The organism is Aeromonas sp. 600724 (assembly GCF_049175135.1).
Taxonomy (GTDB): domain Bacteria; phylum Pseudomonadota; class Gammaproteobacteria; order Enterobacterales; family Aeromonadaceae; genus Aeromonas; species Aeromonas veronii_A.
The window spans coordinates 1-55,639 of sequence record NZ_JAAKUM010000018.1 but is presented as its reverse complement, the minus strand read 5'-3'; the positions used below and the strand labels follow the sequence as shown (position 1 = coordinate 55,639).

Genomic DNA, 55,639 nt, shown 5'->3' with positions numbered 1-55,639 from the left:
GACGGCTATCGCCCCCCGGAAGGTCACAAAGCGGGGCGTCAACCCTTTCTCTCGATTGACGAGATCCGCCGCGTGGTCAGCGGTTTTGCCGCCATGGGCACCCGCAAGGTGCGCATCACGGGGGGCGAGCCCTCCCTGCGCCGCGATTTCACCGAGATCGTCAAGGTGATTGCCACCACCCCGGGTATCGAGAAGGTCGCTATGACCACCAACGGCTATCGCCTGAAGGAGCGGGCCCAGGAGTGGTTTGATGCCGGACTCAACGCGCTGAATGTCAGTGTCGACAGTCTCGACCCGCGCCAGTTTCATCAGATCACCGGTGAGAACAAGCTGGCCGAGGTGATGGAGGGGATCGAAGCAGCACTGGCCGCCGGTTTCAAATCGGTGAAGATCAATGCTGTGCTGCTCAAGGGGCTCAACGACTGCCAGCTTGATGCCTTTCTGGGCTGGATCAGGCACAAGCCCATCGAGCTGCGCTTTATCGAGCTGATGCAGACCGGCGAGATGGATACCCTGTTTCGTGACCACCATGTCAGCGGGGAGCAGATCAAACAGCGCTTGCTGGAGAGCGGTTGGGTGCAGCAGTTGCGGGGCACGGATGACGGTCCGGCGCAGGTATTCATGCATCCGGAATCGCAGGGTGGAGTGGGGCTTATCATGCCCTACAGCAAGGATTTCTGTGCCGGTTGCAACCGGCTGCGGGTCTCCTCGCTGGGGAAGCTGCATCTGTGCCTGTTTGGCGACAACGGCATCGACTTGCGGGATCTGCTCGGCGCAGATGGGCAATCTGATGAGCTGCAACAGCGCATTCGCGCGGCACTGGCGGGCAAGAGTGCCACCCATCGTCTCCATGAGGGCAATGCCGGAATCACCCCTCATCTCGCCTCGATCGGCGGATAACCGCAAAAATCGCCAACGATTAAATAGCAATCCTCACATGGAGGTATTTTAACCGATACCTCCTTTTTTATTGCGCTGCAACGCTTTGATCTGGCGCAAGAATCCCCCCTGTTTATCTCCCTGGTGGTATATCCCTTACCTTGTCAGGGCCGCAATATACACCCACTCTTATAATTGGTATCAAGAATGCCAATCATGGACTCGCACTGTCCCCTTTTTCACCAGAACAGGAGTCAACATGCCGGATGAGATCGATCTTGCCCGCCGCGGCCTGTTCCGGGGGCGGCTGAGAACCGCCGAACCGCCGGTGCAGTTGCCCTGGTCAGTCAACTGGTCGGCATTTGTCGCCGACTGCACCCGCTGCGGGGACTGTCTGGCGGCCTGTCCGGAGCAGATCCTGGTGAATGGCGAGGGCGGTTTTCCGGTGGTCGATTTCCAGCGTGGCGAATGCACCTTCTGCACCGAGTGCGTCACGGTCTGCAAGGTGCCGCTGTTTCGCCCGACCAGCGAGTCTCCCTGGCACTATAAGGCCCATATCGAGGCCAACTGTCTGGCCAATGGTCAGGTGTTCTGCCAGCGCTGTCAGGACAGCTGCGAGCCCAATGCCATTCGTTTTATTCCGGTGCTGGGGCGTGTGCCCACCCCGACGGTCGAGCCGGATCGCTGTAATGGCTGCGGCGCCTGTGTGCAGGATTGTCCGGTTGGCAGCATCAAGGTCGACGGGCGAGCCGCCCCATCCGGTGGTGCGAGCCAGCCCACCCTCAAGCAGGAGTCAGAATGAGTCAGAAGCCGTATGACACAGAAGCCACAATGGATCAGGAGTTCCATGTATCGAGTCTGGTGGTGCTGACCCAGCCCCCTTTGCGCCATCAGCTCGCCGAGCAGATTGGCGCCCTTGAAGGGGCCGAGATCCACGCCGTCAGTGACGAGGGCAAGCTGGTCGTGACCCTGGAAGGTCCGATCCAGCGGCCGATCATGGCGGCCATTGATGCGATACAGGCGATGCCGGGCGTGCTCTCAGCCGCCCTGATTTACCACCAGTTCGATGAACTGGGCGGTCACTGAAAAGAGTGATGGGATGCCGGGCGTGCCCTCTGCCGCTGATGGCTGGCTCCCGTTCGACAGATTCGACAACTATTACGCGATAAGCAATGTGAGGATATGCCATGAAGCTGAGTCGACGCGACTTTATGAAGGCCAACGCGGTGGCAGCTGCCGCTGCCGTGGCCGGTGTCAGTGCCCCCACGCTGGCAGCCAATCTCATCACCAGTACCGACAAGACGGCCATCCATTGGGATAAGGCTCCCTGCCGCTTCTGCGGTACCGGCTGCTCCGTGCTGGTGGGCTCTCAGGATGGTCGGGTCGTGGCGACTCAGGGTGACCCCGATGCGCCGGTCAACCGTGGCCTCAATTGCATCAAGGGCTACTTCCTCTCCAAAATCATGTACGGTCAGGATCGCCTCACTCAGCCCATGTTGCGGATGAAGAACGGCAAGTTCGACAAGGATGGCGACTTCGCTCCCATCAGCTGGGATCAGGCCTTCGACATCATGGCCGAGAAGTTCAAGGCCACCCTGAAAGAGAAGGGGCCGACTGCCGTTGGCATGTTCGGTTCCGGCCAGTGGACCGTCTGGGAAGGCTATGCCGCCGCCAAGCTGATGAAGGCCGGTTTCCGTACCAACAACATCGACCCCAACGCCCGTCACTGCATGGCCTCTGCGGTTGTCGGCTTTATGCGTACCTTCGGTATGGATGAGCCGATGGGCTGCTATGACGATATCGAGCAGGCCGACGCCTTCGTGCTGTGGGGCTCCAACATGGCCGAGATGCACCCCATCCTCTGGTCGCGGATGTCCGATCGCCGTCTCTCCAATCCGGATGTTCAGGTGCACGTGCTCTCCACTTTTGAGCACCGCAGCTTCGAACTGGCGGACAACGGCATTGTATTTACCCCCCAGACCGATCTGGCGATCCTCAACTATGTCGCCAACTACATCATCCAGAACGACAAGGTGAACTGGGACTTCGTCAACAAGCACACAGTGTTCAAGAAAGGTGTCACCGACATCGGTTACGGTCTGCGTCCGACCAACCCGCTGCAGCAAAAAGCGAAGAACCCGGACAGCGGCGATGCCACTCCGATGACCTTCGAAGAGTTTGCCAAGTTTGTGGCCGACTACGATGTGGAGTCTGTCTCCAAGCTCTCCGGCGTCTCCAAAGAGAAGCTGGAAAAACTGGCCAAGCTCTATGCCGATCCGAACAAGAAGGTGGTCTCTTACTGGACCATGGGCTTCAACCAGCATACTCGCGGTGTCTGGGCTAACAACCTCTGCTACAACATCCACCTGCTCACCGGCAAGATCTCCGAGCCGGGCTCTGGCCCCTTCTCCCTGACTGGCCAGCCTTCTGCGTGCGGTACCGCGCGGGAAGTGGGCACCTTTGCCCACCGTCTGCCGGCCGACATGGTGGTTACCGATCCCAAGCATCGCGCCATCGCCGAGAAGATCTGGAAACTGCCGGAAGGCACCATCCCGGAGCAGGTGGGTTACCACGCCGTGCTGCAGGATCGCATGCTCAAGGATGGCAAGCTCAACGCCTACTGGGTGATGTGCAACAACAACATGCAGGCCGGTCCCAACATGAATACCGATCGTCTGCCTGGCTATCGCGACCCGCGCAACTTCATCGTGGTCTCTGACCCTTACCCGACCGTCACTGCCCAGGCTGCCGACCTCATCCTGCCCACCGCCATGTGGGTGGAGAAAGAGGGGGCCTATGGCAACGCAGAGCGCCGCACCCAGTTCTGGCATCAGCAGGTGAAAGCGCCGGAAGGGGCCAAGTCCGACCTGTGGCAGCTGATGGAGTTCTCCAAGCGCTTCAAGGTCGAGGAAGTGTGGCCAGCTGAGCTGATTGCCAAGATGCCGGAAGTGAAGGGCAAAACCCTGTTCGACGTGCTCTATGCCAACGGTCAGGTCAACCAGTTCCCGAAAGAGCAGAGCAAAGGGCTGCTGAACGACGAAGCCGAGCACTTCGGTTTTTACGTCCAGAAAGGTCTGTTCGAAGAGTACGCCACCTTCGGCCGTGGTCACGGTCACGATCTGGCACCGTTCGATCAGTACCACGAAGCGCGCGGTTTGCGCTGGCCGGTAGTGGATGGCAAAGAGACTCTGTGGCGCTATCGCGAAGGGTTTGACCCCTATGTGAAAGCGGGCGAGGGGGTGCGTTTTTATGGCAAACCCGATGGCAAGGCGGTCATCTTCGCCCTGCCGTTCGAGCCTGCCGCCGAGTCGCCGGATAAAGAGTACGACCTGTGGCTCTCCACCGGTCGCGTGCTGGAGCACTGGCACACCGGCACCATGACCCGTCGGGTGCCTGAACTCTATCGCGCCTTCCCGGATGCGGTGCTCTTCATGCACCCGGACGATGCCAAGGCTCGCGGCGTGCGCCGTGGTGAAGAGGTGATCGTCTCCTCCCGCCGTGGCGAGGTGAAAACCCGGGTCGAGACCCGTGGTCGCAACCGTCCGCCGAAAGGACTGGTCTTCATGCCCTTCTTTGATGCCAGCCAGCTGGTCAACAAGCTGACCCTGGACGCCACCGATCCGCTCTCCAAAGAGACCGATTACAAGAAGTGCGCCGTCAAGGTGATGAAGGCCTGAGGCGGGGAGTAGAGATGAGTCGTAGTCGTCGCCAGTTTCTGGCCGACATGGCCAAGGGGGCTTGCGGTGTGAGCCTGCTCGGCGTGGGGCTCGGCGGCATGGCCCGCCAGCAGGTGCATGCAGTGCCGGCTCAGGCGCTGCGCCCGCCCGCCGCTCTCGATGAAACAGAGTTCCTCAGCGCCTGCGTGCGTTGCGGGCTCTGCGTTGAGGCCTGCCCCTACGACACCCTCAAGCTCGCCCGGCTGTTTGACCCTGTGACAACTGGTACCCCCTATTTCAAGGCGCGTGCCGTGCCCTGCGAGATGTGTGATGACATCCCTTGTGTGGTGGCCTGTCCGAGCGGGGCGCTGGATCAGCAGATGACCGACATCGATCAGGCCCGGATGGGAGTGGCTGTGCTCATTGATCACGAGACCTGCCTCAACTATCTGGGGCTGCGCTGCGATGTCTGTTATCGGGTCTGCCCGCTGATTGACAAGGCGATCACTCTTGAGCTGCAGCATAACCAGCGTACCGGCAAGCACGCCATGTTCCTGCCCACGGTACACAGCGATATCTGTACCGGCTGTGGCAAGTGTGAGCATGCCTGCGTGCTGGAGGAGGCCGCCATCAAGGTGGTGCCACGCCAGCTCGCCAAAGGTGAGCTGGGTCATCACTACCGGCTCGGCTGGGAAGAGAAGGCCAAGGCGGGGAACAAGTCGCTCATCGGCGACAGGCTCACCCTGCCCACCCGTAAACCGGAGGGGTTATGAGTCGTTATCCGGGGGAAGAGGCTCGCATCAAGCTGGGGTGGTGGCGTTCCCACCGCTTCCTGCTGCTGCGCAGGCTCAGTCAGTTCAGTGTGCTCGCATTGTTCCTGCTGGGGCCGCTGGCGGGCATCTGGATCCTCAAGGGCAACCTCTCCAGCTCGCTGTTGCTGGAGACGGTGCCGCTGACCGAGCCCCTCACGCTGTTGCAGTCGCTGGCGGCGGGTCACTGGCCCATCACCTCACTCTGGCTGGGTGCTGCCATTGTGCTGGCCGGTTACTGGCTGGTCGGTGGGCGGGTGTTCTGCTCCTGGGTCTGTCCGGTCAACCTTATCACTGACGCTGCGGCTTGGCTCAGGGGGCGACTTGGACTAAAGGGCAACGGCCAGTTCAGCCGTGCGACCCGCTACTGGCTTCTCGCCATGGTGCTGGTGGTGCCAGCGGTGGTCGGGGTGATGGCGTGGGAGCTGGTCAATCCTGTGTCGCTGGCCATGCGCGGCCTGCTGTTTGGCATGGGGGCGGGCTGGGCCCTGCTGGTGGCGCTATTCCTGTTCGATCTCTTCGTAGTTGAGCGGGGCTGGTGCGGTCATCTCTGTCCGGTGGGTGCCTTCTATGCCCTGGTCAACCGGGTCGGATTTATCAAGATTTCTGCCAAGGGGCGCGAGCGGTGCAACAACTGCATGGATTGTTATGCGGTCTGCCCGGAGCGTCCCATCCTGCGCGGGCCTGTTCACGGTGCCAAGCGCGGTCACGGGCCCTTGATTGCGGCTCAGGAGTGTACCAACTGTGGCCGCTGCATCGATGTCTGCGCGGAACAAGTTTTTGAAATCACTGTAGGTTTTGCCGTCAAGGCAGAAAAAACGTCGGAGAACAAATAATGAAAAAGCTGATTGGAGCAATGCTGGCCTGCCTGATGGCGGGATCCTTGATGGCAGCGGCCCCCGAGATCACCAACAGTACCGGTGGCCTCAAGTCCGAGCGTGGCGCCACCGATCTGGTGACCGATGCCACCGCCGCGCCCCTGAAAAACTTCCGCAAGGATGGCGCGCCCTACGATCGCCAGTACATGCATCAGCCGCCGCTGATCCCCCACGACATTCGCAACTATGAGGTGGATACCAAGGTCAACAAGTGCCTGGCTTGCCACAGCTTCAAGAATGCCAGCGCCATGAAGGCCCCCAAGATCAGTCCGACTCACTTCGAGACCCGCGACGGCCTGACCCTGGGTGAAGTGTCGCCGCGTCGCTACTTCTGCCTGCAGTGCCATGTACCGCAAGCGGATGCCAAGCCGCTGGTGGAAAATACCTTTAAACCGGTTGAAGCGCTGAACTGAGGAATCCATAGATGAAATTACCCGGCTTTATCCAGCGTCTGTGGACCACCTTCAAGTCACCATCGAAGGCGGCTCTCTGGGTCATCCTGCTGATGGGCTTCTTCGGTGGCGTGATTTTCTGGGGTGGCTTCAACACCGCCATGGAAGCATCCAACACCGAGGCCTTCTGCACCAGCTGTCACGAGATGAAGGACAACGTGTTCGAGGAGTACCGCGACACCATCCACTACGCCAACCGCTCCGGCGTGCGGGCCAGCTGCCCGGATTGCCACGTACCGCACGAGTGGACCTACAAGATCATCCGCAAGGTGCAGGCTTCCAAGGAGTTGTGGGGCATGATCACCGGCAAGGTGGATACCCGCGAGAAGTTCGAGTCGCACCGACGCGAGATGGCGGAGCGGGAGTGGCAGCGGATGAAAGAGACTGATTCGCGCGAGTGCCGCAACTGCCACAACTTCGAATACATGGACTTCTCCCTGCAGGGACAGCGTGCCGCCAAGATGCACTCTACCAATCTGGCCAGTGGTGAAAGTACCTGTATCGACTGTCACAAGGGGATAGCTCACCAGCTGCCCGACATGACCGGGGTGAAAGGGTTCTGATCCTGCGACGACAGGCCGGGTTTACCCGGCCTGCGTTTTGTTCATATATGGGACAAGCATCAGATTTGTGTGTCTTTTAAATCCCATATCTCGTGAAACCTTTGATAGAATCAGCCCGCCGTCACACGCTTGAGCAAGTTGGTCCCCCTGTCTGCGTCCGTTTTTGCGTCCTGACAGCTGGCCTCTCATACCCCTTCTCTTCCTGCCTCGTTGACGGCCCATAGCCACAAGGAGCTGCCCGATGGGACAGAAACACAACGCATTTATTCCCCTCAAGATCGCCGTGCTGACGGTCTCCGACAGCCGCACCGCCGCCGATGACAGCTCGGGCGACTATCTGGTCTCGGCCCTTACCGACGCGGGCCATCAGCTGGCCGATCGGGCACTCTGTCCGGACAACCTGTTTCGCATCCGCGCGCGGGTGAGCGAGTGGATCGCCGATGAGGGGGTGCAGGTGGTACTGATTAACGGCGGTACCGGCTTCAATGAACAGAACCGGGTACCGGAAGCGGTTGGTGTGCTGTTCGAGCGCACCGTACAGGGTTTTGGCGAGATGTTCCGTCAACTCTCTTTTGCCGAGATTAAAGGCTCCGCCATGCAGAGCCGTGCGCTGGCGGGACTCGCCAATCGCACCCTGATCTGCTGTCTGCCCGGCTCCACCGGCGCCTGTCAGCTGGGTTGGGAGCAACTGATCCGCGATCAGCTCGATGCCCGCACCAAGCCGTGCAACTTTGTCTCCCACCTCTGAGAGCAAGCGATGAACCAGATCGATCCCAAGCAGACCCAGCCCAACCTGACGCATCTGAACCAGAGCGGCGAAGCCCATATGGTTGATGTGACCGACAAGCAGGTGACCGAGCGCGAAGCCCGTGCCGAGGCGTTTGTTGCCATGGCCCCCGAGACGCTGGCGCTGATCCTGAGCGGCCAGCACCACAAGGGTGACGTGTTCGCCACCGCCCGCATCGCCGGCATCATGGCCGCCAAGAAGACCTCCGATCTTATCCCACTCTGCCATCCGCTGGCCTTGACCAAAGTCGAGGTGGAGATAGTGCCGCTGCCCGAGCAGAATCGGGTGCATATCCGCACCCTCTGCAAGCTCTCCGGCAAGACTGGTGTCGAGATGGAGGCTCTGACCGCCGCGTCGGTAGCGGCGCTGACCATCTACGACATGTGCAAGGCGGTGCAAAAGGACATGGTGATCGAACAGGTGCGGCTGGTAGAGAAAAAAGGCGGCAAGTCTGGCCATTTTCAGTTGGGCTCAACGAGCGGGGAACAAGCATGATCAAGGTACTGTTTTTTGCGCAAGTAAGAGAGCTGGTAGCGTGTGACGAGCTGAACCTGCCGTGCGACTACGCCACCGCCGAACAACTGCGCGCGGCGCTCTGTGAGCGCGGCGACAAGTGGGCGCTGGCGCTGGAAGCTGGCAAGCTCTTGGTCGCGGTCAATCAGACCCTGGTGCCCCTCGATACCCCCATCAACGATGGCGATGAGGTGGCCTTCTTTCCGCCGGTGACCGGAGGTTAAGGATGAGCGAGGCAACCATGACCGATCGCATTCTGGTCCTGCGGGAGGATTTCTCGCTGGCGGACGAATATGCCCGCCTCGCCACCCGCGCCGACAGTGGCGCCATCGTCACTTTTGTTGGCAAGGTGCGCGACTTCAATCAGGGGGAGGAGGTGAAGGGGCTTGCCCTCGAGCATTACCCCGGCATGACCGAGAAGGCGCTGGCCGATATCGTGCAGGAGGCCCGCCGCCGCTGGCCGCTGCAGGAGTGTACCCTCATTCATCGTATCGGCGAGTTGTGGCTTGGCGATCAGATCGTGCTGGTGGCGGTGAGCAGTGCCCACCGCGACGCCGCCTTTGACGCCTGTCACTTCATCATGGATTTCTTGAAAACCCGGGCGCCGTTCTGGAAAAAAGAGCTGACTGCCGAGGGTGTGCAACGCTGGGTCGAGGCCAAGGAGAGCGACAACGCCGCCGCCGCCCGCTGGCAAGCCTGACCTGTTCATCACGAGGGGCGCAGGTTCAACGGGAACCACGGCCCCGCCAAGGGGCGCGGATGTGCGGGCCCCATCAGGAGAAAGGGAATGAAACCGCTGTTATCTGTTGTCATCGTAGGAGTCTGCGCCGCCACCTTGCATACCGGTGTCGTGCAGGCCGATGAAGTGAAAGTGGCCGTGGCGGCCAACTTCAAGGGAACCATAGATCGTATTGGCAAGGAGTTTACCGCCAAGACCGGCCACACCCTGGCCATCTCGTCTGCCGCCACCGGAGTGCTCTACACCCAGATCAGTCACGGCGCGCCGTTCGATCTCTTCCTCTCCGCCGATGCGGCGACCCCCGAGAAGCTGGAAAAAGAGGGCAAGGGGAGTGAGCGCTTCACCTACGCCATCGGCCAGCTGGGGCTCTGGAAGAAGGGGGGGCCGGCCCCTGACGAGGCGACCCTGCGCAGCTGGAAAGGCAACCTCGCCATCGCCAATCCCCGTACCGCCCCCTATGGTGCTGCTGCCATGGCGACCCTCACCCATCTCAAGATCGATCCCAAGCAGTACCGGCTGCTGACCGGCGCCAACATCGGCCAGACCTGGCAATTTGTCGACACCGGCAATGCTGAACTGGGCTTTGTCGCCTGGGCCAATCTGGTTGAGGCGGGCAAGACTGGCGAAGCCTGGGCTGTGCCTGCGAGCTTCTATCCCCCCATCGAGCAGCAGGGGCTGGTATTGAAGAAAGGCGCCGCGGTCGAGGCGCTGGTGGCCTGGCTCAAGGGGCCGGGTCAGGCGCAGATCAAGGCAGCGGGTTATGCCTTGCCCCAATAAGGGGATGGGCCTGATGCGATACCCTGAGTGGTCGGCCTTCGGGTCGGCCACTCTTTGCAATAAGGATGGATACCATGCTGTTGGGGGCATTTATCAACCGGGAGGTCGGCAATGAGTGAAGGGGATCTGCTGGCGGTCTGGCTCACCCTGAAGCTTGCGGCCTGCACCACAGCGATTTTGCTGTTGCTGGCACCGCCGCTGGCCTGGTGGCTGTCGCGCAGTCAGAACCGGCTGCGGCCGCTGGTGGAGGCGCTGGTGGCACTGCCGCTGGTGCTGCCTCCCACGGTACTGGGTTTTTATCTGCTGCTCGCCTTCTCCCCCGAATATGGCTTCGGCGCCTGGTGGCGCGACACCTTTGGTGCCCCTCTTGCCTTCAGCTTTCTCGGCCTGCTGTTTGCCTCCATCCTCTATTCGCTGCCGTTCGTGGTGCAGCCGCTCACCTCCGCCTTCGTCAACATGGGCAACAAGGAGCTGGAAGCTGCTGCGACCCTGGGGCTCGGCCCGCTGGAGCGCTTCTTCCACATCATCTTGCCGATGACCCTGCCCAGCTTCGTAATGGCGGCGGCGCTCGGCTTTGCCCATACATTGGGGGAGTTTGGCGTGGTGCTGATGATTGGCGGCAATATTCCGGGCGAGACCCAGGTGCTTTCGATTACCCTGTTTGATCATGTGGAGGCGATGGATTACCGACAAGCCCACTATCTGGCTGGCGGCCTGATGGCCTTCTCGCTGGTGATGCTGGTGCTGGTCTACGGGGTGTTGCAGCGCAGACAGCGGAGAGTGTTTGGATGAACCAGCACGCCACTATGCCGCCAGTGAACGAGCCGCACCGCCATGCCCTGAACCTCCATGTCCGGCGCGAGTTTGGCTCCTTTACCCTCGACTGCGCACTGACCCTCGAGCTGGGGGGGATCCTCGGCCTGTTTGGCCCCTCAGGCTGCGGCAAGAGCACCCTGCTGCGCATCATCGCCGGGCTCGATCGCCAAAACGGGGATCGCTTGCGGTGGCGCGATCGGGAGTATGCTCAACTGCTGCCCGAAGCGCGCCGGATCGGACTGGTGTTTCAGGACTCGCGCCTCTTCCCCCATCTGACGGTGCTTGGCAATCTGCAACTGGCGGCCCGCAAGGGGCGAGGGCGCTGGCAGCCCGAGGCGCTGGCGGCTCGGCTCGGTTTTGCCGATCTGCTGGGGCTGCCTGCCCATGCCCTCTCTGGCGGTCAACGCCAGCGGGTAGCGCTGGGGCGGGCGCTGCTGGCCGAGCCTGATTTGCTGCTGCTCGATGAGCCTTTTTCTGCGCTCGATCGGCGCAGCCGCATCCATCAGGCCCATGTGCTAAAGGGCTTGCAGCAGGAGAGCGGCATCCCGATGATCTTCGTCAGCCACGCCATGGAGGAGGTGAGCCTGCTCTGCGATCAGCTGGTGTTGCTGGAAAGTGGTAGGGTGGAGGCGCAAGGTCGGCCGAGCGAGATCTTCGCCCGAACCGATCTCTCGCTCGCCAGTCGCGACGATGCCGGGGTGATGCTGGATGCAACCCTCTCTCACTACGATGATGACGAGCAGATGGCGACCCTGCAACTCGGCGAGCAGCAGCTGCGGGTCACCATGACCCATGTGCCGGATGAGAGCGGCCCCTTGCAGATCAAGGTGGCCGGGCGGGATGTGGTGATCGCCACAGCCCCCATCGAGCACTCCAGTCTCTCCAACTGTCTCGTCACCCGTCTGCTGGCGGTGCGCGAGGTGCGCCCCGGCCAGACCCTGTTGCAGTTGGCGCTGGGTGAGCAGATACTGCTGGCCCGGATCACCAGCCGCTCCGCCAGGCGGCTGGCGCTGGCGCCGGAGCAGCAGATCTACGCTTATATCAAGGCGGTGAGTCTGGTCAGCGAAGGCTGATTGGGCGCCGTGCTGATAACGTGGCAGGATGGCCACGGGCAACATAACAACAAGAGATGGTTCAGGTGATGAGTCGAGAGGCAATACACTGATGCGCCGCAATCAGGTGATGAAATTCAACGGTCTTGCCCTGCGCAGTGCGGGGGAGGGCCCCTTGTTGTTGCTGCTGCACGGGCTGGGCTCCTCGAGCCTCGACTGGCAGGCGCAGATCGAACGGTTTTCCGAGCACTACCGGGTGGTGGCGCTGGACTTGCGCGGCCACGGCCAGAGCATGCAGGAGGGGCCGTTCGATGTGGCGACCCTGGCAGCCGATGTGGTGAACTGGCTCGATGCACAGCCAGAACCCGCCTGGGTGGTGGGATTGTCGCTGGGGGCCATGGTCGCGCTGGAGCTGGCGCTGCAACTGCCCCACAAGGTGCAGGGGCTGGTGCTGGTCAACGGTTTTAGCGAGTTTCTGCTGGAGACCCCCAAAGAGCAGGAGCGTTACGCCCAGCGTCTCAAGTGGCTGCGCTGGTTTGGCATGCGCCCCCTCGCCTGGTGGCTGGGACGCGAGCTCTTCCCGGGCCCGGATCTGGCACAGGTGCGCCACACCTTCCGGCTGCGTTTCGTGCGCAATAAAAAGAAAACCTACAAGGCGCTGCTGGAGGCGTTACCCGGCTGGTCGGTACGCGCCCGGCTCGGCTCCATCTGGCAGCCGGTGGCCATCATCTCCACCAGTCACGACTACCTGCCGCTGGCCAAACGGGTAGAGCAGTTTGCCGCCCTGCCCAACGCCACCATCCACACCCCCAACGGCCACCACGCCTGGCCTGCGGAAGACCCCTCGGGCTTTAATCACCTGTTGCAACGGATCCTCACGACCCATTGAGGAAGGGGTTGTTAGGTGCAGGTACCAAAAAGCCGAACCACAGGGTTCGGCTTTTTTGATCCCGTTTGCGTCAAGGATGGGAGCAGACGGGGCAGTCGGGGCGCTTGGGCAGCTTCATCTCGCGGAAGGTGCCGCTCAGGCCGTCGATCATCAGCAGGCGGCCGCTGTAGCTTTTGCCCATGCCTGCCAAGAGCTTGATAGCTTCCAGTGCTTGCAGGCTGCCCACCAATCCCACCACGGGGGCGAGTACACCGGCTTCGACGCAGGTGAGGGCCTGCTCGCCAAACAGGGCGCTGAGGCAGGCGTAGCAGGGTTCATCTTCCTGCCAGGTGAAGCTGCATAGCTGCCCCTCCAGCCGGATGGCGGCGCCGCTGACCAGCTGCACCTTGTGCTGGCGTGCCTTTTGGTTGAGCAGGTCGCGAATGGCCAGGTTGTCAGTGCAATCCAATACCAGCTGGTGTTGGGGCAACAGGGTATCGAGCAGCGCCTCGTCGGCCACGGCCGCGTGGGTCTCCACCTTGAGCCAGGGATTGAGCGCGCGCAGCGACTGGGCGGCAGAGTCTACTTTGTAGTGACCGATGCGCTCATCGTTGTGCAGCACCTGACGCTGCAGGTTGGAGAGCTCCACCTTGTCGAAATCGACCAAGGTGAGTTGGCCAACCCCGGCCACCGCCAGATACTGGCTGGCGGCGCAACCAAGGCCACCGGCGCCGATCACCAGCACCCTGGCCTGCTTGAGCGCCTCCTGCCCCTCGAAATCGAAGGACTTGAGGATGATCTGGCGGTTGTAGCGCAGCAGTTCGGCGTCGCTCAGGATCTCGCTCACAGCAGCAATCCCCCGAATGGCTCCACGGTGACCGTCTCGCCCACGGCGACGCGGCCCCGTTCCCGTTCAAGAACTATGTAGCAGTTGGCTTGCGACAGGGAGCTGAACACGGCGGAGTCCTGCGAGCCGGTGCTGCGCACCTCGATGCCGTTCTGTCCCTGACTCAGGATGCCGCGCTGGAAGTCGAGTCGGCCCGGGCTCTTTTTGAGTGGCTCGGCCGCAATGGCTTGCAGCTGGAGCGGGCGCTCGAAGTGCTGGCCCGCCAGCTTGGCCAGCGCCGGTTGCACCAGCTGATCGAAGGTGACCATGGCGGAGACGGGGTTGCCCGGCAGGCCGAAGAACCAGGCGCGGGGCAGACGGCCAAAAGCAAACGGCTTGCCCGGCTTGATGGCCAGCTTCCAGAAGCCAATCTCGCCGAGCTCGTCCAGCAGTTGTTTGGTGAAGTCCGCTTCCCCCACCGAGACGCCGCCGGTGGTGATGAGTACATCGGCCTCTTCGTCGGCGCGGATAAAGGCGGCGCGCAGCTGGGCGGGATCGTCCGGGATGATGCCAAGGTCGAGGCAGTCGCAGCCCATGCGCGCCAGCATGGCCCGTACGCCATAGCGGTTGGAGTCATAGATATCGCCGTGGGCGAGCGGGGTACCAACCGGTTTGAGCTCATCACCGGTGCTGAAGATGGCCACTTTCAGCGGGCGACGCACCGTGACGGTAGCCACGCCGAGGGAGGCCAGCAGTGGCATTTCGCGCGGGGTGAGGCGAGTACCGGCTGGCAGCACGCAGGCGTCCTTGCCGATATCGCTGCCGGCGCGGCGGATATTCTGGCCCGGTTCGGGTTGTGCCAGAAAAGTGATCCGATCGCCGTCGGCCTGCGTTTCTTCCTGCATCACCACTGCATCCGTACCAGCCGGTACCGGAGCACCTGTCATGATACGCACGCAGTGGCCAGCGGGCCATTCACCCTGATAGGGCTGACCGGCAAACGCTTTGCCCGCCATGATGAGCGGGGTGCCGCTGGCGAGATCCGCAAGGCGTACGGCATAACCGTCCATGGCAGAGTTGTCGAAGGGGGGCACGGCGAGTGGGGAGGCGATATCACAGGCTAGTACCCGGCCAAGGGCATCTGGCAGGGGCAACTGCTCGCTGTCGCAGCAGCAGGCAAGTTGTTCCAGCATCCCTTGCAGGGCATCGCTTAAGGGGAGTAGTCCGCTGGTATCAAATCCCATCGTCATGACCTCTTTCTATGATTGAAGGCGGGATTATCACAAAATTCCCCGGGGATGGGCAGGTTATCTCGAGGGAATCTCGGGGTAATCGGCGCAAAAACGGGGGTAGATGGCCATAAAGTATGAGGTGACGCACAAGTTGACTTGAATCTTGGCGGCAATGGCCGTTTACTATGCCGCCATAACAGATGGCCGTCACATCCTGTGTGGCTACCATTACAGCGATATCGTCGGCCTTGTGCGCCGCCATTACATAATGGGTTGCTCCTTGAGCTGCCCTCACAGTCCCTGAGCGTGGGAGAAAAGACAATGACAACCTTAAGTCCGGAAGCCTTGCTGGTCAGGGCTGCCCTCGAAGCCCAGGGACTGGAAACCCCCCTGGTTGCCAACGAGCTGAACAGTCAGCAGAAGCGGGAGAAGATCGAAGGCCATATGCGCTCCATCATGGAGACACTGGGGCTGGATTTGGCCGATGACAGTCTGGCCGAGACACCGCACCGCATCGCCAAGATGTACGTCAACGAGATCTTCTCCGGCCTCGATTATTCCACCTTCCCCAAGGTGACGGTGATCGAGAACAAGATGCAGGTGGACGAGATGATCATGGTGCGGGACATCAGCCTCACCAGCACCTGCGAACACCACTTCGTCACCATCGACGGGATGGCACATGTGGCCTATATCCCTCGCGGCAAGGTGATTGGCCTGTCGAAGATCAACCGCATCGTGCAGTTCTTCGCCCGCCGTCCCCAGGTGCAGGAGCGGCTGACCCAGCAGATCCTGCTGGCGCTGCAGACCCTGCTCGGCACCAAGGATGTGGCCATCAGCATCAAGGCGACCCACTACTGCGTCAAGGCGCGCGGAGTGATGGATTCGACTTCTTACACCACCACCACCTCCCTCGGCGGGGTGTTCAAGACCCAGCCCGATACCCGGGCCGAATTTCTGGGCGGCCTGCGTGGATAAGATGGCGGTTGTTTTGTAACCGCCTTGCTGAATAAACGAGACGCCAGCTGCCATTGCTGGCGTTTTTCATTGGTTCAGGATGAGAGTGGCGGTCTGCCACTGCTTGGCCCGCGTGGCTTGCCCTATGCAAACGTTATGCATTTTTTCGATTTATTCATCTGAGCGATATATTTAATCGAACACGAAAAAAACCTCGCTTTCACCTTACAAAAAGTAACCGGACAGACTCTTTCCGAACCGCCACGATCCGGTTACTCTAGCGCCCCCTCACGGCTCTCGCTGCCCCTCATGGAATTCAGAGATATTCATCAAGGTTGGATGGTGCGCCACTGAACAGGTGGCCAGATAGTTCATGTCAGGAGGGCGTGAACCGGACGAGTGCTACGAATTTAACGACCACCAGGATATCCCATGAATACCAGTACCATGACCATAGGTAAAAAACTCACCGCCGGCTTTGCCGTGCTCGGTTTGATGGTCGCCTTTATCGGCGGTTTTGCCCTTGTCCAGTTTGGCAACATGAATGATGTTGCCATCCGGTTTACCGACAGCATCTTGCCAGCGGTCAATCGCACCAGCGCGATCGGGGATTCTCTCGGTGAGTTGCGTCGTTATGAGCTGGGTTATTTCGTGGTGGCCGCCGAGCCGCTGAAAAGGGCTGAATATCGGAATATTGCCAGTCAACAGCTTAACTCGATCGCGCAGCAGCTGATTGCCCATGACAAGACGATCTGGCCTGAGGATGTGGCGGAGCGCCGTACCTTCGATACGGTGAAATCTGACTGGGATCGTTACGTCGCCCTGCACCAGCGAGTCACACAGCTGCAAGACAGCGATCAGCTTGCCGAAGCCCAACGCATCTTCCTTGAGGAGGGGGTTCCCCTTTACACCGCGCTGAGCAAGTCAGTGGCCTCCCTGATCCAGATTAACCATGGTTATGCGTCTGAATCCCGCAGTGACATTGTCGACTCTTATCAATCCGCCAATCTGAGTGTCACCATCGCGCTGGTGATTGGTCTGATCCTTGTGGTGGTGCTCTCCGTGGTACTGACCCGCCAGATCCGCGACCCGCTGATCATGCTGGCCCGTCAGGCCCAGCGTATTGCCAATGGCGATCTGGGTCAGGGCGAACTGCAGCAGTGGATCCGTGACAGCCGCTTCAACCGCGATGAACTGGGTCAGCTGGGCTCCGCCATCAACCGGATGCAGGGCTCCCTCTCCGATCTGGTGAGCGAGATCGCCGGCTCCGTGAGCCAACTCAGCAGCGCAGTGGAGGAGGTGAGCGCCATCTCCAGCCAGTCCGCCAGCGGCATGGCTATCCAGCAGAACGAAGTCTCCCAGGTGGCGACCGCCATGAACGAGATGCAGTCCACCGTCAACGAAGTGGCCCGCAACACCACGGATGCCATGAGCGCCGCCAAGGATGCCTCCCGCACCTCTGCTGCCGGCAGCGAAGTGGTACGCAGCTCTATTGCTAGCATCGAAGAGGTGTCGGTCAAGATTGAACAGGCGGGCACAGTGGTGCAGCAGCTGGAGGCCGACAGCGCCAACATCAGCGTGGTACTGGATGTGATCCGCGATATCGCCGGTCAGACCAACCTGCTGGCCCTTAACGCTGCCATCGAAGCGGCCCGTGCCGGTGAGCAGGGTCGTGGTTTTGCGGTCGTTGCGGATGAAGTGCGTTCATTGGCCCAGCGTACCCAGGACTCCACCGCCGAGATCAGCAAGATGATCGAGCTGTTGCAGAGTCGCGCCGCTGAGGCGGGCAACGCCATGCAGCTGAGTCGTCACCAGATGCAGGAGAGTGTCGGTCTGGCGCGGGATGCCGGTACCAGTATCGAGACCATCAACGGTGCCGTGGTGCGCATCACCGACATGAACACTCTGATCGCCACCGCCACCGAAGAGCAGAACGCGGTGACCGAAGAGCTCAACCGCAGCATCGTCAACATTCACAATGCCGCTGACGAGAATGCCCAGGGCGCTCATCAGATCGCCCAGGCTTGCGTCGAGCTGAGCAAGCTGGCCAACACCCTGCACCATATGACCCAGCGCTTCACCCTCTAAGGGTTGATGCATGGATAACAGAAGGCCCCGCAATTGGCGGGGCCTTGTTGTTTCTGGCGTTGTGGAAGGGCTCAGCTCAGGCCGACTATCTCGCCGTTCTCATCGATATCGATATGGCGATAGGCAGGCAGACTGCCCAGCCCCGGCATGGTCATGATGGGGCCCGCCAGCGCATAGACGAACCCGGCACCGGCGCAGAGCTTCAGCTCGTCGATGGGCACCTCGAAATCGGTCGGTACCCCTTTGAGGGCTGGGTCGTGGCTGATGGAGAGCGGCGTCTTGGCTACGCAGATGGGCAAGTGATCCCACCCTTCGGCGGAGAGTTGCGCCAGCTGCTGGCGCGCTCTGTCGGAGAGCTGCACTCCGCGGCCGCCGTAGCCGCACTCCACCAGGGTCGCCAGTTTGGCGTCGAGGCTCGCCTCGTCGGGGTAGAGCAGTTTCACCTTGCCGGGTTGCTCGCAGGCGGCGACCACGGCGCGGGCCAGCTCGCTGGCACCGGCACCACCCTGGGTGAAGGCGTTGGAGATGGCCGCGCCACAGGCACCGGCTTGCTGCGCTTCATGGGCCAGCAGCGCCAGTTCGGCCTCGCTGTCGGTGGGGAAGCGGTTGATGGCGACCACCACCGGCACCCCGTAGCGGCGGGCGTTCCGGATATGCCAGGCGAGGTTGGCGCAGCCCTGCTTGAGGGTCGGCAGATCTTCCCCCTGCAGGCTGGCTGGTAGCGGCTGGCCCGGACGGATATCGAGCAGACCGCTGTTGGCCTTGAGACCGCGCACCGTGGCTACCAGCACCACGCAGGCGGGGGTAATGCCGGATTGGCGGCTCTTGATGTTGAAGAACTTCTCCAGCCCCATGTCGGAGCCAAAACCTGCTTCGGTCACCACATAGTCGGTCAGGCCAAGGGCGATGCGATCGGCGATCACCGAGGAGTTGCCGTGGGCGATGTTGGCAAAGGGGCCGGCGTGCACCAGCACCGGCGTCTGCTCGGTGGTCTGCATCAGGGTCGGTTGCAGCGCATCTTTGAGCAGCACCGTCATGGCGCCCGCCACTTCCAGCTGTTCGGCGGTAATGGGCTTGCCGTGGATATCGCGGGCCAGCTGGATGCGGCCGATGCGCTGGCGCAGGTCTTTCAGCTCGCTCGCCAGCGCCAGAATGGCCATCAGCTCGGAGGCGGCGGTGATGACGAAGCGATCGCTGCGCTCCACACCATCGGCAGCGCCCCCCTGCCCAATCGTGAGGTGGCGCAGGGCGCGGTCATTCATGTCGAGGGTGCGCGGCCAGAGGATGTTATCTGCATCGATATCGAGCCGCGGCAGGCCGGTTTTGGTGGTGAACTGGTCGCCGAGTTTGCGCTCATGGAACAGGCGGGCATCGAGGGCTGCCGCCGCCAGATTGTGGGCTGCAGTCAGGGCGTGAAAATCGCCGGTGAGGTGGAGGTTCATCTCCTCCATCGGCACCACCTGGGCGTGGCCGCCACCAGCGGCCCCCCCCTTGACCCCGAATACCGGCCCGAGGCTCGGTTGGCGGATGGTGGCGATGCTGGGCTGGCCGATATGGTTGAGCCCCATGGAGAGGCCAAGGGTAGTCACCGTCTTCCCTTCACCGAGCGGGGTCGGGGTGATGGCGCTCACCAGTACCAGCTTGCCGCTCTGTGTGGGCTGAGACGCGAGCAGGTCGAGGCTGAGCTTGCCTTTGTAGTGGCCATGAGGGCTGAGCAGGTGCTGGGGGATGGCGAGGCGTTCGCCCAGCGCGTGGATTGAGAGACGGGGGGACTGGCGGGAGATCTCGATATCGCTTAGCATCAGCACCTCGTTGGCATATCGGGGTAAAATATGCGGCGCAGTCTAGTGGAATATAGCGGGTAATCCAATGACGAAAACGATTTTATTTGGTGAGGGTGAGGTTCGTCAGAATCCTGTTCTGCTGGATCTCAACGCACTCTATCATCCCCCCAAGCAGCCGATGACGGCGCTGGGGATTGTCAGCGCGCTGGTGCCGTTGTTCGGTTTCGGCTGGCAGGCGATGACCCAGGACCCCGAAACCCAGCTGCGCCACGAGATCCGCAAACGGGTCAACAAGCACAAGACCGACGAGGCAAACCTCATTCTGATCCTGCAGCTGGCCGCCATGTTTGACTGCCCCGAGCTTGAGGTGGCGCTCCCCTATGCCCTCAGTGAACCGCAGTTGTCGGTGATCCGCACCCGGCTGCCGCGCTGGCAGTTGAGTCTCGAGCAGGAGCGTTTGCTGGCGAAGCTGGTTCCTGCCGCGGCCCCTGGCCAGCGTTAGGTTTCAAGCCGGACCAGCAGGCCGGACAGTCAGGCCGTATCCTCTGCTCTGGCAATCAGGTCGGCGCATCCCACTGTTGCGGGGCGAGATAGCGCTCCTGCACGAACTCGATAAAGCAGCGCACCTTGCCCGAGACGAAGCGGCGGTGCGGATAGACCGCATAAAGTCCCACTTCTCCCTTGTCCCACTCAGGCAGCAGGCTGACCAGCTGCCCTGACCGCAGGGCCTCCCCCACGATAAAGGTGGGCTGCAATATGATGCCCTGATCATCACAAGCGGCGCGGGTCAGCGCCACCCCATTGTTGGCCCGCAGCGGCCCCTGTGGCCGGATGCTCTGCTGCTCGCTTCCCCGTTTGAAGTGCCACTCCGGCTGGGTCAGGGTGTAGATCAGACAGTCGTGCTGCTTGAGATCCTCGGGCTTTTCCGGTCTGCCCTTGCGCGCCAGATAGGCGGGGCTGGCGCAAAGTTCGACCCGAATGGTGGCCAGTTGGCGCGCCACCAGCGAGGAGTCGCTGAGGTGGCCGATCCGCAGCGCCAGATCGAACCCCTCTTCCACCAGCGCTACCCGCCGGTCGCTGTACTCGATATCGAGCTTTAGATCGGGAAAGCGCTGGCGAAACAGCGGCAGGGCGGGGGAGAGGTGCAGATAGCCAAAATCCATCGGCACCGAGAGCTTGAGGGTGCCGTTCGGCTGCTGGTTGTGGTGGGTCAGCTGGCTGTGGGTCTCTTCCAGCTCTGCCAGCAGGGCGAGGGAGCGCTGGTAGTAGAACTGGCCCGCTTCGGTGGGATTGACCTGACGGGTGGTGCGCGACAGCAGCCGGGTGGCGAGGGACTCCTCCAGCTGCTGCATCAGTTTGGAGGCCATGGCGACCGAGATGCCGAGCTGGTTGGCGGCCTTGGTAAAGCTCTGGCACTCCACCACCTTGATAAAGGTGCGCATGGCAGCGATCTGGTCCATTTTCCATCCTTAGTAAATAATGAATTTAATAAATCACTGATTATTCATCTTCAGAACGAGGTTAGCATTTTAACCACTGATGTGAACCCCAAGATGAAGGAACGAACGGATGAAAATGACCAAGGCTCTGCTGGCCTCCTGCCTGTTTATGGCTACCCCTCTGATGGCGGCGGATTACGATGTGGATGCGGCGCACACCACAGTGCAGTTCAAGGTGGGTCACCTGGGTTTCTCCGAGCTGGTGGGTCGCTTCAACACCTTCAGCGGCACCTTCAGCATGGATAACGCCAACCCGGCGGCCGCCAAGGCGAGCTTTGAAGTGGATGCCGCCAGCGTCGACTCCAATCACGAGGCCCGCGACAAGCACCTGCGCAGCCCGGACTTCCTCGACGTGAAGCAGTATCCCAAGATGACCTTCGTCAGCTCCGCTTACGAGGGCACCAAGGATAAAGGCGTGCTGAAAGGGACCCTGACTCTGCACGGCGTCTCCAAGGAAGTGGCCTTCGATCTGGTCAAGATCGGTGAGGGCAAGGATCCCTGGGGCGGCTACCGCAGCGGCTTCAACGCCTCCACCACCATCAAACGCAGTGACTTTGGCGTGAGCTACATGCTGCCCGGCATTCCGGACGAGATGAACATCAACCTGTTTGTCGAAGGCGTGCGCAAGTAATGGGCGCGGAACTTCTGCTGCAAACCCTGGCGGCTCCTCTGGGAGCCGCTTTGCTATCGTGGCGCTGGCCGCGACTGGGGTATCTGTGGGGCGCGCTGGCGCTCTGGCTGGTGGGATCCTGGCTCGGTGGACTCTATGGCATACCGGAAAAGGCGTGGCAGTGGCTGCCGCTGACCCTGCTGGCCCCCGCCATTGCGGCTCAGGTGAACAATCTGCGCGGTTCACTGCTGCTCTTTGCGGTGTTCAGTGCGCTGGTGTGGTGGCAGGGATTGGCCTCGGTACTGGCGAGCGAACCCGGGATCTGGCTGGCACTGCTGCCCGCCATCCTCTGGTTTGGCTGGAGCACCTTGCGCTGTGATAGCCGCGAGGGGCTCGGGTTTGCCCTCGGCTTTATCTGGTTGGCACTGGTGATCGGCATCGATGGCAGTCTGCTGATTGCCCAGCTGGCCGGTGCGCTGGCCGCTTTCGCCGGTTTTCGCGCCCTGCTTGCCACCTTTGTTGACATCAAGGTAGCACCCGCCGGTCTGGCGCTGGCCCTCGCCTTCGTCCAGATGCTGGCCTGGCAATATGTGGAGGTGCCGCTGGTGGTGTTGCTGCCGGTCTGGTTGCTGCCGCTGCTGGAGTGGGCGTTACGTGACAAACCCTGGCCAGTGCGTTGGAGTGGGCTGATCCTGCTCGCTGCCGCGGGAACCGGGCTCAGCCTATGGTGGGTCTGGCCTGCTGCTTCTTTGTACTGATACTTGTGTGGAAAATGGTCAAATGGCGCCATTTTTGCATACCTGCTCATACTCTTGGCAGATAATGATTGAGCCCCCTATGTGTTTCAGATAAAAAGGATTTTCATTTTATTTGGACACACACAGAACCCGGCCGCGCCGGGTTCTGTTTGCCTGCTTTGCGGCACATAAGGAGGCCACAGTTGCGCAGTCAAGGATCTGAGCATCTGTTTTTTCGCCATTTCACCGGACAGGGACGTATCGATGGTCTCTGCATTCTGCTGGTCACTCACCTGCTTCCCGATCGCCCCCGTTTTATCGACGCTCTCGGTCAGATTGGACGGATTGGTGCCATTTTGCCCAAACCGAAATCGGTACACTGCCCGACCCTGGAGTGGGTATCCCAGCACTATCCGGTGCTGCCCCTCAACCGACGCTGGACCAATGAACCCGACAGCCTCATCCAGCAGATTGCGCCGCTGGTGGCCCCCCACGAGCGGTTGCTGATCCTCGATATTGGCGGTTACTTTGCCAAAACCCAGGTGATCTTGAGTGAATACTTCGGCCCCCGTTTCCTCGGGGTGGTGGAGATGACCGAGAACGGCCATCAACGCTATGAGCAGGAGGTGCTGGCGACCCCGGTGGTGTCGGTGGCACGCAGTCCCCTCAAGCAGGCCGAGGATATCCAGATTGGTTTGAGCGTGGTCTACTCCGCGGAGTCGCTGGCTCGTAATCTCAACCGTACTTTCAACGTCTGCGAAGCCGTGCTGTTTGGCTATGGCAAGGTGGGGCGCAGCATCGCCCGCGACCTGCGCTGTCGCAATCTTCATCTCGGGCTGGTGGAAACAGATGTGCTGCGACAGGTCGAAGCGCTCTCTCACGGTTTTCGCTTGATCACCAAGGCTGAAGCCTTGAGCCGCGCCGAGCTGGTGATCTGCTCTACCGGCAACGGCTCGCTGGATTTGGCGGATCTGCAGGCGCTGCGCCCCGGCACCATGGTCGCCTCGGTCACCTCGGCCGATGACGAGTTTGCCTTCTCGCTGGCCCAGTTGCCGTGGCCGAGCGAAGAGGTGTGCCCCCATGTGCTGGCCCTCAACCGGCCGGATGGTACCCAGATCTACCTGCTCAACCGGGGCGAGGCGGTCAACTTCGTCCATGGCGCCGTGATTGGCGAATATGTCTATCTGGTGCTGGCGGAGATCATGGAAGGGATCCGGATGCTGGCGGCAGGCCCTCTTGCTCCCGGCCTGTTCGAGCTGCCAGAATCGGCGATGCGTACCATTGCCCGCCATTGGCTGGCCGATTTTCATGGGGTTGATCAGCGCTGATTTGACCGAACCGGGATTGGCCATTGGGTGGCGGTACGCCATTTCCCGCCATTGGCCGCTTTTTTTATGGAGTCACTCATGACCGAGTCTGAAACCCTGATCAGCAAACCCCGCATCGAAATCCGCTACTGCACCCTCTGTCGCTGGATGCTGCGCGCCGCCTGGCTGGCGCAGGAGCTGCTTTCCACCTTTGACAGCGATCTGGGGGAGGTGGCGCTGGTGCCGGCCAGCAAGGGGGAGTTCCGCATTCTGGTGAACGGGGTGCAGGTGTGGGATCGGGTGGTCGATGACGGCTTCCCCGAGGCCAAGGAGATCAAGCAGCGGGTGCGCGATGTTATCGCCCCTGAGCGGGATCTCGGCCACTCGGATCGCAAGGCGGCCGAGTAACGCCAGATGGGCCGAGCGCCTCGAAAAGGTGCTGAGCATGAGAGCTAAAGGAGAGGGAGGCGATGGCCTCTCTCTCCTTTTTTGCCTTTGGCTGTTTGCCTGGCGCCTGCAGGGCTATGAGCGCGGCTCGGCCAGATGACTGCCGATATAGCGGGCCCGCTTGTGGGGCTTGATGCGGCTCACATCGACCCACACCAGCCCGTCGATGCAGTGGTTGAAGTCGGGGTCGATACCAAAGTCCATAAATTGCACCCCGCCCGGCTCGCACAGCTCGGAGTACTGCTTGTAGAGGGTGGGGATGGCGCAGCCCAGATTGTCGAGACGGGCCTTGAGTGCTTTGAGATCGGCGCCGTAATCCACCCCTTCGAACAGAGGCTGCGTCTCGGGGTAGGGACGGCGGGAGGGGGCCAGCGCCAGCTCGGGGGCAAAGTGCTGGCGGTAGAAGCTCACCAGCAGATCCTTGGCCGCCGGCGGCAGGCTGCCGGAGAGCGACACCGGGCCAAACAGGTAGCGGTAGCGGGGATAGCGGGCCAGATAAGCACCGATGCCGAACCAGAGATAATCGAGCCCCCGCTTGCCCCAGTAGGCGGGCTGGATAAAGCTGCGGCCAAGCTCGATGGCCTGCTCCAGCCGGGGCAGCAACTTATCCTCAAAGCCGAACAGGGTGTGGCTGTAGAGGCCATCCTTCCCCTTGCTGGCCAGCAGCTCCGCCACCGGGGCAAAGCGGTAGGCGCCGATAATGTCGAGTCGGGCCGGATCCCAGAGGATCAGGTGGTGATAGTCGTTGTCAAAACCATCGAGATCCCGCCGCTTGCCAGACCCTTCCCCCACTGCGCGAAAGGCGATCTCCCGCAGTCGCCCCAGCTCGCGCAGGATCACCGAGTGGCTCAGTTCGTGGCGGCGGTAGAGGTAGATCCCCTGACCATCCGGGGTGGTGCCGAGCTGTTCGCAGCTTTCGATGGCCTGTTTGAGCTGGCGGCGATCCCCCGGCAGGGCGATGGGGGCCTCGGTCTGCAGCCGTCCCGCCTTGCCACGGCCAATCCGGTAGAGGTGGTTGCGCACCAGCCGCGCCGCCGTCTTGGCGGGCAGCTCCTGAAAACTGCCGAGCGGAATGCGCGCTCCTATGGTCACCGGCAGGGTCTGCCCCTGCTGGCGAAACAGCTGGCGCACCAGCAATAGGGCGGAGGCGGGCTTGTTGAGCCAGGAGGCGAGATAGAACCAGAGGCTGTTGCGCCCTCCCAGATGGATGGGCACCAGCGGGGTGCGGGTGCGCTGGGCCAGCTTGATAAAGCCTGCCTGCCAGGGGCCATCTTTCACCCCCTTGAGGCCAAGCCGCGAGACTTCGCCTGCGGGGAAGATCACCAGTGCCCCTTCATGGGCGAGGTGTTCGTTCATGGCGAGGATGGCCTGTCGATCGGTCTTGCCCTCCATATTGTCCACCGGCAATAGCAAAGGGCGCAGCGGCGCGAGCTGGGCCAGCAGCTGGTTGGCGACGATCTTCACATCGGGGCGGATGCGGCCGAGCAGTTGCAGCAGCGCTAGTCCGTCCAGCGAGCCGATGGGGTGGTTGGCGACTAGAATGACCCGGCCGCTGGCGGGAATATGCTCCAGCTGCGCCTCGCTGACCCGATAGTCGAAATCGAGCTGGGTCAGCGCCTGCTCGACAAAGTCGAGGCCGCGCAGGTGCGGGTAGCGGGCGGCAAAGTCGGCAAAGGCACGTTCGTTGAGCAGCCAGCCCAGCAGCCGCTTTAACAGCGGGGTGAGCAGGGGGTAGCCAAGCAGGCGGGGGAAGTGCTGGGTCAGCAGGGTATCGATAGTGAACATCTGGGGGGCTCCGGCGATCCGTTGCTCCCAGCATGATGTGACACTGTTCCCGCGACATGTCAGCGGGATGACAGTTTGATGGCAGCGGCGGCCAGTTGCTCCTGAGCGACCCTCCCCGGTTTCCCTTTCTTGATGGGTGATGGCCAGATAGCAAGGGGGGAGCCGGTTAACCGGCTCCCCCCCTCGGTGGTCGTGGTAAGGATAGCGACTCGATTAGCCGCGCCAAGCCGCGGTGAGGCGCACCAGCTCCACCAGGGTGGCGACCGATTTCTCCATGGATTGCAGCGGGATGAACTCGTGCTTGCCGTGGAAGTTGTGGCCTCCGGTGAAGAGGTTGGGGCAGGGCAGACCCATAAAGGAGAGACGGGCGCCATCGGTACCGCCGCGAATGGGCTTGATCTTCGGCACCACGTCGGCGGCCTCCATGGCGGCCTTGGCGAGCTCGACGATATGCATGTGCGGCTCGATCTGGCTGCGCATGTTACGGTAGCTGTCGGTCAGGGTCAGCTCGATGCGGGCCTTCGGATACTCGGCCTGCAGGGCGGCCACCCGGTTCTGCATCTCGGCTTTGCGCGCGGCGAAGTGCTCGTCGTCGAAGTCACGGATGATGTAGTGCAGGGTGCTCTCCTCCACGGTGCCGCTCATCTGGGCCAGATGGAAGAAGCCCTCATACCCGTCGGTGCACTCCGGGGTCTCGTCGGCTGGCATGGCGGCGTGGAAGCGGGCGGCCAGGGTTTGGCTGTTGATCATGCTCCCCTTGGCGGTGCCGGGGTGGACGTTATTGCCGATAAAACGAACCGTGGCGCTGGCGGCGTTGAAATTTTCATACTCCAGCTCGCCCAGTTCGCCGCCATCCACGGTATAGGCCCACTTGACCGGGAATCTCTCCAGCGGAAACAGGTTGGCGCCGCGGCCGATCTCCTCATCCGGAGTAAAGCCGACCCAGATATCGCCGCGCGGGATCTCGGGGTGCGCCTGCAGGTGGTCGATGGCGGTGAGGATCTCGGCGATACCCGCCTTGTCGTCGGCGCCGAGAAGGGTAGTGCCGTCGGTGGTGATGAGATCCTGACCCAGGTAGTTTTTCAGGAAGCGGTAGTCACGGATGGCGAGCACCTCGTCACCCTTGCCAAGACAGATATCGCCGCCCTGATAGTTCTCGATGATTTGCGGTACTACGTGTTCCGCCTCGTAGTCGGCGGTATCCATGTGGGCAATCAGGCCGATGGCGGGGGCGTCCGGCTGGTTGCCTGGCAGGCAGCCGGTGAGGTAGCCGTGCTCATCCAGGGTGACTCGGGTCAGCCCTAGCGACTTCATCTCTTCTTGCAGGGCACGGGCAAAGATCAGCTGGCCTTCGCTGCTCGGGCAGGCTGGATTGGTCTCATCGGAGCGGGTATGAAAAGTTACGTAACGCAGAAAACGCTCAAGCAGGGTATCCATTAGTCAGCCTCTAACCGATTGTGAGCGGCCATTGTGGCCAATCCGTGCGGGGCACTCATTGCGTCAGCGCAGGTTTTTCCCATTTTTTGACGCAAGGGGAGAGCGGGTGAGGTGCGGCGTGCGACGCAACGTCCGGGAGGGAGATCGCATAAATGTGGCATTTATTGCGATATTTAGGCGCTGGCGGTGGCGGCCAAATTCCCCTCAGCCACCGCACAGCAAGGCGTCAGCCCAATTGTGGCGTTTTCACACACTTTTCAAGGGGAAACCGGGCTGTCGCATAACCTGCGCCATCCCAGAGCCCGCCTGCCCGCCAGCAAGATTTGATCGACTCATTAAAAGGGGATTTTGAACACTATTTTTTATTGTCACTGCCCGCGGTAAGTGTGTACACTCCGCGCCGATCCAAGGGCAACCCTGAAGCAGGCAGAGCCGCCAGAAACCCGACCGATCATACGCCTATAGGGCGAGGCACGCAGAAACGACAGACACTGCTGGGGAATGGTTTCTTTAATACCGGTTAGGCTCCGGTATCAGGGAGAACAACAGACTCTCATCCTTCATTTGACCGAGTGGGCCACCGGCTCATCATCTTCCCTTGTCATGGGCGGTCACTGACGGTGAGGTGGGCTGTGGTTGTTGTCGTCTATCAACACGCATGCGTGCTGGCGCCTTCGCTTCTCTTCCTTGGAACCCTCTCCTTCTGTCGGGATCGCTGCCGAATGATGAACTGACGGCGTGGCTGATGTCGTCTGTCATCAAAGTACCGCGGCGCTACGGCATAGTGGCACCGCATACCGTTGAGCTTGATGTAAAGCCACCAGCCCCACATCAAGACTCGTTACTTCCCCAAGATCCACCAGGCAGCCTCTGGCTTGCCGCGATGTGCAAAGCGCTGGTTTGGGTGGCTGCGTCTCGTGATGGCAGCGCTCGCCGTACTCTGCACTAGATGGTCTGGATGTGATTGAGGGTAACGAAGGCGACTTTGGGTCGCTCATTTGCGAGGCATAGCCCATGACTAACTGGTCCAGCAAGGACTCCTTGAAGGTCTACAACGTTCCCTACTGGGGTGCGGGTTTTTTCAATATCAATGACGCCGGTCATGTGACCGTCGCCCCCGACAAATCACGCCCTGACGCGCATATCGTGCTCTCTGACGCCATCGAACAGTTGCGTCAGTCCGGGCTGACCACCCCCGTGTTGCTGCGCTTCCCTGACATCCTCAAGAGTCGGGTCGATGCGCTGTTCAACGCCTTTGGTCAGGCCATCGAGAAGTCTGGCTATGAAGGGGACTACCTCTGCGTTTACCCGATCAAGGTAAACCAGCAGCGTCGTGTCATCGAGACCATCAGCCAGTCCTACAGCGACAAGCCCCGGCTTGGCCTGGAAGCTGGTTCCAAACCGGAACTGCTGGCCGTGCTGTCCCATCACCATGAGCAAGGCTCGGTGATCGTCTGCAACGGTTACAAAGACCGCGAATATATCCGCCACGCCCTCTTGGGCAACCTGATGGGCCACAAGGTCTACATCGTGGTGGAGAAGCCCTCCGAACTGGAAATGGTGCTGGACGAGTCAGCTCGTCTCAACATCAAGCCCAACATCGGGGTGCGTGCCAAGCTCGCCTCCACCGGCTCCGGCATGTGGGAATCGAGCGGTGGCTCCATGTCCAAATTTGGTCTCTCCGCCTCCCAGATCCTGGCGCTGATCGAGCGTCTGCGCGGGCTGGGCAAGCTGGATTGCCTGCAACTGCTGCACTTCCATCTGGGTTCCCAGATCGCCAATATCCGCGACATTCAGGGCGGCATCCGCGAGTGCGGCCGTTTCTACGCTGAACTGCGTCGCCTCGGTGCCAACATCGAAGTCGTGGACGTCGGCGGCGGCCTGGGGGTGGACTACGAGGGAACCCGTTCCCAGAGCCACTGCTCCGCCAACTACAGCCTCTCCGAGTACGCCAACAACGTGGTATGGGGTATCGGCGATGTCTGCCGCGAGTTCGATCTGCCGCACCCGACCATCATCAGCGAGTCTGGCCGTGCCCTGACTGCCCACCACGCCGTGCTGGTCACCAATATCATTGGTGCCGAAGGGGTGGAGATGAACGACATCAGCGCGCCGGACGAAGATGCGCCGACCATTCTGCAGAACATGTGGAAAGGCTGGCTGGATCTGCGCAGCGAAGATCCCTCCCTGCTGGAGATCTTCCATGACTCGGTGGCAGATCTGGGTGACGTGAATACCCAGTACACCATGGGCCTCTTGAACCTTGAACAGCGTGCCTGGGCCGAGATGCTGCACCAGAACACCTGTCTGGCGCTCAAAGAGATGCTCAACCCGGTCAACCGCAACCACCGTGCGCTGGCTGACGAGCTGAGTGAAAAGCTGGCGGACAAGTGCTTTGCCAACTTCTCCCTGTTCCAGTCCCTGCCGGATGCCTGGGGTATCGGTCAGGTATTCCCGGTGATGCCGCTGGCCGGTCTCGATCGTCCGCTTAGCCGTCGCGGTATCCTGATGGATATCACCTGTGACTCCGACGGTCAGGTCGAGCACTATGTCGACGGTCTGGGGGTCGAGAGCACCCTGCCGATGCCGGTCTACGGCGAGAACGAAGAGTGCCACGTCGGCTTCTTCCTGGTCGGTGCCTATCAGGAGATCCTCGGCGATCTGCACAACCTGTTCGGTGACACCCACTGCGCGGAAGTGTGGCTGGACGAAGAGGGCAAGATGGACATTCGCAACGTGGTGCGTGGCGACACCGTCGACCAGCTGCTGCGTTACGTCAACATCGACCCGTCCGTGATCCGCGAAAACTACCAGCGGATCGCTGCCCACCCGGCTCTGGACGATGCCACTCGCAAAGCCCTGCTCGACGAGCTGGAGCTGGGCCTGCAAGGCTACGCCTATCTGGAAGACGAATAAGCCTTCTGTTTGCCCCTCGCTTTTGAGGGAAAATCAAAAACGGCGCCTGCGGGCGCCGTTTTTGTTACCGGGGGCCATCCGGCGATATGACGGTGCGCTCGGTCCATCTTCATTTGGATAACCTATGATGGCTCGGGGCATCCGCAAGCCACAGATCTGGCAGATATCTATCCCTTTCAGCCGCTTCCATTGATCTGCATCAAGCTTGAACCTCGGTGGTTATTTTACGGTCAAGATTGATGTTGATGGAATGTAACAAAAGGATGTGCATATGGAACTGAAAAGGGACCCGAGATGCTATACCGACGTCTGTATCGACGGTAAGTGGTATCACTACGACCACTGCAGCACCAACGTCTACATGCTGATGGGGGGCGCTGCCCCGAGCCTTCAGCTGGCCTATGAGCCGAGCAGCGAAGAGGAGCTGATCGAGATGCTCCAGCAGCTGGGGCGCTTCTGACTTACCGAATTGATGTCTTGCCATATGGCCATCGGGCACGTTGCCACGATGGCCACCACTCTTCATCGCTGCAGCTTATCTCAGCGAGTTTTTTTGCCAAATAGCCCCTTGCCTAGCTCCAGCATGGCGATGGCCGCGGCGTAGCTGCTATCGGACTTGCCTATCTCATCCGCCACATAGAGAAAATTGGATTGGTACATCTCGACGGCCTCCCGTGGAGTGGTCGCGTCAATAAAGTCCTCCTCCACCTCGAATCCTTGGGTCAGCAGTGCCGCCTTTTCACTCAGAAAGGTCGGAGATGCCATGTCGATAAAGGTGTATTGCTGCCGATTGGACGCCGGAATGGTAAAAAACTGGTATCTGGCCATGGGTGAATCCTCGCTTGAAGCGGGTGATAAATGACGTGACGCTGGTTTTAATCTGTGGCTCGCAGGCGGCTTCGTTTCCCTCGACGTCGCAGACAGTGCGTGTCGGGAATGCCGCATTTTGTTTTCGTTCGAGACTACTTTGTTGGCGTTTGCCCGGCAAGTGGGTCGCAGAGATTTTCTGGATGATCCGAACAACCGAGATATTGTGGGCAGGGGCGAGACCGGGATAATGCCGGGCTCACGTTGAGCCCGGCTTGTCAGCGCTCTGTTACAGCACGAAGCTCTGTACCATGGCGCGCAGCTGTTCGGTGAGCTGGTGGATCTGGCGGGCGGCATCGCGGGCGGCGCTGGCCACTTGCAGCGCCTCGTCACTGCCATCGGAGATGCGCACCACGTTGCGTTCGATCTCGTTGACCACTGCGCCCTGCTGCTCGATGGCGCTGGCGATGATGGCGTTGGTATCGACCATCCGATCCACCTTCTCGGTGATGGCGCCGAAAGCCTGTTTTGCCTCCTGCGCCAGCCCGACCCCCTCCTGCGCTTCATGGCTGGCCGCCGACATGGCGGTGACCGAGGCGCGGGCGCCGGATTGCAGCTGTTCAATCATCTGCTGGATCTCGACGGTAGCCCCCTGGGTGCGGTTGGCAAGAGACCGCACCTCGTCGGCCACCACCGCAAAGCCGCGACCCTGCTCACCAGCCCGGGCCGCTTCGATGGCAGCGTTGAGGGCCAGCAGGTTGGTCTGTTCGGCGATGCTGCGGATCACGCTGATGACGCCGCCAATCTGGCTGCACTGCTGTTCCAGCTGGCCTATGGTGTCGGCGGTACGCAGCACCTCGCGGTTGATATGGTCGATTGCCTTGATGGTTCGTTCCACCACATCCTCGCCCTGACCGACCACGTTCTGCGCCTCCTGGGTCATGCGGGCGGCTTGCAGGGCGTTGCCCGCCATGTCTTGTGAGGTGGCGGCCAGCTCCTTGATGGCGGTGGCGACCTGATGGGTCTCCCCTTGCTGATCGGCGATCACCTCCTGTGAGCGGCAGGTACGCGCTTCGATCTCGGTGGCGCTCTCCACCACGGTGACGCCATTTTCACGCACTCGCAGCATCAGGGTGCGCAGGGTCTCCAGGGTCACGTTGTAATCCCGGCTGATGGCGGCCAGCTCGTCCTGACCGACGATCTCGATATGCTGGCTGAGATCCTGGGCGTTGACCCGAGCGGCAATATCACGCACCCGCCCTACGGTGTCGCGCAGGGAGAGATAGGCGCCGATCATCAGGTAGAGGTAGAGCAGCAAGCTGATGGTCAGCGGCGCGGTGACCCACCAGAAGTGGCGCTGGTTGGCGGTCAGCCGCTGATGTAAGTCGGCCTCCAGCCGCTGGCGTACCTGGCCTGCCAGCGCGGTGATGGCCTCGTCCATTTTATCCCCCAGCGCTTGCACCTCCTTGGTGGAGAGCTGCACCAGCTGATCCTTCATCATCTTGTTTTCCATGGTCTCGACCCCCTGACGCACCAGCTGTATCAGAGCATCGGTCTGCTGACCCAGCTCGGCGCGGTAGGCCGGTTCCATCTGGTATAGCAGGGTCAGATCGGCCTCCAGCTCTTGCAGAGTGGCGCTGATCAGGTCAAGACGAAAACGCAGGCCGCTGTAGCCCTCGGCCTGAAACAGGCCGAAATCGGCGATGGTGGCGGCACGATCCCGCACCTGAGCCAGCTGGTCGCGCAGCTGCGGCAACCGCTCGCTGGCGAGGATCACCATGTAGTAGGTACCGAGCGCCGGATCCTGAATAAGGCTGCTGGCAGCGGTAATGTGCTTGTAGAGGTGGCGCACCTCGGTCAACAGCTTGTCGTGGCGCAGGTTGCTCTGCTCCACTTCCAGCTTGCCCGCTTCACTCTGCAGGGCGGCCCAGCCCTGCTGGATCACCTCAAAGGAGGGGTTGTTCTGGCGGGTGTCGGCAAAGGCTTGCAGGCTCTGATCAACGGCTTGTGCGGCTGCCTTGACCTGATCATCACCGACCGGATCCACTTCATAGGCATGACGGGTTACCAGATTGCGATGGGTGAGCAGGGCTTGCTCGATAGCGGGCACGGGGGCGAGATTGACCACTCCCGCCAGCTCGCGGTTGGCCTGGACGTTGTCATCCTGCAGCCGCCCCAGCAGATTGGTCATGCTGTACGCCAGTGGCAGCAGCATCAGACAGGACCAGAGCAGGAATTTGTATTTGAAGGAGAGCTGATTGCCCAGCCGGATGGCGGGGTTGAAAATCCATTTCATGTTAAGCCTCGATACCTGAGTGCGGGCGTGATTCGTGTTGCCTGAATAGTACTCCGAGCGGCCTCCCTTGGGTGATGGCCGGTTGCAAGTTGTGATCCCCTTGGCTTTTTACTTCCGGGCGGGGTGCCGTCAGCCGAGCCAATAGAAAACGGGCCACCCGAAGGTGACCCGCGGTCGATAAGGGGAAACCGATCAGTTGAACGCCAGGAAGGGCGAGACACAGAGCAGTAGGCCGGTGACGATGATGATGTAGAGGGAGGTGCCCTTGTACTTGTGCAGCGCCGGTACCTGATAGACCAGATAGGCCGGGATGAGGCAACCCACCATGCCGAAGATGGGGCTGCAGATGGAGGTGAAGCTCAGCACCGGGGCGTTGAGCACGATGGCACCCCAGGAGAGCATGACGGTGAACACCATGATCCCTTTGCCTACCAATCCTTTGTTGATGCGGTTTTCCGGCAGAACCCGGCGCAGCAGGTTCATCGCCAGACCCTGACAGGCTTCACGGAAACCGAGGTAAACGCCGAAGTAGGCGGTCATCACCGCGAAGATGTTGAGGGTGAGGCTCAGGAGCTTGAGGGTCTGGCCGGGCATCCCCTGCGCCACCATCGCCAGTGCGGAGATATTCTCCTCGGAGGCTTTGACCGCCTGATCGTGGCCCATGGCCAGGGTAAAGGAAACCGCGTAGAAGAACACCACCACAAACAGGATGCCGAAGGCGATATTCATGGCGCGCATCGCCTTGAAGCGGGCCACTTCCAGCGACTTTTCCCGCGAGCGGTAGGAGATCACCATGGGGCTCAGGCTCTGGATAAAGAGGATGGAGGTGAGGGTAAAGGGGAGCATGATGATGGCATCCTTCATCCAGTCACCGGCGGCGGGCATGGCGGTGATGTTTGCCGCATCCCACTTGTCCACCATCATCAGGCCGAGCACGGCCACCACGCTGATCTTGGTCAGCACCATAAAGGTGGAGATCTTGAACAGCAGGTTTTCGCCGCGCGAGGCCAGTGCCACCAGGCCACAGATCAGCACCAGACCGTAGAGCGGGTTTTCGGAGAGCAGGCCGTCGGTGACGCCGAAGCTCTGCAGGAAGGAGGCGCTGTCATTGGTGATGGCTGTGGAGTAGACGAAGACCCAGATCACCAGCATCACGAAGTAGAGTGCGCCGAGCAGCACACCCCAGTTCTTGCCAAGGTAGCCGGTGATGACGCTGGGGTAATCCTTGCACTCTGGCGAGGTGGCCAGGGTGTTGATAAAGAGGCGCTGGAACATGTACATGGCGGGGTAGCCGATCACCGCCGAGAGCAGAAAGACCCACAAGCCCATCAGACCCACCTGTACCGGCAGGAAGACGATCCCTGCGCCGATGGCCATGCCGATGCTCATGATGATCCAGCCCCAGTCGGTGCTGTCGAAGCGAACCGCTTCTTTCCATTCCAGCGTGCCCATCACGGGGCTGGCGAGTGTAGTGCTATGCGCGTCCATTAAAACCTTCTTTTTTGTAGGGATGTGGGAAAGCGGCGCAAATATAGTTGAATTAAACTGTCATAAACAATGCCCATAAGAGTACTTTTGTTCAAATCAGGATGGTGATCACGGTTTATATTGAGGCCGAAAGGTGCCTTTAAACGCCATTTTTGTATCTTTTTGTTGAATGGATAAAATAAAAAGCAAATAATGTTGAACGGAATGAGATTCGTGATTGCAAAAAAAATTGCACAAACAGGAGTGGCTATATGAAACGCATCATCACAGCAGCAGCGGCACCTGACGCTATCGGTCCCTACAGCCACGGCACTGCCTATGGCGACCTCATCTTTACCTCCGGTCAGTTGCCGGTCTGCAAGCAACAGGGTGGTGTGGTGGAAGGGGGGATTGCCGCCCAGACCCGCCAGTCACTGGAAAACCTGAAATCCGTGCTGGAAGCCGCTGGCGGCTCGCTGGATACCGTGCTCAAAACTACCTGCTACCTCGCCGAGATCAGCGATTTTGCCGCGTTCAACGAGGTCTATAAAGCCTATTTCCAGAAAGATTGTCCGGCGCGCAGCTGCTTCGCAGTGAAGGATCTGCCGATGGGCGTCAAGGTTGAAGTGGAAGCGATCGCCCATATCGCTCGTTAATGCTGATAAAAAGGTTCAAGTGATGAAACAAGCGTGGCAGCAGTATCTGCAGATTATTCAACAGGTTGTCAAACCAGCGCTGGGTTGTACCGAGCCAATCGCCGCCGCCTATGCCGCAGCGGTCGCCACCCGGCAACTGGGCTGTGAGCCAGGTCGCCTCGAGGTTGCAGTGTCGGACAATCTCTATAAAAACTCGATGGGTGTCTATGTGCCGGGCACCGGCAAGATCGGTCTGGCCATTGCGGCTGCGGCCGGAGCCATCGGTGGCAACGCCGATGCCGGGCTGGAGGTGCTGGCCGCGATCCAGCCAGAACAGGTGGAGCGTGCCCAGCAGCTGATCGATGCTGGCAAGGTGCAGGTGAGCCGCACCGCCGCCCCCGAGTTTATCTTCTGCCGCGTGACCGTTTATGGCACGGATGAACATGGTGAAGAGCACAGCGCCGAAGTGACCCTCTGCGGTGGTCATACCCGCATCGTCGAGCAGCGCCGCGATGGCGAGGTGACCTTCACCGCCGATCAGAGCCAGGGTGGTGCAACCGGTTCCATTTGCGATGGCGTCGATATCAGCATCGCCGCCATCTACGAGTTCGCCACTCAGGTGGAGTTCGAGCAGATCAGGTTCATCCTCAAAGCCTCGGAGCTTAACGGCAAGCTCTCCGCCGAGGGGATGAACAACCCCTATGGCCTGGAGATTGGCCGCACCATGCAGCAGAACATCAATGCCGGTCTTATCGGCGAGGATGTGATGAACCGCATCGTGATGATGACGGCGGCCGCCTCCGATGCCCGCATGGGGGGCGCGACCCTGCCAGCCATGAGCAACTTCGGCAGCGGCAACCAGGGCATTGCCGCCACCATTCCGGTGATGGTAATTGCCGAGCGCTTTGCGGCCAGCGAAGAGCAGCTGGCTCGCGCCCTCATCATGAGCCATCTGGGCGCCATCTATATCAAGTCCCACTATCCGCCGCTGTCGGCCTTCTGTGGCAATACCGTGACCAGCGCGGCCGCCTCCATGGCCATGGTCTATCTGGCGGGCGGCAGCTTCGAGCAATCCTGCTTTGCCATCCAGAACGTGCTGAGTGACAGTGCCGGCATGGTGTGCGACGGCGCGAAAGCCTCCTGCGCCATGAAGGTGAGTACCTCCTCCGGTGCGGCGGTGCGCGGCTTCCTGATGGCCCTCAACAGCCACTCGGTGTCGGGGCAGGGGATCGTCGCCGGTGACGTGGATCAGACCATCCGCAACGTCGGCCAGATGGTGAAGGAGGGTATGTCTGCCACAGACAGCACCATTATTGATATCATGTCCGCCTGATGTCCCTGTCGGTTGCTGCCCGGCGTCCATTGTCCGGCAGCAACCCTTGCAAGAAGGTCCCATTGTGAAGCTGCAAGAGTTGAGTCCGAGCGATTTTGAGATCCTCAAGTCGATGGAGAACATAGTGGACGGCATCGCCGCCATGTATGGCCAGCACACCGAAGTGCTGCTCCACAGTCTGGATGCGCGCAATCCCTCGATCGTCAAGATTGCCAACGGCCATATCACCGGCCGCAGTGTCGGCGCCCCCATCACCAACCTGGCGATGATGAAGCTCAAGAGCGGGCAGGATATCTCCAGCCCCTACATGACCAAGTGCGCCACCGGCAAGACCCTGCGCTCCATCACCACCGTGATCCGCAACGGGGAGCACAGGGCCATCGGGTTGCTCTGCATCAACAGCGACATGGATGCCCCGTTGCAATCCGTGTTGCGCACCATGATGCCGGAGTGCATGCACCCCCATGAGAGCCATGCCACCCCGGAGGTGTTCGCCCGCAACATCGACGAAGCGCTCAACAGCACTATCGACACCGTCAGTGCCGAGGTGCGTGGCAACGAGGCGGTGCCTCCGTCCCAGAAGACTCGGGTTATCGTCAACCAGCTGCACGACATGGGGATCTTCGAGTTAAAAGACAGTGCCCAGATTGCGGCGCGCCAGCTCGGGATCTCGGTCCACTCCATCTACCGCTATCTGCGGGAGATCAAGAAGGGCTGAGCCGATACACTCTGGCCAAATTGGCAGCAAACGGGTCAGCCTTGACCCGTTTTTTACGCCCGCTTTAGCCTCTCTATTTGGACCATCCTTCGGGCTCATCTGCTATCATCATCCCCCCTTGTATTTTTCTATCTCTCTGAACGTGCTGGAGAAATCATGTCTCGACTCATCTATCTGCTGCGCCACGGCCAGACCCGCTTCAATGCCGAGCAGCGTCTGCAGGGGCGCTGCAACTCCGATCTGACCGACAAGGGCGAGGTGCAAGCCATCGCCATGGGGCGGCGCCTTGCCGCCGAACTGGCGGATCCCGCCCGCTGGACCGTCTATGCCAGCCCGCTCGGTCGCGCCCGTCAGACTGCACTGCTGGTGTGCGAGCAGTTGGGGCTGACGGCGGATCGCATTGTCTGGGACGATCGCTTGATGGAGCTGGGGATGGGGGAGTGGGAGAGCTGCCAGATCCCGGCGTTGCGGCTCGCTCATCCCGAGCTCGATACCGGCAAGGGGGACTGGTATCTGCAGGCACCGGGGGCCGAGAGCTTCGAGAGCATTCAGCGCCGGGCACACCAGTGGTTGCAGGATCCCGCCATCGCCGAGCGGGCCATCGTTATCTCCCACGGCCTGCTCGGTGCCATGCTGCGTGGTGTCTATGCCGATCTCGACTATGAGGCGACCTGGTCACAGGAGTTGCCGCAAGATGCCTTCTATAAGCTGCAGGATGGCCACATCACCCGCATTGCCTGCTAATTGCCGTGAGGTGGCACCATGGCATGGACCATGATTGCCACCTTCGGATGCCCATTTTTGCCGCAGTTCAACACATCAGAGCACCTTATCGCGGCAAGATGAGGTATCTTATGCCCCGATTTCATCCATTAAACGGATCCGAGACCCCATATGATCATCAAACCCAAGGTTCGCGGCTTTATCTGCACCACCACTCATCCGGTCGGTTGTGAAGCCAATGTTCGTCGCCAGATCGCTTATACCAAGGCCAAGGGCACCATCGAGAATGGTCCCAAGAAGGTGCTGGTGATCGGCGCTTCCACCGGTTATGGCCTGGCCTCCCGGATTGCGGCTGCCTTCGGTAGCGGCGCCGCCACCCTCGGCGTCTTCTTTGAAAAAGCGGGCACCGAGTCCAAGACCGGTACCGCCGGCTGGTACAACTCTGCCGCCTTCGACAAGGCAGCCAAAGAGGCGGGCCTCTACGCCAAGAGCGTCAACGGCGATGCCTTCTCCAACGAGTGCCGCGCCAAGGTGATTGAGCTTATCAAGCAGGATCTGGGTCAAATCGATCTGGTTGTCTACTCCCTGGCCTCTCCGGTGCGCAAGATGCCGGAAACCGGCGAAGTGGTGCGCTCTGCCCTCAAACCGATCGGCGAGGTCTACACCACCACCGCCATTGATACCAACAAGGATCAGATCATCACCGCTACCGTCGAGCCGGCGAACGAGGAAGAGATCCAGAACACCATCACAGTGATGGGCGGTCAGGATTGGGAGCTGTGGATGGCTGCCCTGCGTGATGCCGGCGTGCTGGCTGACGGCGCCAAGTCCGTGGCCTACTCCTACATCGGTACCGATCTGACCTGGCCAATCTACTGGCATGGCACCCTGGGCCGCGCCAAGGAAGATCTGGACCGCGCCGCCGCCGCCATCCGTGGCGATCTGGCTGCCAAGGGCGGCACCGCTCACGTGGCCGTGCTCAAATCCGTGGTGACTCAGGCCTCTTCCGCCATTCCGGTGATGCCGCTCTATATCTCCATGGCCTTCAAAATCATGAAGGAGAAGGGCATTCACGAGGGTTGCATGGAGCAGGTAGATCGCATGATGCGCACCCGTCTCTACGCGTCCGACATGGCGCTGGACGATCAGGCTCGCATCCGCATGGATGACTGGGAACTGCGTGAAGATGTGCAGCAGACCTGCCGCGACCTGTGGCCATCTATCACCAGCGAGAATCTTTCCGAGCTGACTGACTACACCGGCTACAAGCAGGAGTTCCTGCGCCTGTTCGGTTTCGGTCTGGATGAGGTCGATTACGATGCGGATGTAAATCCGGATGTGAAATTCGACGTGGTCGAGCTCTGAGTCTGACTCAAGTGAAAACGGGGCCCCGCGGGGCCCTGTTTTTTTGGCAAACATTCCGCTAATTTGCGGAATTTTATTATCAGCGATCACCTTTTTCCCATATCAAACCCGCTAGTCTTGCGCTGATCGGATCACAGACGGCATTGCCGAGGTACGGAAGCTATGACCACTCCAAACGAGGCGCCCAAGAAGCGCCAACTCCCCACAGTTTATACCCTGCTTTTTATCATCATCGCGCTGATGGCCGCCCTGACCTGGGTGCTGCCAGCGGGCAAATATGACTATGTCACCGCCAAGACCCAGCAGCCGGTTGCGGCTGCGGCCGTGGCCGATTACAGCGGCGACGAGCGGCTGTTGCCGGTGCCCGGCAGCTACACCGAGTTACCCGCCCACCCGCAGGGGGTGTTCGAGGTGCTCAAGGCCCCCATTCAGGGCTTTCACAAGGCGGCCGACGTGGCGCTGTTCGTGCTCATCATCGGTGGTTTTCTCGCGGTGACCATGCAAAGCGGTGCGCTGGATGCAGGGGTGGTGGCCATTGTGCGCGGCTTTGCCGGCCGTGAGCGGCTGCTGATCCCGGTGTTGATCGCCCTGTTTGCCCTCGGTGGCTCCACTTTCGGCATGGCGGAGGAGACGGTGGCCTTCTGGGCGCTGATCGTGCCGGTGATGATGGCGGCGGGCTTTGATCGCATGGTGGCGGCGGGGATTATCCTGCTTGGCTCCGGGGTCGGGGTGCTCGCCTCCACCGTCAACCCGTTTGCTACCGGCATCGCCTCCGGTTTTGCCGGTATCCCCATCGGTGAGGGGATTGGCCTGCGGGTCATCCAGTGGCTGCTGCTGGTGATCTTCGCCTCCTGGTTCGTGATGCGCTACGCCAAGCAGGTGCAACAGGACAAATCCCGCTCCGTGCTGGCCGACATCGTCTATGACGACGAGTTCTCCCAGATGAAGAGCGGCAACCTCGCCTTCACCGGCAAGCAGAAACTCACCATGCTGGTCTTCTTCGGCACCTTCCTGCTGATGATCTATGCGGTGGTGCCCTGGTCGGATTTGGGGATCGACGTGCTGCCCACCTTTGGCTGGTGGTTTGACGAGCTCTCGACCCTGTTCTTCAGTGCCTCCATCCTGATTGCGCTGATCAACCGGATGCCGGAGTCCAACTATGTGGCGACTTTCCTGAGCGGCGCTCGGGATCTCATCGGGGTGGCACTGGTGGTTGCGGTGGCGCGCGGCATCTATGTGGTGATGGAGCAGGGCGTCATCATCGACACTATTTTGCATTGGGCTGAAGGGCTGGTGAGCGGACTCTCCTCGTCGGTCTTCATCCTGATGGCCTATCTGGTGCACATCATCCTGAGCTTCTTCATCCCCTCCACCTCGGGGCTGGCGACCGTCTCCATGCCGCTGATGGGGCCGCTGGCGGACTTCTCCGGCATCTCCCGGGATCTGGTGATCACTGCCTATCAGTCCGCCTCCGGCTGGATCAACCTGTTTGCCCCCACCGCCGCTCATCTGGTGGCCGGTCTGGCGCTCGCCAAGATCCCCTACGATCGCTTCGTGCGTTGGGTGCTGCCCTTTATCATCGGCGTAGCCCTCATCACCATGGCGGTGCTGGTGGCCGGCGCCCTGCTGCACGGCTGATGGCACGAATTAAACCACAGATAACAAAAAGGCTCCCGCGGGAGCCTTTTTCATGAGCCTTGCTTACTGCTTGTAGCCCTTGAGGAAGCGGGCGAGGCGGCCGATGGCATCCTCCAGCTCCTCTTCGCGGGGCAGGAACACCAGCCGGAAGTGATCCGGCGCCGGCCAGTTGAAGCCGGTGCCCTGTACCAGCAGCAGCTTTTCCTGTTGCAGCAGGTCGAACACCATCTTCTGATCGTCGCGTATGTCATACACCTTGGGATCAAGGCGCGGGAACATGTAGAGCGCCCCCTTGGGTTTGACGCAGGAGACCCCGGGGATCTCGTTCAAGAGCTCCCACGCCTTGTCCCGCTGCTTGCGCAGGCGGCCGCCCGGCAGGATCAGCTCGTTGATGCTCTGATAGCCGCCGAGTGCAGTCTGGATGGCGTGCTGCATCGGCACGTTGGCACACAGCCGCATGGAGGCCAGCATCTCCAGCCCTTCGATATAACCGCGGGCACGGCCCTTGGGACCGGTGATGACCATCCAGCCCTGACGGAAGCCGCAGGCACGGTAGGCCTTGGAGAGGCCGTTGAAGGTCACCACCATCACATCGTCGCACAGGGTGCAGACGCTGGTGTGGGAGATATCGTCGTAGAGGATCTTGTCGTAGATCTCGTCGGCGAAGATGATGAGGTTGTGCTGGCGGGCGATCTCGATCACCTCCAGCAGGAACTCGCTGCCGTAGACAGCACCGGTCGGGTTGTTGGGGTTGATCAGCACCAGGCCGCGGGTGCGCGGGGTGATGCGGGCGCGGATATCGTCGAGATCCGGGTACCAGTCAGCCCCTTCGTCGCAGCGATAGTGCACCGCATGGCCACCGGAGAGAGTGACGGCAGCAGTCCAGAGCGGGTAGTCGGGGGAGGGCACCAGCATCTCGTCGCCGTTGTTGAGCAGCGCCTGCATCGCCATCACGATCAGCTCGCTGGCGCCGTTGCCGATATAGATGTCATCGATATCGACCTTGCGCATCCCTTTTTGCTGGTAGTACTGCATCACCGCCTTGCGGGCAGAGAAGAGCCCCTTGGAGTCGCAGTAGCCCTGGCTCAGCGGCATGTTGAGGATCACATCCTTGATGATCTCTTCCGGCGCATCAAAGCCGAACGGGGCCGGGTTACCGATGTTGAGCTTGAGAATGCGGTGGCCTTCGTCTTCGAGACGGCGAGCTTCTTTATGCACCGGGCCGCGGATGTCATAGCAGACATCGTCGAGCTTGTGCGACTTGTCGATTGTGAACATGGTGACAGTGATTCCTTCCCCACAGGGACGCGTTGGCGAAAAAGGCGGTTTTTAGTATCAAATATCTTTTCCCCTATTCTTCACAGAATTGAATGCTAGAACAATCTTCTTTTTAGTAGATATTCCTGATTTTTAGCCCCAAAACAGAGTTATTAAAAGGTTAAATTCAGCACGATCGTTTGTGCTTGGCAAGGTTCACCAGTGAAAGATGGGGGAGTGATTAACAAAGCTACTCTACTGTGTTGAAATCTTCACGCTCTCTGGCACGATTGGCTTGTGTAAAAAAGCCTCTTCATCGTCATTTCCGACGAGAAAAAGCTGATACAACTGGCACTGGCCAGCGCATATTTCCCCTTTCCCGTCCTGTTCTATCTGCAGAGGTATCCCATGCATGCACCCACACCCGGTCGCTATCGTCACTTCAAGGGGGGCTACTATCAGGTGCTGACCCTGGCCAGCCATACCGAGACAGGCGAGCAGCTGGTGATCTATCAGTCGGAACAGGATGGCGCCGTCTATGCCCGTCCAGTCGCCATGTTCATGGAGTGGATTGAGCATCAGGGTCAGGTGGTCAGCCGATTTTCGCCGATCAAGTGATCCGCTGGTGTGGCCCTGAATTGTTGATCAACAAATAGACAGAACAGGCCTTTGGAGTCATAAGTTGTCGCATGAGGCTCCTTGTTGGCAACAGCCTCTGTGTGGCTTGCTACTGATAAATATCTCTATTAATCAACCAATTGTGACTTGAGTCACGTTTTCTGGCGACTGGTAACCGGGTTCGCATCGGCTATTGCTGCTCCCATAATGCTGCGCGTGTTAACGCATGGCCCCTTTGCGGGCCTTTTTATCTCATCTTATCGGGAGACATACAGTGAAACCTGTTGCAGCAGAGTTTTTGGGAACCTTCTGGCTGGTATTGGGAGGTTGTGGCAGTGCCGTGCTGGCTGCAGCCTTCCCCCATGTGGGGATCGGCCTCTTGGGCGTATCGCTGGCATTCGGCCTGACCGTGCTGACCATGGCCTATGCCATCGGCCATATCTCCGGTTGCCATCTCAACCCGGCCGTCACCATCGGTCTGTGGGCTGGCGGTCGTTTTCCTGCTTCCGGCGTGCTCTCTTACATCGTGGCTCAGGTGCTGGGGGCAATTGCCGGTGCTGCTGTACTCTATGTGATTGCCAGTGGCCAGGCCGGTTTTGATCTCTCCGCCGGCTTTGCCTCCAACGGCTACGGTGAGCACTCTCCGGGCGGCTACAGCATGATGGCGGCACTGGTGTGCGAAGCTGTGATGACCGGCTTCTTCCTGTTCGTCATCATGGGCGCTACCGACAGCCGTGCGCCAGCTGTGCTTGCTCCGGTTGCCATCGGCCTGTGCCTGACCCTGATCCATCTGGTGAGCATTCCGGTGACCAATACCTCGGTCAACCCGGCCCGCAGTACCGGCGTTGCGCTGTTTGTCGGTGACTGGGCGGTCAGCCAGCTGTGGTTGTTCTGGGTTGCCCCGATTGTCGGTGCCATTCTGGGTGCGCTGGCTTATCGCCTGGTGGCGACGGAGCAGAAGTAATCATTTGCGAAACAAAGTGTGGTATCGACACGCCTGAGGGCGTGTTTTTTGTTTCTGGAGGAGTGAGATAAGAGAACTAACCAAGCCAAACGTCAGAGTCCCTTGGCCTGCAGCATCTCTTTGTAGCGCTGATGGAGCAACTGGACGCGCTCCACATAAGCGCGCGTTTCCGCATAGGGTGGGATGCCGCCATGTTTTTGTACGGCGCCCGCCCCGGCGTTGTAGGCCGCGGTCGCCAGCGCAATGTTGCCGTCATACTGCTTGAGCAGTCCCGCTAGGTATTTCACCCCGCCGAAAATATTCTGTTCCGCCAGCAGGGCATTGCCGACCCCCAGCTCCCGCGCCGTGGCAGGCATTAGCTGGGTCAGCCCCATCGCCCCCTTGCGGGAGACCGCCAGTGGATTGAAAGCCGATTCGGCGTGAATGAGCGCTCGGATCAGCGCAGGCTCAACCTGATAGGTCTTTGCTGCTGCCTTGATGGTGCTGGCATAGTCATAGAGAAACAGTCCTGTGGTCTGCCAGTTGACGCTGGATTTGGGGTCGCAGGCGAAGCAGTCGTTGAACAGCAGCAGTTCGTAATGGCCCTGTTCGGGCGCCATATCGGAGTAACGTACTACCCCGTTTTGCTGCACCGATTTATAGACCTGGATCTGCTTCTTGCCGCCAGCGGCGGTTGCCGCCGTTTGAGCGGTGTCGGGTTGTGGGGCGGGCGCAGCATGATTGACCGGGCGCAAGGGAGAGGGGGCTGCGGTCAGGAAGACCACCTCCGCGGGAGGGGGCGTCTGGCTCCATCCACTCAAGGGGATCAACACCATCTGGCCTGCCAGCATCCATGCTTTCAACCGTCACACTCCTTCCCTGGATCATCATGTTGAGTAAAGCACCATGGCGAGTGCAGAACAAGCGTACAAACAGGGAGTTGTGAAGTGGAGGGGGGATTTGACCGAGGGACGGGGGGATGCCGGAGTATGTCCAGGAGAGGCGCCAAAAGGTGGAATTTTCCGGTAGCTAATGGTCATAAGCGTCTTAGGGAAGTGCTCCAGCATGCTCGCTTTTTTGTTAATAAAAGGCATGCTATCTTGCTGGTGTAAGCTGGTCTGGCTAGTTAGTTTCAATCTATCTTATCTACTGATTATAAAGGAATTTTTTGTGTCAGGAATGCTGGCGATGGAACTCATCTTCGAGGAGTACTGTGACGCCGATCTCTCTCTCATCAAGGATTATTACGAGACGACTTTTTCCCACTATGTGCCGGATCTGGCAGAGCGGGTCTTTGTCGTACGTGATGCTCACTGGCTGGTGGGGGCGGTTCGGTTGCGGGACGAGGAGGAGTTTTATCATCTGTGCGGCTTTCGTCTGTTGCCTCACTACCAGTCGCTGGGATTGGGTTCACGGCTGTTGCAGCACGCCTGTCACGGTCTGGAGGACAAACCGGTAGTCTGTCAGGTACTGCCTTTCGAGAAACCCTTCTATCTCAAGGCCGGTTTTGCCGATATCTCCCTCAACCAATTGAGCGGTTCACTCTTCTCCCTTTATGAGCAACAGCAGCAGCAGGGTTATCAGGTGGAGCTGCTGGTACGGGATACCAGCCAGCCCCTCCTGAATTGAGCGGGCTAGCGGGGTCTGGTCAGCAGGTGGATTTTGCCTGGTGACAGCTCCAGCCCCAGCAGGTTTTCTTTCAGCCAGGCTTGTTGCGGATCCTTGTCATCCAGTCGGTAAACCGGTTTGCTCTCAAGACGCTTCTCCATGCTCTGCAGCAGCATACCGAGCATCATGCCGAACTTTCTCTCTGCCGCCTCCGGTTCCAGCTTGTACTCCACCAGTTTCATGTTGTCGAGAAACAGCGCGCTCTGGCTCTTGTCATAGCGGGGTCTTGCCTCATAGGTCATCTGCAGGCGGGCGTCATATTCGGTATTGTCGGGCAGGGCGATCTTGAGCTTGCCCTTGCCATAGACTCGGGCGGTGTCTGGCTGTTGACGGCCAATCTGGACATCGCTCTGCTCCAGCTTCACATGGGCCTTTATGATGCCGGGCAGCTCCAGCTGTTTGTCGACTTGCACCTGGGATTGCAGGTACTGATTGATCTGCTGCTCATTGATGTCATATGAGCCTTGACCTAGCATGGCCAGGCTGAGCAGCATGGATTGCAGAATCATGGGGGCAACCTGATAGAATGGATTTGCCTTACAGCATACCATTCCTGACTGGCAGGATCTGCCGACCACTGTTTGTTGATGAAAAGGAGTTACCGTTGCTAAACGGTCTGGAACATGATCTCCACCTGCTGTTCTCCCGCTTTCTGGGCTGGCTGCTACTGCTTTTTCATACCGTTATCGTCGCGGGTGTGTCGTTTCGGGTAGTGATGAAACGCCGCCCCATCGGGGTGTCGCTGGCCTGGCTGGCGCTGATCTACGCCATTCCGTTTGCCGGCGTCGGCTTTTACTTGCTGTTTGGTGAAATCAAGTTGGGGCGCCGCCGCGCCGAGCGGGCACAGGCCATGTATCGCCCTTACGCTATCTGGATTCGTCAGTTGGCCCGCCTTTTCCCCCAGCATTGCTGCGAGGTGGGGGAAAAGGCCCAACCATTGCACGATCTGATCCAGGGGCGGTTGGCCATGCCCATGCTCTCCGGTAACCGGATGACTCTGCTCAGCCAACCCGACCAGATCCTGCATGAGATTGCTCAGGATATTCGCCGCTCGACGCTCTCATGCTATCTGGAGTTCTATATCTGGCACCCCGGCGGTGATGCCGACGAGGTGTGTGAAGCACTGATGGAAGTCGCGCTGCGCGGCGTGGATTGTCGTTTGTTGCTCGATTCGGTGGGCAGCAAGCACTTCTTCCGCTCCGGGTGGCCGAAAAAGCTGCGCAAGGCGGGGGTCAAGCTGGTGGAGGTGCTGCCGGTCGGCGCCTGGCGCATTCCGTTCCAGCGGCAGGATTTGCGAATGCACCGCAAGTTGGTGGTGATCGATGACAAGGTCGGCTATACCGGCTCCATGAACATGGTGGATCCCCGTTTTTTCAAGCAGGATGCCGGGGTCGGCCAGTGGGTCGACATCATGATCCGGGTGCAGGGGCCCATGGTGCCGCTGATGTGGTCGATCTTTGTCTGGGACTGGGAGATGGAGACCGGCGAGCGGCTGCTCGACAGTCTGCAGCATGAGCCGGAAGCCTGGCCCCAGACCAACTACCGCGCCCAGCTGATCCCGTCCGGCCCCTTCGTCGGCGGCGACTGCATCCAGCAGAGCCTGCTGCTGGCCATCTATCAGGCGCGCAGCCATCTGGTGCTGACGACCCCTTACTTTGTGCCCGACGATCCGCTGGCGGCCGCACTCAGTTCGGCGGCGGCGCGCGGGGTGCAGGTGCAGCTGGTGTTGCCGGCACGCAACGACTCCATCATGGCCAATTACGCCTGCAACGCCTTTATGGAGGAGCTGCTGGCGGCCGGGGTGGAGATCTACCGCTACGATGCCGGTCTGCTCCATACCAAGAGCGTGCTGGTGGATGATGACTTCGCGCTGGTGGGGACGGTCAATCTGGATCGGCGCAGCCTCTGGCTCAACTTCGAGGTGACCCTGCTGGTGGATAACCCCTCGTTCGTGGCCCAGATGACCCGGCTGGTACAGGGCTATATGGCGGAAGCCACCCCGATGACCCTGGCCCAATGGCAGGCCCGCCCCTGGTACAAGAAGGCGATGGAGAACATCTTCTATCTCTTCAGCCCCTTGCTGTGAGGTGATGGCGAGCCACAAGAATGTTGGCTCGCCCTCTGATTGGACTTGCCTAGTCCCGAGTCCGCCCCGTAGAGTGCAGTGACAACTCCCTGGAGACACATGGATATATGAAAAAGATAGTGGCCCTCGCCGTGGGTGCGGCACTGGTAGGTGGTGGTCTGGCTGCGTGCTGGTACACGGGCAACAGCTTCGACAGCATCATGGCGGAGCAGATCGCCAAGGTGGAGAAAGAGAGCGGGCTCGACATGCAGTGGCTGCCGGGCAGCAGCAACCTCTTCACCCGTGACGGGGTCCTGAAGGTCGTGGTGACGCCGGAGGAGCTGGCTGCCATCGACAGCGAGCTGGAGGGCAGTCAGCCCATCGAGTTGCAACTTGTGGTCAAGAGCCAGATCCTGCCGCTCTACATCAAGAGCCACTTCCTGCTCGATACCCATAATGGCACGCTAGCGCCGGTTTTCACTGCACTGGGCATGGAGCAGTGGGAACTCGGTCTGGAGTCGGTCACCAGTCTCTGGACCCAGGGTAACAGCAGCCGTTTCTGGGCCAATGAATTCAAGATCAAACAGGGGCTGGACGAGTTCAGCTTCCTGCCCCTGAGCGGCGAGTTCCACGGCAATCTGGAGGGGAATGGTCACCTCACCATGACCTGGCAGGGGATGACGGTCCATGAAGAGCAGAGCAAGATGGACTTGGTGCTGGCCGATCTGAAAGGGAGTGCCGACATTGCCGAGATCAGCGGTGTGCTCCTCTCGCCCCAGAGCGAGATGACCCTTTCGGCCCTCACGGTGCAACTGCCTGACAGCGTCAAGGTTGCCCTGCAGGGGATGACTACCGAGACTCAGCTGACTGGTGATGATGCCCAGACCCTCTCCAGCAGCTATCAGATGAAGATTGCCAAGCTGGATCTGGAGAACGAGACCGACACCCTGGCGGTGACGGACAGCAAGTTGGCGCTCAACCTCAACGGTCTGGATCTGGAAGGGTATCAGGGGCTGCAGGCAGCCGGTGGCAAGGGAGTTGAAGATGCCGCCATCCAGCAGGCGCTGGACAAGATGCTCAAACGTGGTGCGACCCTGGAGCTGGCCGATCTCAGCGCCAAGCTCAACGGTGAGGCGGTGACCATGAAGGGGGACGTGAAGCTGGCCTCCACCTCGCTGGAGCAGCTGTTCAACAGCGACGCGGGGATGCAGGCCCTCTCCGGCGTGCTGCATGCCAGCCTCAGCGACAAGTTGGGCAAGGCGGTGCCGCAACTGGCCCCCATGCTCGATCAGCTGACCCTGATGGGTTATCTGAAGGCCGACCAGCAAGCGCTGACCTCCGAGCTGAAGCTGGAGAAGGGCGCGGTGACGGTAAACGATCTGCCGCTCTGACACTCGGCGCAGAAACAACAACGGCTCCCACGGGAGCCGTTGTTGTTTCTGGCGTTTGCATACGAGTCATGTGGGCGGATTACTTGAAGACCACCGTCTTGTTGCCGTAGACGAACACCCGCTCGTTCAGTACCAGCTCCAGCGCACGGCTCAGCACCGATTTCTCTACGTCACGGCCCGCTTTTGCCATCGCATCGGCACTGAAAGTGTGATCCACGTGGATCACGTCCTGCTCGACGATGGGGCCTTCATCCAGATCGTCGGTCACGAAGTGGGCGGTGGCGCCGATCAGCTTGACGCCGCGATCAAACGCCTGCCGGTAGGGGCGGGCACCGATGAAGGCGGGCAGGAAGGAGTGGTGGATGTTGAGGATCTTGCGCGGATAGGCCTCGACGAAGCTCGGGGTCAGCACCCGCATGTACTTGGCCAGGATCACATAGTCAGGCTCATAGCTGTCGATAATGGCGCGCACCTGCTCTTCATGCTCGGTACGGCTCAGCTCGCCATGGCTGACGGTGTGGAACGGGATATCGAACTTGCCGGTGAGCTCGGCCAGGGTATCGTAGTTGCCGATCACCGCGACGATATCCATATCCAGCGCGCCCGCGTAGTTCTTCATCAGAATATCGCCGAGGCAGTGGGTCTCTTTGGTGACCAGAATGACGATACGCTTCTTGCCCGCCTTGACCAGACGACGCTGGGCGCCGGTGGGCAGGGCATCATCGAGGTCGGCAAGCAGGGTCTCGTCGTTGAAGCGCCCCTCCAGCTCGGTACGCATAAAGAAGCGGCCATTCTCGTGATCCACAAACTCATCGTTCTTGATGATGTTGAGCTGGTGCTTGTAGCAGATGTTGGTGATCTTGGCGATGAGCCCTTTGGCATCCGGGCAATCCGTGAGCAATATTTTCTTTTCCATCTCTGTCATTTTCCGTTTGTGGTGTTGGCGCTGCTGTCTGCGCCGGCAGCGTTGTTCAGGCTCTCTTTTCGGGCCCTGTGTTTTTGTTTCGGGAACTATGCCATAAACCGATCCGAGCCATAAAGAAATTCGCCAGTCATGGCCTCGCACGCTGGCGAGCAGGCCGCAGAGCGGGATCCCGGGCGCAATGTTGAAACGCTTTTCAGCCTGCGGGGGATTTTGACTGGTATCTGCAACCGTTTTTCTTTAGGCTGTCTGCGCTTATTCTCAGGGCGGGGTGCAATTCCCCACCGGCGGTATCCCGATTGACTCGGGGAGCCCGCGAGCGCCCGACTTGGCTGATTGCCAGGTCGGGGTCAGCAGATCCGGTGAGATGCCGGAGCCGACGGTCATAGTCCGGATGAAAGAGGATAAGACAGACCTTGCCGTGTTGGCCCTTGTGGGCTGGCCGCTGCATGCCCGTCTCTGTCTGCCTTTCCATGCCCTGATTCTGGTCCTTGTCTTGTTTAGGAGTTTTACCATGAATCAGTCTCTACTCAGTGAATTCGGTGATCCCGTTGCCCGTGTCGAAGCGGCTTTATCTGCCTTGCGTGCCGGAGGCGGCGTGCTGGTGGCCGACGATGAAGATCGGGAGAACGAGGGCGACCTCATTTTCGCCGCCGAATCCATGACCAATGAACAGATGGCGTTGATGATCCGCGAGTGCTCCGGCATCGTCTGCCTCTGCCTGCCCGACGAGCGGGTTCGCCAGCTCGAACTGCCGATGATGGTGGAGGCCAACTCCAGCCACTACCAGACCGCCTTTACCGTGACCATCGAAGCGGCGCAGGGGGTCACGACCGGTGTCTCGGCGGCTGATCGCATCACCACTATCCGTGCAGCCATCGCAGACGGCGCCAAACCGGGTGATCTGCACCGCCCGGGTCATGTTTTCCCGTTGCGTGCGCGAACCGGTGGGGTGCTTACCCGCCGTGGTCATACCGAAGCGACGGTCGATCTGATGCAGCTGGCTGGCCTCAAACCGTTTGGTGTGTTGTGTGAATTGACCAAAGAAGATGGCTCGATGGCGCGTCTGCCAGACCTTGTTGCGTTCGGTCGCAAGCACCGGATGCCGGTGCTGACCATCGAGGATCTGGTGCAATATCGTCAATTGTTGTCAGAACGTACAGCCTGAGCCTCATACGAAATTGTAATAAGGCCAAAATTTGGTTAACCTTTGTCCGTGCCCCCACCACACGGCACTCATTTTTTAGACGAATCTGGACAAAAACTGTTCATTCAAAAAAAAATGAGGGTTTTAATGCATTTATCTGTGGTGGGGACTATGCAAAGTAGGATTTTTTTGTGCCATAATCACGCCGCTTGCTAAACGTCTGGCGAGTTCAAGGGAGCTTTAAAAATGAAAAAATTGTTGTTGGTAGGTGTTGTTGGTCTGTCCGCTCTGCTGGGCGGTTGTGCAAACACCAGCGAACTGGAAACTTCCGTTCAGAATCTGTCTAACAAAGTTGACCAACTGGCTCAAGATGTTAGCGCAGTTCGTGCTGATCAGTCCAAAATCGCTGCTGATGTTGCCGAAGCCAAGCAAGAAGCTATGCGTGCTAACCAGCGCATCGACAACATGGCTACTTCCTACAAGAAGTAATCCATGCGAAAAAAATGGCGCAGTTTTGCGCCATTTTTTTTTGCCTGAAATTCACAGTATCTCCACTATTCCCACAGCACCTTATTCCCACAGTACCTTCTTCGTACTTGACCCATGAGGTCATGCCGGTCTCCCGGCACTCCCCCATCATTACCAGCCAGTTCGATTCCGATCAGTAGAGCAGACTATAGAGTTTGCGACGGTAGCTCTGCGCCTGTGGTGTGTTACCCATAGTGGCGAGAATATCGAGATAGGTCTTTCTGGCTTCGCCGAATGCCAAGTCCCGTTTGAGGATCGCCAGCAGCAGTTCCAATGCCTCTTCCTGACGGCCGGCCTGGTTGTATTGCACAGCAAGTTCTTGTGCCAGACCAAAATCATCAGGCTGTTCTGCATGACGGGCTTCCAGCGCGCGCAGTTCCGGGCTGTCTGCCGCTTGCAGGGCCAGCGCCAGTCGTGAGCTCAGGGTATGGAAGTGACTTTCCTGTGCCACCATCGGGATGGTGCCGAGGCGCTCCTGCGCTTCATCCAGCAGGTTGAGGTCGAGCGCGGCCTGAATGAGCCACAGGCTGATGTCGTGACGTTCAGGGGCCAGCTGGTGTGCCTTGGTCAGATGGGCATAGGCGATGCTGGGCTGCTCGTCAGCCAGTGCCTGTTGCCCCTTGGCCAGCAACTCTTCCTCTTCTTTGGGGGTGAAGGCGGCGAAATACTGGCGCAGGGTGGCTTCATCCTGCGGCCCTTCGATGATCCCCTGTTCGTCAGGGCGACCCTGATGGAACAGCACCAATGCGGGTAGGGCGCGCAGGCCGAGCTGGCTGGCGAGCGGTTGCAACTGGGGATCGTTCATATCCACCTTGGTCAGGGTGACCTGCTCATTAGCGGGCCCAACCAGTGATTCGATCAGCGGTGTCATCCCCTGACACTCCGGCATCTGCGGAGCATGGAAATAGATTACGACCGGCTTCTTCATGGAGGCATCGATCAGTTCAGCGTGAAAATTCTGGGGAGTAATGTCGACGATCATGAGTTGGACTCTTCAGAAAGGGTGTTGAGTAACATGGGGTTGAGTGACTGGTAATTCAAGCGCTCATCAAGCCGGTAAAAGGTCACGGGGGTTGCCGCCGCCGCGAGACTGAGCCAGCCGCTGGCAAAGGGCCAATCCTGTACCTGATAAGGGGTGTCATCCAACCGGTTGTCGAGTCGCCACTCTTCATCCGGGAGAAACCGCACCTTCTCCAGCCCCGCCGCTATGCCGCCACCGTGGGCTTTCAGTACCGCCTCCTTGCGTGACCAGAGCCGGTAGAAGGCACTCTCCTGCTCTGGAGCAGGCAGCGCGCAGAGCCACTCATATTCACTCTGTGCATAAAACCGGCGGGCCAGGGGGAGGGGGTGATGCCGCCGTTTGCCCAGTTCGATATCCACCCCAAGCTGCCCCTGCGGGCAGAGCGCCAACACCAGCCAGCTGCCACTGTGGCTCAGATTGAACTGCCAAGCATCATCATGCAGTTGGGGCTTGCCGTGGGGGCCGTTGCAAAATTGCAGGCTGGCGGCAGGGCGTTGCAGCCTCTCGGACAACAGCTGGCGCAGCAGGGCGCGGCTCACCAGATATTCCTGACGCCGTTCAGGATGGGTCATGGTTTGCCAGATATGCAGCTCATCGGTTGACAACCATTCAGGCAATTGAGCAAGCAGTGCCTGGCATACCCTGGCCGGTTTTAACAAAAAAAGATCGGTTTCGATCATGATTTTTCACTTTAAAAAGGTGCTGAAGCAGGGATAAAAGCCAGTTATCTATGAGGCCAAAGGTCCTTTTTGCGATTGTATATTGTTTGGGCATGATCACATTAATTATGAAAAATCGTGCATTTCCTTGCAAAAATGTGAGCTTGATAGGGATTTTCACTTGCCTCGATAGAATTCTTGGATATAGTCGGGTGCTGTTGCCTTATAAATTGCCCTTTGGGGCCGTATTTTAACAAGATTTACTATTTTGCGGGGATAAAGGATTGCGCTACCTGATGCTACTGCTGGTCGCGCTCGGAATGGCGGGTTGTGCTTCGGCACCCCAACCCGAGGTCGCGAGCAAGATCGAAGTTTCCATGATGGAACCCGTTATTGAACCGGAAGCTTCGCAGACACCCGATGTGAATGAAATCCTGACAGTATACAAAGAGTGGCGCGGTACCCCTTACCGCTACGGTGGTACAACCGAACGTGGTATCGATTGTTCCGCCTTCGCCCGTGAAGTGTTTCGCAATGCGGTCGGTATTGAACTTCCCCGCGATACCCGCTCTCAAGTTCACGAAGGGACGCGCGTTTCCAAGCAGGATCTGGTCGAAGGTGATCTGGTCTTCTTCAAAATCAATCGTCGTCTCAACCACGTTGGTATCTATGTCGGGAATGGCGAATTCATTCACGCCTCGACTCGAGCCGGTGTGACCCGCTCCAAGCTGGACAGCCAATACTGGCGCAGCAAGTTCTGGCAAGCTCGCCGGATCGATATCTGAGTCAGGCTGGACAAACGGCTCGCAGTACGGACTGTTTTTCCAACCTCACTTGAACCGGGCTCGATAGCCCGGTTTTTTATTGCCCTCGTTTAGACTTTCCCGAGTCAAATCACTATAGTGTGGGCCCGTTTTCTTCGGCAGGCTCAGCATGAAACCCCGCATCCCATCAGCTGGTGGCCCCAAGTCGGGCGACCGTAAATCCGGACTTCACTCCCGTAATCGCCATGAGGCGGGTTACGACTTTGAGGCGCTCTGCCTGCGAACTCCCGAGTTGGCCGTCCACATATTTATCAATGACTACGGTACCCGCACCATCGATTTTGCCAATCCCGATGCAGTGAAGTCCCTCAATCGCGCCCTGCTGGCCCATCACTACGGGATTGCCCACTGGGACTTGCCTACCGGTTACCTCTGCCCGCCTATCCCGGGACGGGTGGACTACCTGCACTGGGCGGCCGATCTGTTGGCCGAGAGCGCAGGCCAGCTCCCTACCGGCAAGGGGGTGAGAGTGCTGGATATCGGGGTGGGGGCAAACTGCATCTATCCGCTGCTAGGCTGCCGCGAATATGGCTGGCGTTTTGTCGGATCGGATATCGATCCGGTCTCGGTCAAGGCGGCCACCCTGCTGGCCAAGAGCAACGGGCTCGGCAATCAGATTGAGTGTCGCCTGCAGGGAAACCCCAACCATGTGTTTCGCGGCATCATAGGGCCAAAGGAGCGCTTTGCCCTGACGCTGTGCAATCCGCCGTTCCATGCGTCGCTGGAAGAGGCGAGCAAGGGGACGGAGCGCAAGCTGCGCAATCTGGGCAAGGAGGTGACAGGCGCTCCTGTGCTTAATTTTGGCGGCCAGAAGGCCGAGCTCTGGTGCGAAGGGGGCGAGGCGGCGTTTCTGGCCAACATGATTGCCCAGAGCAAGGAGTTTGCCACTCAGTGCCTCTGGTTCAGCTCGCTGGTGTCGAAAAAAGAGAACCTGCCGGGGGCGAAAAAGGCGTTGAGCCGGGTGGGGGCGCGTCAGGTACGGGTGATCGACATGGCGCAGGGCAACAAGGTGAGCCGGATCCTCGCCTGGTCCTTTCTGGATGAAGAGGGATTGCGTCGCGGCTGGTCGAGCGCGCGCTGAGTCCCCACCACAAGGCCCGATGAGGGCCTTTTTTCATGATGATGTCCCGTCCTGAATATGGTTTACACCTTTCCCCCCCAATACATGGAGAACCCGATGGGACAAGGTGTGAAACGGAC

55 protein-coding genes and 1 riboswitch (1 of these 56 cut by a window edge) are annotated in these 55,639 nt (G+C 60.0%); of the genes, 40 read left to right on the top strand and 15 right to left on the bottom strand.

Annotated features, from left to right (window positions below):
* From moaA to G5168_RS16765, 16 genes are all read left to right on the top strand, one after another.
* Positions 1 to 900: the 3' portion of a GTP 3',8-cyclase MoaA gene (gene moaA / locus G5168_RS16840; protein WP_421230720.1), read on the top strand. 96 nt of this gene lie to the left of the window's left edge; only the last 900 of its 996 coding nucleotides appear in the window; the start codon falls outside the window, past its left edge; it ends in the stop codon at positions 898 to 900.
* Positions 901 to 1,138: 238 nt separating this feature from the next.
* Positions 1,139 to 1,681 (top strand): ferredoxin-type protein NapF, encoded by a 543-nt coding sequence (gene napF / locus G5168_RS16835; RefSeq protein ID WP_139430237.1) that lies wholly within the window; start codon positions 1,139 to 1,141, stop codon positions 1,679 to 1,681.
* A 29-nt stretch (positions 1,682 to 1,710) separates the two neighbouring features.
* Positions 1,711 to 1,965, top strand: a complete 255-nt coding sequence (locus G5168_RS16830) for a chaperone NapD (protein ID WP_421252501.1) — start codon at positions 1,711 to 1,713, stop codon at positions 1,963 to 1,965.
* 101 nt (positions 1,966 to 2,066) lie between these two features.
* On the top strand, positions 2,067 to 4,556 hold the full coding sequence (gene napA / locus G5168_RS16825; RefSeq protein WP_245131252.1) for a nitrate reductase catalytic subunit NapA: 2,490 nt from the start codon (positions 2,067 to 2,069) through the stop codon (positions 4,554 to 4,556).
* 14 nt (positions 4,557 to 4,570) lie between these two features.
* On the top strand, positions 4,571 to 5,308 hold the full coding sequence (napG, locus tag G5168_RS16820; RefSeq protein ID WP_245131254.1) for a ferredoxin-type protein NapG: 738 nt from the start codon (positions 4,571 to 4,573) through the stop codon (positions 5,306 to 5,308).
* On the top strand, positions 5,305 to 6,180 hold the full coding sequence (napH, locus tag G5168_RS16815) for a quinol dehydrogenase ferredoxin subunit NapH (RefSeq protein WP_421252482.1): 876 nt from the start codon (positions 5,305 to 5,307) through the stop codon (positions 6,178 to 6,180). Before napG ends, napH begins: the two co-directional genes overlap by 4 nt.
* On the top strand, positions 6,180 to 6,635 hold the full coding sequence (locus G5168_RS16810; protein WP_005334452.1) for a nitrate reductase cytochrome c-type subunit: 456 nt from the start codon (positions 6,180 to 6,182) through the stop codon (positions 6,633 to 6,635). The genes napH and G5168_RS16810 overlap by 1 nt, the downstream gene beginning before the upstream one ends.
* Before the next feature lie 11 nt (positions 6,636 to 6,646).
* Positions 6,647 to 7,237, top strand: coding sequence for a cytochrome c3 family protein (locus G5168_RS16805; protein WP_005353459.1), 591 nt, complete (start codon positions 6,647 to 6,649; stop codon positions 7,235 to 7,237).
* A gap of 241 nt (positions 7,238 to 7,478) precedes the next feature.
* On the top strand, positions 7,479 to 7,985 hold the full coding sequence (gene moaB, locus G5168_RS16800) for a molybdenum cofactor biosynthesis protein B (protein WP_005344126.1): 507 nt from the start codon (positions 7,479 to 7,481) through the stop codon (positions 7,983 to 7,985).
* 9 nt (positions 7,986 to 7,994) lie between these two features.
* On the top strand, positions 7,995 to 8,519 hold the full coding sequence (gene moaC / locus G5168_RS16795) for a cyclic pyranopterin monophosphate synthase MoaC (protein WP_421252481.1): 525 nt from the start codon (positions 7,995 to 7,997) through the stop codon (positions 8,517 to 8,519).
* Positions 8,516 to 8,761, top strand: a complete 246-nt coding sequence (gene moaD, locus G5168_RS16790; protein WP_107685090.1) for a molybdopterin synthase sulfur carrier subunit — start codon at positions 8,516 to 8,518, stop codon at positions 8,759 to 8,761. Before moaC ends, moaD begins: the two co-directional genes overlap by 4 nt.
* Before the next feature lie 2 nt (positions 8,762 to 8,763).
* Positions 8,764 to 9,237 carry a molybdopterin synthase catalytic subunit MoaE gene (moaE, locus tag G5168_RS16785; RefSeq protein ID WP_421252480.1) on the top strand — a complete coding sequence of 158 codons (474 nt, stop codon included), beginning with the start codon at positions 8,764 to 8,766 and terminating at the stop codon, positions 9,235 to 9,237.
* Positions 9,238 to 9,324: 87 nt separating this feature from the next.
* Positions 9,325 to 10,053, top strand: coding sequence for a molybdate ABC transporter substrate-binding protein (modA, locus tag G5168_RS16780; RefSeq protein ID WP_204385249.1), 729 nt, complete (start codon positions 9,325 to 9,327; stop codon positions 10,051 to 10,053).
* A 111-nt stretch (positions 10,054 to 10,164) separates the two neighbouring features.
* Positions 10,165 to 10,845, top strand: coding sequence for a molybdate ABC transporter permease subunit (modB, locus tag G5168_RS16775; RefSeq protein ID WP_421252479.1), 681 nt, complete (start codon positions 10,165 to 10,167; stop codon positions 10,843 to 10,845).
* Positions 10,842 to 11,942, top strand: a complete 1,101-nt coding sequence (gene modC / locus G5168_RS16770; RefSeq protein WP_421252478.1) for a molybdenum ABC transporter ATP-binding protein — start codon at positions 10,842 to 10,844, stop codon at positions 11,940 to 11,942. Before modB ends, modC begins: the two co-directional genes overlap by 4 nt.
* A 91-nt stretch (positions 11,943 to 12,033) precedes the next feature.
* The gene (locus G5168_RS16765; protein ID WP_270818937.1) at positions 12,034 to 12,810 is read left to right on the top strand and encodes an alpha/beta fold hydrolase; all 777 of its coding nucleotides are present in this window, start codon (positions 12,034 to 12,036) and stop codon (positions 12,808 to 12,810) included.
* A 70-nt stretch (positions 12,811 to 12,880) separates the two neighbouring features.
* Here G5168_RS16765 and moeB read toward each other — a convergent pair whose 3' ends face one another.
* Both moeB and moeA read right to left on the bottom strand, forming a co-directional pair.
* Positions 12,881 to 13,636 (bottom strand): molybdopterin-synthase adenylyltransferase MoeB, encoded by a 756-nt coding sequence (gene moeB / locus G5168_RS16760; RefSeq protein ID WP_274160338.1) that lies wholly within the window; start codon positions 13,634 to 13,636, stop codon positions 12,881 to 12,883.
* A complete protein-coding gene (gene moeA / locus G5168_RS16755; RefSeq protein WP_421252477.1) occupies positions 13,633 to 14,859 on the bottom strand; it encodes a molybdopterin molybdotransferase MoeA in 1,227 nt (408 codons plus the stop codon). Before moeA ends, moeB begins: the two co-directional genes overlap by 4 nt.
* 309 nt (positions 14,860 to 15,168) lie before the next feature.
* On the opposite strand from moeA, the gene folE reads away from it, so the two are divergent.
* Together folE and G5168_RS16745 are read left to right on the top strand one after the other, a co-directional pair.
* Positions 15,169 to 15,825 carry a GTP cyclohydrolase I FolE gene (gene folE / locus G5168_RS16750; protein WP_005344140.1) on the top strand — a complete coding sequence of 219 codons (657 nt, stop codon included), beginning with the start codon at positions 15,169 to 15,171 and terminating at the stop codon, positions 15,823 to 15,825.
* A 411-nt stretch (positions 15,826 to 16,236) separates the two neighbouring features.
* Complete coding sequence (locus G5168_RS16745; protein ID WP_421222119.1) at positions 16,237 to 17,892, top strand: methyl-accepting chemotaxis protein; 1,656 nt, start codon at positions 16,237 to 16,239, stop codon at positions 17,890 to 17,892.
* Positions 17,893 to 17,963: 71 nt separating this feature from the next.
* On the opposite strand, the gene G5168_RS16740 is transcribed toward G5168_RS16745, so the two are convergent.
* The gene (locus tag G5168_RS16740; protein WP_421252476.1) at positions 17,964 to 19,694 is read right to left on the bottom strand and encodes a formate--tetrahydrofolate ligase; all 1,731 of its coding nucleotides are present in this window, start codon (positions 19,692 to 19,694) and stop codon (positions 17,964 to 17,966) included.
* 67 nt (positions 19,695 to 19,761) lie between these two features.
* Between G5168_RS16740 and G5168_RS16735 the strand changes: the two genes are divergently transcribed.
* A complete protein-coding gene (locus G5168_RS16735) occupies positions 19,762 to 20,178 on the top strand; it encodes a hypothetical protein (RefSeq protein WP_421252475.1) in 417 nt (138 codons plus the stop codon).
* Between the two features lie 55 nt (positions 20,179 to 20,233).
* Here G5168_RS16735 and G5168_RS16730 read toward each other — a convergent pair whose 3' ends face one another.
* Positions 20,234 to 21,136, bottom strand: coding sequence for a LysR family transcriptional regulator (locus G5168_RS16730; RefSeq protein ID WP_204385256.1), 903 nt, complete (start codon positions 21,134 to 21,136; stop codon positions 20,234 to 20,236).
* Between the two features lie 109 nt (positions 21,137 to 21,245).
* Between G5168_RS16730 and G5168_RS16725 the strand changes: the two genes are divergently transcribed.
* The 4 genes from G5168_RS16725 (at position 21,246) to G5168_RS16710 (ending at position 24,237) form a co-directional block, all read left to right on the top strand.
* Entirely contained in the window at positions 21,246 to 21,806 is a 561-nt protein-coding gene (locus tag G5168_RS16725) for a YceI family protein (protein ID WP_421252474.1), read from the top strand.
* Positions 21,806 to 22,543, top strand: coding sequence for a hypothetical protein (locus G5168_RS16720; protein ID WP_421252473.1), 738 nt, complete (start codon positions 21,806 to 21,808; stop codon positions 22,541 to 22,543). Before G5168_RS16725 ends, G5168_RS16720 begins: the two co-directional genes overlap by 1 nt.
* A 182-nt stretch (positions 22,544 to 22,725) precedes the next feature.
* Positions 22,726 to 23,850, top strand: a complete 1,125-nt coding sequence (locus G5168_RS16715) for an adenosylhomocysteinase (protein ID WP_421252472.1) — start codon at positions 22,726 to 22,728, stop codon at positions 23,848 to 23,850.
* Between the two features lie 78 nt (positions 23,851 to 23,928).
* A complete protein-coding gene (locus G5168_RS16710) occupies positions 23,929 to 24,237 on the top strand; it encodes a SelT/SelW/SelH family protein (protein WP_005344153.1) in 309 nt (102 codons plus the stop codon).
* A gap of 114 nt (positions 24,238 to 24,351) precedes the next feature.
* Here G5168_RS16710 and G5168_RS16705 read toward each other — a convergent pair whose 3' ends face one another.
* Together G5168_RS16705 and pepT are read right to left on the bottom strand one after the other, a co-directional pair.
* Positions 24,352 to 26,061 carry a lysophospholipid acyltransferase family protein gene (locus tag G5168_RS16705; protein WP_216951722.1) on the bottom strand — a complete coding sequence of 570 codons (1,710 nt, stop codon included), beginning with the start codon at positions 26,059 to 26,061 and terminating at the stop codon, positions 24,352 to 24,354.
* A gap of 213 nt (positions 26,062 to 26,274) precedes the next feature.
* Positions 26,275 to 27,498 (bottom strand): peptidase T, encoded by a 1,224-nt coding sequence (gene pepT, locus G5168_RS16700; protein ID WP_421252471.1) that lies wholly within the window; start codon positions 27,496 to 27,498, stop codon positions 26,275 to 26,277.
* A gap of 1,014 nt (positions 27,499 to 28,512) precedes the next feature.
* Between pepT and speA the strand changes: the two genes are divergently transcribed.
* Entirely contained in the window at positions 28,513 to 30,414 is a 1,902-nt protein-coding gene (speA, locus tag G5168_RS16695; RefSeq protein WP_005344160.1) for a biosynthetic arginine decarboxylase, read from the top strand.
* A 271-nt stretch (positions 30,415 to 30,685) separates the two neighbouring features.
* Complete coding sequence (locus G5168_RS16690; RefSeq protein ID WP_005334402.1) at positions 30,686 to 30,874, top strand: hypothetical protein; 189 nt, start codon at positions 30,686 to 30,688, stop codon at positions 30,872 to 30,874.
* Between the two features lie 80 nt (positions 30,875 to 30,954).
* Here G5168_RS16690 and G5168_RS16685 read toward each other — a convergent pair whose 3' ends face one another.
* From G5168_RS16685 to G5168_RS16675, 3 genes are all read right to left on the bottom strand, one after another.
* Positions 30,955 to 31,242: a hypothetical protein gene (locus G5168_RS16685; RefSeq protein ID WP_421252470.1), complete on the bottom strand. Its 288-nt coding sequence runs from the start codon at positions 31,240 to 31,242 to the stop codon at positions 30,955 to 30,957.
* 268 nt (positions 31,243 to 31,510) lie between these two features.
* A complete protein-coding gene (locus G5168_RS16680; protein ID WP_421252469.1) occupies positions 31,511 to 33,517 on the bottom strand; it encodes a methyl-accepting chemotaxis protein in 2,007 nt (668 codons plus the stop codon).
* A 192-nt stretch (positions 33,518 to 33,709) separates the two neighbouring features.
* On the bottom strand, positions 33,710 to 35,005 hold the full coding sequence (locus tag G5168_RS16675; RefSeq protein ID WP_021229327.1) for an amino acid permease: 1,296 nt from the start codon (positions 35,003 to 35,005) through the stop codon (positions 33,710 to 33,712).
* A 251-nt stretch (positions 35,006 to 35,256) separates the two neighbouring features.
* Between G5168_RS16675 and G5168_RS16670 the strand changes: the two genes are divergently transcribed.
* The 6 genes from G5168_RS16670 (at position 35,257) to G5168_RS16645 (ending at position 41,396) form a co-directional block, all read left to right on the top strand.
* Positions 35,257 to 35,640, top strand: a complete 384-nt coding sequence (locus tag G5168_RS16670; RefSeq protein ID WP_005344164.1) for a Rid family detoxifying hydrolase — start codon at positions 35,257 to 35,259, stop codon at positions 35,638 to 35,640.
* Between the two features lie 22 nt (positions 35,641 to 35,662).
* Entirely contained in the window at positions 35,663 to 36,952 is a 1,290-nt protein-coding gene (locus G5168_RS16665; RefSeq protein ID WP_421230703.1) for a serine dehydratase subunit alpha family protein, read from the top strand.
* Between the two features lie 64 nt (positions 36,953 to 37,016).
* Positions 37,017 to 37,670 carry a helix-turn-helix transcriptional regulator gene (locus G5168_RS16660; RefSeq protein WP_005334376.1) on the top strand — a complete coding sequence of 218 codons (654 nt, stop codon included), beginning with the start codon at positions 37,017 to 37,019 and terminating at the stop codon, positions 37,668 to 37,670.
* Positions 37,671 to 37,826: 156 nt separating this feature from the next.
* Complete coding sequence (locus G5168_RS16655; protein WP_421230702.1) at positions 37,827 to 38,414, top strand: histidine phosphatase family protein; 588 nt, start codon at positions 37,827 to 37,829, stop codon at positions 38,412 to 38,414.
* A 150-nt stretch (positions 38,415 to 38,564) separates the two neighbouring features.
* Complete coding sequence (gene fabV / locus G5168_RS16650; protein WP_005361765.1) at positions 38,565 to 39,758, top strand: enoyl-ACP reductase FabV; 1,194 nt, start codon at positions 38,565 to 38,567, stop codon at positions 39,756 to 39,758.
* A 162-nt stretch (positions 39,759 to 39,920) separates the two neighbouring features.
* Positions 39,921 to 41,396 carry a YfcC family protein gene (locus G5168_RS16645; protein WP_421230701.1) on the top strand — a complete coding sequence of 492 codons (1,476 nt, stop codon included), beginning with the start codon at positions 39,921 to 39,923 and terminating at the stop codon, positions 41,394 to 41,396.
* Positions 41,397 to 41,459: 63 nt separating this feature from the next.
* On the opposite strand, the gene G5168_RS16640 is transcribed toward G5168_RS16645, so the two are convergent.
* A complete protein-coding gene (locus G5168_RS16640; protein WP_005334367.1) occupies positions 41,460 to 42,674 on the bottom strand; it encodes a pyridoxal phosphate-dependent aminotransferase in 1,215 nt (404 codons plus the stop codon).
* A 387-nt stretch (positions 42,675 to 43,061) separates the two neighbouring features.
* Between G5168_RS16640 and G5168_RS16635 the strand changes: the two genes are divergently transcribed.
* Positions 43,062 to 43,271, top strand: coding sequence for a DUF1653 domain-containing protein (locus G5168_RS16635; RefSeq protein ID WP_043851261.1), 210 nt, complete (start codon positions 43,062 to 43,064; stop codon positions 43,269 to 43,271).
* 274 nt (positions 43,272 to 43,545) lie between these two features.
* On the top strand, positions 43,546 to 44,235 hold the full coding sequence (gene aqpZ / locus G5168_RS16630) for an aquaporin Z (protein WP_266134495.1): 690 nt from the start codon (positions 43,546 to 43,548) through the stop codon (positions 44,233 to 44,235).
* A 92-nt stretch (positions 44,236 to 44,327) separates the two neighbouring features.
* On the opposite strand, the gene G5168_RS16625 is transcribed toward aqpZ, so the two are convergent.
* Positions 44,328 to 45,077, bottom strand: a complete 750-nt coding sequence (locus G5168_RS16625; protein WP_421172015.1) for a lytic transglycosylase domain-containing protein — start codon at positions 45,075 to 45,077, stop codon at positions 44,328 to 44,330.
* Between the two features lie 325 nt (positions 45,078 to 45,402).
* Here G5168_RS16625 and G5168_RS16620 point away from each other — a divergent pair, with 325 nt between their 5' ends.
* The gene (locus tag G5168_RS16620) at positions 45,403 to 45,843 is read left to right on the top strand and encodes a GNAT family N-acetyltransferase (RefSeq protein WP_266134531.1); all 441 of its coding nucleotides are present in this window, start codon (positions 45,403 to 45,405) and stop codon (positions 45,841 to 45,843) included.
* A gap of 5 nt (positions 45,844 to 45,848) precedes the next feature.
* Here G5168_RS16620 and G5168_RS16615 read toward each other — a convergent pair whose 3' ends face one another.
* Positions 45,849 to 46,391: a DUF1439 domain-containing protein gene (locus G5168_RS16615; protein WP_005344183.1), complete on the bottom strand. Its 543-nt coding sequence runs from the start codon at positions 46,389 to 46,391 to the stop codon at positions 45,849 to 45,851.
* A gap of 95 nt (positions 46,392 to 46,486) precedes the next feature.
* Between G5168_RS16615 and cls the strand changes: the two genes are divergently transcribed.
* Both cls and G5168_RS16605 read left to right on the top strand, forming a co-directional pair.
* Positions 46,487 to 47,968, top strand: a complete 1,482-nt coding sequence (cls, locus tag G5168_RS16610; RefSeq protein WP_266134494.1) for a cardiolipin synthase — start codon at positions 46,487 to 46,489, stop codon at positions 47,966 to 47,968.
* A gap of 107 nt (positions 47,969 to 48,075) precedes the next feature.
* The gene (locus G5168_RS16605) at positions 48,076 to 49,338 is read left to right on the top strand and encodes a DUF945 family protein (RefSeq protein ID WP_421249137.1); all 1,263 of its coding nucleotides are present in this window, start codon (positions 48,076 to 48,078) and stop codon (positions 49,336 to 49,338) included.
* Between the two features lie 79 nt (positions 49,339 to 49,417).
* Here G5168_RS16605 and purU read toward each other — a convergent pair whose 3' ends face one another.
* The gene (purU, locus tag G5168_RS16600) at positions 49,418 to 50,254 is read right to left on the bottom strand and encodes a formyltetrahydrofolate deformylase (protein ID WP_421172013.1); all 837 of its coding nucleotides are present in this window, start codon (positions 50,252 to 50,254) and stop codon (positions 49,418 to 49,420) included.
* A gap of 259 nt (positions 50,255 to 50,513) precedes the next feature.
* Positions 50,514 to 50,670: riboswitch (FMN riboswitch) on the top strand.
* 104 nt (positions 50,671 to 50,774) lie between these two features.
* Between purU and ribB the strand changes: the two genes are divergently transcribed.
* Both ribB and G5168_RS16590 read left to right on the top strand, forming a co-directional pair.
* Positions 50,775 to 51,428, top strand: a complete 654-nt coding sequence (gene ribB / locus G5168_RS16595) for a 3,4-dihydroxy-2-butanone-4-phosphate synthase (protein WP_193859982.1) — start codon at positions 50,775 to 50,777, stop codon at positions 51,426 to 51,428.
* 225 nt (positions 51,429 to 51,653) lie between these two features.
* Positions 51,654 to 51,896: an Lpp/OprI family alanine-zipper lipoprotein gene (locus tag G5168_RS16590; protein WP_005334342.1), complete on the top strand. Its 243-nt coding sequence runs from the start codon at positions 51,654 to 51,656 to the stop codon at positions 51,894 to 51,896.
* 172 nt (positions 51,897 to 52,068) lie between these two features.
* On the opposite strand, the gene G5168_RS16585 is transcribed toward G5168_RS16590, so the two are convergent.
* On the bottom strand, positions 52,069 to 52,917 hold the full coding sequence (locus G5168_RS16585) for a tetratricopeptide repeat protein (RefSeq protein WP_421172012.1): 849 nt from the start codon (positions 52,915 to 52,917) through the stop codon (positions 52,069 to 52,071).
* A complete protein-coding gene (locus tag G5168_RS16580) occupies positions 52,914 to 53,636 on the bottom strand; it encodes a 4'-phosphopantetheinyl transferase family protein (RefSeq protein WP_421172011.1) in 723 nt (240 codons plus the stop codon). The genes G5168_RS16585 and G5168_RS16580 overlap by 4 nt, the downstream gene beginning before the upstream one ends.
* A 275-nt stretch (positions 53,637 to 53,911) precedes the next feature.
* On the opposite strand from G5168_RS16580, the gene G5168_RS16575 reads away from it, so the two are divergent.
* Both G5168_RS16575 and rlmF read left to right on the top strand, forming a co-directional pair.
* A complete protein-coding gene (locus G5168_RS16575; protein WP_421172010.1) occupies positions 53,912 to 54,400 on the top strand; it encodes a C40 family peptidase in 489 nt (162 codons plus the stop codon).
* Between the two features lie 148 nt (positions 54,401 to 54,548).
* Positions 54,549 to 55,520 (top strand): 23S rRNA (adenine(1618)-N(6))-methyltransferase RlmF, encoded by a 972-nt coding sequence (gene rlmF, locus G5168_RS16570; protein ID WP_421172009.1) that lies wholly within the window; start codon positions 54,549 to 54,551, stop codon positions 55,518 to 55,520.
* Positions 55,521 to 55,639: the final 119 nt, after the last annotated feature.

What these genes read in the sequence shown, in the direction of transcription:
- napF (WP_139430237.1), top strand. Translation starts at nt 1,139, where the DNA reads ATGCCGGATGAGATCGATCTTGCCCGCCGCGGCCTGTTCCGGGGGCGG.
- G5168_RS16830 (WP_421252501.1), top strand. Translation starts at nt 1,711, where the DNA reads ATGGATCAGGAGTTCCATGTATCGAGTCTGGTGGTGCTGACCCAGCCC.
- napA (WP_245131252.1), top strand. Translation starts at nt 2,067, where the DNA reads ATGAAGCTGAGTCGACGCGACTTTATGAAGGCCAACGCGGTGGCAGCT.
- napG (WP_245131254.1), top strand. Translation starts at nt 4,571, where the DNA reads ATGAGTCGTAGTCGTCGCCAGTTTCTGGCCGACATGGCCAAGGGGGCT.
- napH (WP_421252482.1), top strand. Translation starts at nt 5,305, where the DNA reads ATGAGTCGTTATCCGGGGGAAGAGGCTCGCATCAAGCTGGGGTGGTGG.
- G5168_RS16810 (WP_005334452.1), top strand. Translation starts at nt 6,180, where the DNA reads ATGAAAAAGCTGATTGGAGCAATGCTGGCCTGCCTGATGGCGGGATCC.
- G5168_RS16805 (WP_005353459.1), top strand. Translation starts at nt 6,647, where the DNA reads ATGAAATTACCCGGCTTTATCCAGCGTCTGTGGACCACCTTCAAGTCA.
- moaB (WP_005344126.1), top strand. Translation starts at nt 7,479, where the DNA reads ATGGGACAGAAACACAACGCATTTATTCCCCTCAAGATCGCCGTGCTG.
- moaC (WP_421252481.1), top strand. Translation starts at nt 7,995, where the DNA reads ATGAACCAGATCGATCCCAAGCAGACCCAGCCCAACCTGACGCATCTG.
- moaD (WP_107685090.1), top strand. Translation starts at nt 8,516, where the DNA reads ATGATCAAGGTACTGTTTTTTGCGCAAGTAAGAGAGCTGGTAGCGTGT.
- moaE (WP_421252480.1), top strand. Translation starts at nt 8,764, where the DNA reads ATGAGCGAGGCAACCATGACCGATCGCATTCTGGTCCTGCGGGAGGAT.
- modA (WP_204385249.1), top strand. Translation starts at nt 9,325, where the DNA reads ATGAAACCGCTGTTATCTGTTGTCATCGTAGGAGTCTGCGCCGCCACC.
- modB (WP_421252479.1), top strand. Translation starts at nt 10,165, where the DNA reads ATGAGTGAAGGGGATCTGCTGGCGGTCTGGCTCACCCTGAAGCTTGCG.
- modC (WP_421252478.1), top strand. Translation starts at nt 10,842, where the DNA reads ATGAACCAGCACGCCACTATGCCGCCAGTGAACGAGCCGCACCGCCAT.
- G5168_RS16765 (WP_270818937.1), top strand. Translation starts at nt 12,034, where the DNA reads ATGCGCCGCAATCAGGTGATGAAATTCAACGGTCTTGCCCTGCGCAGT.
- moeA (WP_421252477.1), bottom strand. Translation starts at nt 14,859, where the DNA reads ATGGGATTTGATACCAGCGGACTACTCCCCTTAAGCGATGCCCTGCAA.
- folE (WP_005344140.1), top strand. Translation starts at nt 15,169, where the DNA reads ATGACAACCTTAAGTCCGGAAGCCTTGCTGGTCAGGGCTGCCCTCGAA.
- G5168_RS16745 (WP_421222119.1), top strand. Translation starts at nt 16,237, where the DNA reads ATGAATACCAGTACCATGACCATAGGTAAAAAACTCACCGCCGGCTTT.
- G5168_RS16740 (WP_421252476.1), bottom strand. Translation starts at nt 19,694, where the DNA reads ATGCTAAGCGATATCGAGATCTCCCGCCAGTCCCCCCGTCTCTCAATC.
- G5168_RS16735 (WP_421252475.1), top strand. Translation starts at nt 19,762, where the DNA reads ATGACGAAAACGATTTTATTTGGTGAGGGTGAGGTTCGTCAGAATCCT.
- G5168_RS16730 (WP_204385256.1), bottom strand. Translation starts at nt 21,136, where the DNA reads ATGGACCAGATCGCTGCCATGCGCACCTTTATCAAGGTGGTGGAGTGC.
- G5168_RS16725 (WP_421252474.1), top strand. Translation starts at nt 21,246, where the DNA reads ATGAAAATGACCAAGGCTCTGCTGGCCTCCTGCCTGTTTATGGCTACC.
- G5168_RS16720 (WP_421252473.1), top strand. Translation starts at nt 21,806, where the DNA reads ATGGGCGCGGAACTTCTGCTGCAAACCCTGGCGGCTCCTCTGGGAGCC.
- G5168_RS16710 (WP_005344153.1), top strand. Translation starts at nt 23,929, where the DNA reads ATGACCGAGTCTGAAACCCTGATCAGCAAACCCCGCATCGAAATCCGC.
- G5168_RS16705 (WP_216951722.1), bottom strand. Translation starts at nt 26,061, where the DNA reads ATGTTCACTATCGATACCCTGCTGACCCAGCACTTCCCCCGCCTGCTT.
- pepT (WP_421252471.1), bottom strand. Translation starts at nt 27,498, where the DNA reads ATGGATACCCTGCTTGAGCGTTTTCTGCGTTACGTAACTTTTCATACC.
- speA (WP_005344160.1), top strand. Translation starts at nt 28,513, where the DNA reads ATGACTAACTGGTCCAGCAAGGACTCCTTGAAGGTCTACAACGTTCCC.
- G5168_RS16690 (WP_005334402.1), top strand. Translation starts at nt 30,686, where the DNA reads ATGGAACTGAAAAGGGACCCGAGATGCTATACCGACGTCTGTATCGAC.
- G5168_RS16685 (WP_421252470.1), bottom strand. Translation starts at nt 31,242, where the DNA reads ATGGCCAGATACCAGTTTTTTACCATTCCGGCGTCCAATCGGCAGCAA.
- G5168_RS16680 (WP_421252469.1), bottom strand. Translation starts at nt 33,517, where the DNA reads ATGAAATGGATTTTCAACCCCGCCATCCGGCTGGGCAATCAGCTCTCC.
- G5168_RS16675 (WP_021229327.1), bottom strand. Translation starts at nt 35,005, where the DNA reads ATGGACGCGCATAGCACTACACTCGCCAGCCCCGTGATGGGCACGCTG.
- G5168_RS16670 (WP_005344164.1), top strand. Translation starts at nt 35,257, where the DNA reads ATGAAACGCATCATCACAGCAGCAGCGGCACCTGACGCTATCGGTCCC.
- G5168_RS16665 (WP_421230703.1), top strand. Translation starts at nt 35,663, where the DNA reads ATGAAACAAGCGTGGCAGCAGTATCTGCAGATTATTCAACAGGTTGTC.
- G5168_RS16655 (WP_421230702.1), top strand. Translation starts at nt 37,827, where the DNA reads ATGTCTCGACTCATCTATCTGCTGCGCCACGGCCAGACCCGCTTCAAT.
- fabV (WP_005361765.1), top strand. Translation starts at nt 38,565, where the DNA reads ATGATCATCAAACCCAAGGTTCGCGGCTTTATCTGCACCACCACTCAT.
- G5168_RS16645 (WP_421230701.1), top strand. Translation starts at nt 39,921, where the DNA reads ATGACCACTCCAAACGAGGCGCCCAAGAAGCGCCAACTCCCCACAGTT.
- G5168_RS16640 (WP_005334367.1), bottom strand. Translation starts at nt 42,674, where the DNA reads ATGTTCACAATCGACAAGTCGCACAAGCTCGACGATGTCTGCTATGAC.
- G5168_RS16635 (WP_043851261.1), top strand. Translation starts at nt 43,062, where the DNA reads ATGCATGCACCCACACCCGGTCGCTATCGTCACTTCAAGGGGGGCTAC.
- G5168_RS16620 (WP_266134531.1), top strand. Translation starts at nt 45,403, where the DNA reads ATGGAACTCATCTTCGAGGAGTACTGTGACGCCGATCTCTCTCTCATC.
- G5168_RS16615 (WP_005344183.1), bottom strand. Translation starts at nt 46,391, where the DNA reads ATGATTCTGCAATCCATGCTGCTCAGCCTGGCCATGCTAGGTCAAGGC.
- G5168_RS16605 (WP_421249137.1), top strand. Translation starts at nt 48,076, where the DNA reads ATGAAAAAGATAGTGGCCCTCGCCGTGGGTGCGGCACTGGTAGGTGGT.
- purU (WP_421172013.1), bottom strand. Translation starts at nt 50,254, where the DNA reads ATGGAAAAGAAAATATTGCTCACGGATTGCCCGGATGCCAAAGGGCTC.
- ribB (WP_193859982.1), top strand. Translation starts at nt 50,775, where the DNA reads ATGAATCAGTCTCTACTCAGTGAATTCGGTGATCCCGTTGCCCGTGTC.
- G5168_RS16590 (WP_005334342.1), top strand. Translation starts at nt 51,654, where the DNA reads ATGAAAAAATTGTTGTTGGTAGGTGTTGTTGGTCTGTCCGCTCTGCTG.
- G5168_RS16585 (WP_421172012.1), bottom strand. Translation starts at nt 52,917, where the DNA reads ATGATCGTCGACATTACTCCCCAGAATTTTCACGCTGAACTGATCGAT.
- G5168_RS16580 (WP_421172011.1), bottom strand. Translation starts at nt 53,636, where the DNA reads ATGATCGAAACCGATCTTTTTTTGTTAAAACCGGCCAGGGTATGCCAG.
- G5168_RS16575 (WP_421172010.1), top strand. Translation starts at nt 53,912, where the DNA reads ATGCTACTGCTGGTCGCGCTCGGAATGGCGGGTTGTGCTTCGGCACCC.
- rlmF (WP_421172009.1), top strand. Translation starts at nt 54,549, where the DNA reads ATGAAACCCCGCATCCCATCAGCTGGTGGCCCCAAGTCGGGCGACCGT.